Here is a 57,367-nt window from a genome sequence, read left to right on the forward strand (position 1 = left end):
CGTGGTATTCCCGTCTGGCAACGGTTTCTACGTGCTGGTGGAGGTACGCCAGAGCTCATGGTCTGCCGCAACATCTTCCGTTGTTGGCGCTACCTATTCTCTGCGTGTACGCGGCAAACCTAAACGCATCTACGCGTCTGGTTCCTGAGCGGCTTCGGCCGCTTTTTTTATCCCTCCGATCATGTAACAAGAGAAAAATGAAATGCCGCAAAAAACATCACAGAATTCATTACGCAACGTGGCGCTTACAGCATCGAAAGCCTATCGCACCAAAGAAGGTATCACGGTCCCTGAATGGGATGGCGCAAAGGTAACGCTGCGTGAACCCTCTGGCGATGCCTGGGTGAAATTCCGGGAGATCGTTAATCCCCAGCTCGCCGAGGGCGAAGAGGTACCGACGCTGACGGAGGCGGAAAAGTTTCTGCGTAACAAAGAGGCTGATGTGGTTCTGTTTATTGACATTCTGCTGGATGAAAACGGCGAGCGAGTATTCAGCGATGAGGATCAGGAGCAGGTATCTAAAATTTATGGTCCTGTGCACTCCCGCCTGCTGGCTCAGGCCCTCAACCTCGGCATGAGCCAGGAAGAAGCGGGAAAGCCGTAAAGCAGCCGCTGACCTTCTTCCTGATGTCGCTGGCGCTCCGGTTGGGGCGTACTCTCCACGAACTGCGCCAGACCATGACCGCCAGCGAGCTCAAAATGTGGATCGAGTTCGACCGCATTAGTCCGATTGGCGACTGGCGCGCTGATGCTCAGGCGGCACAGATCTCCGTTGCAATGCTGAACTCTCAGGGTGGGAAATTCACCATTCCTGACGTGATGCTGAAGTGGGGGGAGCAGGAAGAGGTCGCAGAAGTCTCAGAACTCGAAAATTGGATATCCGGTCTTTGACGCCCGCGGCTGCGGGCTTTTTTATGGGTGAAATATGGCAACGCTGCGCGAGCTAATCATCAAAATTTCGGCGAACTCATCTTCTTTCCAGTCAGAGATCGCCAGAGCGTCCCGCATGGGAACGGATTACTACCGCACTATGGAACAGGGCGGGAAAAAAGCTGCAGCGGCCACGCGTGAAACTCAGCGGTCTTTGGCTGACCTGAACTCTCAGCTAGCAACAGTACGATCCTCTGCTGCCGGGCTTGCCGGTGCGTGGGCTGGTGCATTTGCCACGCATCAGCTGATTCAGTTTGCCGACACGTGGAACCAGTTGAATGGGCGTCTTCGCCTTGCGTCCTCTTCCAGTGAGGATTACGTGCAATCCCAGCGTGTGCTGATGGAGATTAGCCAGCGCACCGGAACATCCCTCGAGGCAAACAGCAACCTGTACAGCAGAATTGCGCAGTCCCTGCGTGATGCCGGTTACGCTTCTGCTGACGTCGCAAAAGTTACGGAAACCGTAGCAACCTCACTGAAGCTGTCTGGCGCCAGTACCGAAGAGGCGAGCTCTGTTATCACCCAGCTTAGCCAGGCGCTCGCCTCAGGCGTTTTGCGAGGCGAAGAATTTAACTCCATCATGGAGAACGGCGGCCGCCTGGCGAAACTGCTGGCTGATGGGCTGGGTACCACTGTTGGTGGCCTGCGAAATATGGCCAACAACGGCGAGCTGACGACCAACAAGATCGTCCCGCTGCTGACCAACGTTGAGATCCTCCGTAAAGAATTCGACACCCTTCCTGCATCCATCAGCGGATCTGCACAGAAAGTGCAAAACGCCTTCCTTGCATGGGTTGGCGGGGCGAACGATGCCGTCGGCGCATCATCCACGCTTTCTGGCGTGCTGGATGGTCTGGCGAATAACATCGATGATGTGGCAAATACAGCCGGTCTTCTGGTTGGTGTTGGCCTCGCTCGTTATTTTGGCAACATGGTCGGCAGCGTTGCTCAGTCAACCCGGGCAGTGCTCGCTAATACGGCCGCCGAGGTCGCGCTGGCGCAGGCTCAGGTTCGCGGCGCTCAGGTTAGCGTTGCTGCTGGTCGCCAGGCTGTTTACCGCGCTCAACAGGCTCGCGCAGCGGCGACGAGTATTGAGGCTCAGATTGTCGCTGAGCGTAATCTTGCTGCAGCTCAGGCATCATTGAATACGGCGCTGGCTGGCAGGACCTCTGCAGCTAACAACCTCACCAATACAGCCTCGGTAATGTCACGGCTGGGTAGTGGCGTTCTTGGCATTCTCGGTGGCTGGCCTGGAGTGATTATCGGTGCCGGCGCTGCGATGTATGGCCTTTATCAGCATACCCAACAGGTGCACCGTGAGGCGGTAGGTTTTGCCAACAACCTCGACGAGATCAACACCAAGCTCCAGCAGATGTCGGTGCTTGGCCTGCGTTCGACCGCGGCTGATGCCCGTACATCTTTACAGGCGCAAAAACAGGACCTGGCCGACCTCGACTCTCAGATCGCGAAGGTGAAAGACAGCCTTAAGGCGGTTGACCAAATCCAGCAGGACTACAACCGCCATCCGACGCTGACCCTGATCAACACCTTCATGGACCAGGCCGACATCACGGCCAAAAACATCGAGCTGACCGATAAGCTGAACCAGCTGGAGTACCAGCGCGAACAGGCAGCCTCAAAAGTCGAGCAAACGCAGAAGCTGGTAAACAATGCCAGCGATCTGGCCACGCAAAAGGCTATCGAACAGGCTGGCGCCGTCTCTATCCTGAAAGGTGCGTATGACCTGCTTAACCGCTCAATGTCAGCGACCGCTGGCGCCAAGCCGCCGCAATATGCCGGGCCCGTCGTTTCACTGGCTAACGCAACGCCGCAACAGCAAACCGCACTGGAGCGCTCGCGCCGCGATAATGAGCTGGCCAGCCTAAGCGGTTTAGAGAAACTCCATCAGCAGCACGTGTATGAAGCAGAAGACCTGAAGCTGACGGGGGCGCTTTACACCCAGTACATCTACAACAAGGATCAGGCAGCCAAAAAGGATGCAGCGGCTGCGGAGGCAAAAAAAACCTCTACCGCCGCCTCGAAAGCACAGAGTAAAGCCGAACGCGAAGCGGCCAGCACCGCCGAACAGTATTCCCGGAAAATGGCCGATCTGAGTGTGGCTATCGACGTGCAACGCGTCAGGGCGACGGAAGGCGAAAAAGCCTCCGAGCTTTACGCGGCATCGCACCAGGCAGGCACTAAATGGACCGACGAGCAGCGCAGGGCGATCCAGGCATCATCAGCAGAGCTGGCAAAATGGACGCAAAAAGCCGACGAGAACGTGCGCAAGCAGCGCGAACAGGCTGATGCCCTGAAGGATTTAACTGAAGCGGCCCGAAAGTTCAGGGATGAGGCGACGCTGACAACCGAAACCGCAGGCATGAGCGATCGCCAGCGCAGCCGGTTCGACGAGACGCAACAGATCGGCCGTGTTTTTGCTAAAACGGACGGCGGTACCGAGGCCATCGCGCAGCGCGCCGCAGCCCTTGATGCTCTGGATAAGAAATACAAGGCTATTGCAGCAGCTGAAGCGGATTGGATGTCCGGAGTATCACGCGGCTATGCAAACTGGTTTGATGAAATCAGTAACGTATCCGGCACGGTTTCTGATGGGGTGAAAACCACACTCGACAGCGCGTTTGGTAACGTCACCTCAATGCTAGAAGGCAATAAGGTTAGCTGGAAATCGTGGGGTATTTCTGTCCTGCAGATTATCGAAAAAGTGGCTCTGCAGATGGCGGTGGTTAGCGCGATGGGTGGGGCCTCTTCCGGTTCTGGCATCTTTGGCTCTCTCATCGGCAGTGTAGGCAGCTTCTTCGGGGGCGGGGCGGGAGCATCAGCCAGCACCGGTACAGCGGTTTCCAGTTACGGCTCGAGCTTCCAGTTTAATGCCAAAGGCGGCGTTTATGACTCTCCATCCCTGAGCGCTTTCAGTAATGGGATCGTCAGAAACCCCACCATGTTCGCTTTCGCAAAAGGCGGGGCCGGAATCATGGGCGAGGCTGGCCCGGAGGCAATCATGCCGCTGACCCGCGCGCCGGATGGTTCTCTCGGTGTTCGTGCGGTCGGAGGTGGCGGCGGTCAGTCTCTATCTTCGGCGCCACAGGTTTATATCACCATCGATGGTAACGGCAACACCTCAACGCAAACCTCACCTGGCCTTGAGCAATTTGGCGCTGAGGTCGGAAAATTTGTCGATCAGCGATATAAGCAGAATGTAATGCGTGATATCCGCCCCGGCGGTGACATCTGGAACGCAATGAAAGGAAACCGATAATTATGGCCATCGAAACTTTCACATGGTGCCCACGGATTAACGCTGAGGCTGATACAAATTTCCGCGTCAGGAAAGCCAAGTTTGGCGATGGATATGAGCAGGTTTCAGGGGATGGATTAAACCCTAAAAGCCAGCAATGGACGCTTAATTTCACCGGCAATGAAACCTACATTTCCGCCATAAAGACTTTTCTCGACAGGCATGAAGGAACGAAAGCCTTTCAATGGAAGCCACCGCTCGAACCTTTGGGTTTGTATCGTTGCGAAACGTATAAACCCACCGGGCTGGGTGCGGGAAAATTCAACCTTGAAGCTACATTCATCCAGGCATTTAAACCATGAGCTTAAACGCAGATTATCAGAAGCTGGAATCCGGAAACGATGTTCGTCTGATTGAGGTGGACGGTTCTTCCTTTGGGCTAACGGACGTTCTCCGCTTTCACAATTACAGCATTCCCCACACAGAAGCTGAAATAATCGCCGCTGGTGGGGATGAGTCCAGGCTTCCGGCGAAACCAATCTGGTGGCAGGGAAATGAATACGCCGCCTGGCCGTATCAGCTGGAAGGTCTGGAGAAATCAACCAGTGGGAGCAATGCAACGCCATCACTGACGGTTGCGAACATCGAAAGCTCCATTTCTGCCCTGTGTCTTGCGTACGACGATTTGCTACAGGCTAAGGTCACTATTCACGACACAAAGGCAAAATATCTCGACGCGAAAAACTTCGCAGGCGGTAACCCTACAGCAGATCCGACTCAGGAGAAACTTCAGGTCTGGTATATCGACGGGAAAACGACCGAGCTTGCCGGCGAAACCATCGAGTTTGTACTGTCCAGCCCTATGGATCTTCAGGGACAAATGATCCCGACGCGGCAGCTTCATTCCCTGTGTACATGGTGCATTCGTAATAAGTACCGCACCGGCGATGGCTGCGACTATGCCGGTACGCGCTATTTCGACAAAAACAACAACCCGGTAAGCGATCCGTCACTGGATGAATGCAACGGCACGCTGACGGCCTGCAAACTCCGATTCGGCGAAAATAACGAACTCTCGTTTGGTGGCTTCCCTGGCACGTCTTTGATCAGGAGTTGATATGCGTCAGAAAACCATCGATGCGATTATGGCGCATGCTGCAGCTGAATATCCTCATGAGTGTTGCGGCGTGGTGGCGCAGAAAAGCCGCGTTGAACGTTATTTCCCGTGCCGGAATCTTGCCGCGGCGCCGGAGGACAATTTTGTCCTTTGCCCCGAAGACTACGCAGCTGCTGAGGACTGGGGAACGGTGATCGCCATCGTTCACAGTCACCCTGACGCCACAACGCAACCGAGCGAACTGGATAAAGCGCAATGCGACGCAACGCTTTTACCCTGGCATATTGTTAGCTGGCCGGAGGGGGATTTACGCACCATCCAGCCGCGCGGAGAACTGCCGCTGCTGGAGCGTCCGTTTGTGCTTGGACACTTCGACTGCTGGGGGCTGGTAATGAGCTATTTCCGGCAAACGCATGGTATCGAGCTCCACGATTACCGGGTGGATTATCCCTGGTGGGAAAACGACTATCCGGACAACTTCTATCAGGATTGCTGGTATGAGTGCGGATTCCGTGAATTCGACGGACCACCGAAACCCGGCGATATGGTGATCATGCAGGTCCAGGCCGATAAGTGGAATCACGCGGGAATTCTGCTGGAGGGCAATATGCTGCTGCACCATCTGTACGGACACCTGAGCCAGCGTGTGCCGTATGGGGGCTACTGGCAGGAAAGGACAATGAAGGTTCTACGATATAAGGACCTGTGCTAACCTCTTGTTAATTTAAACAAGGGGATGATGTAATGAGGAATATTTTAATTTTAGCGTTTGTCACATTTTTGTTTGGCTGCACTGAAAGAGCGCGACCAGCAGATGAGATCGATCATGAAAGTGGACTAGTTAAAATATTCAGCACTAAAAATTTAAGTGCTGCGCAAGATAGGGCTGATATTCTTTGCAGTAAAAAATCATATTATGTGAAAGCACTTCATGAAAGTAATTTGATGCATTTAAGAAACAACCCTTCCGACGTATATTTTTTTTGATTACATTCCTTTTCAGTGTGATCTGAAAGCCGCCGCTAACGGGGGAAACTCTGAAGCTAAAGCGCTCTATGACAAAAATCTTACTGATGCATATCGTAAGCTTGAAGAGTCTAAAAGAAATCAATATGAAGCGCATAAAGCTTATGCCAAAAAGCATGGGGTTGATTCATATAGCATAGTTAACCCTGATGGCAGCATAGAGGCTCACACAATAGATTCCAACGGTGATGCTTGTCATAGCACTGTCAGTATATTTGGAGGGGAAACAGTCTGTGACTAATTTATATTGCTCTAATTAGTCAATTTTCGAGGTTCATATGACAGAAAATATGACTCAAATTGAACTCGGAGGCATTCTGGGTAAAACATTTGGGAAAATGCACTATCGGCTTATTAGTAAAACCAGCGAGGCTACTCTCAGTTTGGCGGCAACATTAGACGGTTTTGAGAAGTTCATGATCTCCAGCCAGCGGAGGGGATTAACATATGCTGTTTTTAAAGGTAAGAAAAATATAGGTCTGGATGATCTAGGCTTTCCCGTTTCTGGTGAAGTGATCCGGATTGTCCCTGTAGTAATTGGAGGTAAAAAAGCTGGTCTTTTGCAGACGATCTTGGGGGCCGTGCTTATTACTGCAGCTGTGTTGACTGGCCCCGGCGGTATTGGCGCTGCTTTCGCTGCTGGTGGATTGACGGGGTTTGCTGCAGCAACTGGCGCCTCGTTGGTCCTCGGTGGGGTTATTCAGCTTCTTTCACCACAGCCATCAGGCATAGCCAGCAAACAAAGTGCAGATAACCGCGCTTCCTACGCATTCGGTGGTGTAACAAACACCGCGGCGCAAGGCTACCCGGTACCGCTCCTTTATGGTCGCCGGCGGATAGGCGGAGCGATTATTTCTGCCGGAATTTATGTCGAAGATCAGCAGTAGATAACTAACCTTTTTTCTGGCCACCTTCGGGTGGCTTTTTTTATGGGCGCAATATGGCTACAGATAAAGTGTTAAAGGGCCGCAAGGGCGGCAGCTCCAGTTCACGAACCCCTACCGAACAGCCTGATGATCTGCAATCTGTAGCGAAGGCAAAAATCCTCATTGCGCTTGGCGAAGGGGAGTTTGCAGGGCAGCTAACCGGCAAAGATATCTACCTGGACGGAACGGCGCTGGAGAATGCTGACGGTTCCCAAAACTTTAGCGGCGTGACGTGGGAGTTTCGCGCGGGAACGCAGGCGCAAAAATATATTCAGGGTATTCCCGGTACCGAAAACGAAATCAGCGTGGGAACTGAGGTATCAAGCGCTACAGCCTGGACGCGCACGTTTACCAATACGCAGCTTTCAGCAGTTCGCCTGCGTCTGAAATGGCCCTCGCTTTTCAAACAGGAAGACGACAGCGATCTGGTTGGTTACTCGGTCAATTATGCGATTGACCTGCAGACGGACGGCGGCACATGGCAGACGGTACTCAATACCAGCGTGACCGGCAAAACGACGTCTGGGTATGAGCGCAGCCACCGTATCGATTTACCGCAGGCTGGCAGCACCTGGACAATACGCCTGCGTAAGATTACCTCTGACGCTAACAGCGCGAAGATCGGCGACACGATGACGCTGCAGAGCTTCACCGAGGTGATTGACGCCAAACTGCGCTACCCCAACACCGCGCTGCTCTACATCGAATTCGACTCAAGCCAGTTCAACGGCTCTATTCCTCAAATTTCATGCGAACCGCGCGGCCGTGTTATCCGCGTTCCAGATACCTACGACCCTGAAACCCGCACTTATAGCGGTACATGGACCGGTGCGTTTAAGTGGGCATGGACGGATAACCCTGCGTGGATTTTTTACGACCTGGTTGTTTCTGACCGGTTCGGCCTTGGGCACCGTTTGACCGCTGCGAATATTGATAAATGGACTCTTTATCAGGTTGCTCAGTATTGTGATCAGATGGTACCAGACGGCAAAGGGGGCAACGGTACAGAACCACGTTATACCTGCAACGTGTACATTCAGGACCGGAACGACGCCTACACAGTCCTGCGTGATTTTGCCGCTATCTTCCGTGGCATGACCTACTGGGGCGGGGATCAGATTGTGGCCCTGGCTGACATGCCGCGCGATGTTGATTACAGCTATACGCGCGCTAACGTTGTTGGCGGTCGCTTCACCTATTCGAGCAGCACCACGAAAAGCCGCTACACCACAGCGCTGGTTTCATGGTCAGACCCGGGTAACGCTTATGCCGACGCGATGGAGCCGGTATTTGAGCAGGCGCTGGTGGCGCGATACGGCTTCAATCAGCTGGAAATGACAGCTATCGGCTGCACCAGGCAGTCAGAAGCGAACCGAAAGGGGCGCTGGGGTATTCTCACCAACAACAAGGATCGCGTTGTTTCGTTTGATGTCGGGCTGGACGGCAACATACCGCAGCCGGGCTACATCATCGCCGTGGCAGACGAGCTGCTTTCCGGAAAGGTTATGGGTGGCCGCATCAGCGCCGTTAACGGTCGTGTTATCAAACTTGACCGCGTGGCAGATGCAGCAGCAGGTGATCGCCTTATTCTCAACCTGCCTTCCGGAGCGTCGCAGAGCAGGACCATTCAGGCCGTGAACGGGGAGTCAGTCACAGTCACCACGGCATACAGTGAGACGCCACAGGCCGAAGCTGTTTGGGTGGTTGAATCTGACGAGCTTTACGCGCAGCAGTATCGTGTTGTCAGCGTTTCCGATAACGATGATGGCACTTTCTCGATTACCGGCGCATGGCACGACCCGGATAAATATGCCCGTATCGATACCGGAGCCATCATTGACCAGCGGCCGGTGAGCGTGATCCCGCCTGGTAACCAGTCGCCGCCTGACAACATCGTGATCAGCTCGTTTTCCGTGGTGCAGCAAAATATCAGCGTCGAAACGATGCGCGTGAGCTGGGACCAGGCGCAGAACGCTATCGCCTATGAAGCGCAGTGGCGCCGCAACGACGGGAACTGGGTTAACGTGCCGCGCAGCTCAACCACGTCATTCGACGTCCCGGGGATTTATGCCGGGCGCTACCTGGTGCGCGTGCGCGCAATCAATGCCGCAGAAATTTCATCCGGATGGGGCTATTCAGAAGAGAAAACGCTGACGGGTAAAGTGGGCAATCCACCGAAGCCGGTTGGCTTCATCGCTTCTGAAAATGTGGTTTTCGGCATCGAGCTGAACTGGGGATTCCCGGCGAATACCGACGACACGCTGAAGACGGAAATTCAGTACAGCCTGACCGGTACCGAGGACGATGCGATGCTGCTGGCCGATGTGCCTTACCCGCAGCGCAAATATCAGCAGATGGGCCTTAAGGCTGGGCAGATTTTCTGGTACCGCGCGCAGCTGGTGGACCGCAGCGGCAACGAGTCCGGATACACCGACTGGGTGCGCGGACAGGCGAGCATCGATGTTTCCGACATCACCGATGTGATCCTGGAGGAGATTAAAGATTCTGAGGTATTCAAGGATCTGATTGAGAGTGCCGTAGAAAGTAGCGAGAAACTTGCCGAACTTTCTGATGCGATTAAGGAGAACGCCGATGGTCTGGCTGCAGCAGTAGGTTCGAATAAGCAGACAGCAGAAGCAATCATTGGCAACGCCCTGGCTATTGCTGATGTTGTTGTGCGCCAGACTGCGCAGCAGGGGGCTAACTCTGCGAAATTCGAACAGCTCCGGGAGGTGATCGCTACTGAGACGGAAGCGCGCGTCACGGATGTTACTCGTCTAGAGGCGAAAACTGCACAGAATGAAGCGGGTATTACTGATGTTCGCCAGGCGTTAGCTACGGAAACTGAAGCTCGCGCTTCTGCGGTAAGTCAATTGACGGCTGCCACTCAGGCCGCATCTGACAAAGCTGATTCAGCAGCTGCTGTAGGTGCTCAGAATACAGCATCAATCACTGACCTTAGCCAGGTTGTCACGGACCTCGATTCCTCAATGGCATCACGCCTGGAAGAGCTGGGTGCACAAACTGATAAGGCCAGCGGCGGTATTCAGAACAATGCTATCGCGCTGATCACCAGTACGATCGCGCAGGTTAACCAGCGCAACCTCCTGAGCGTCCAGTATGGAGATAACAAAGCCAGTATCGATCGAGTAGACAATGTGATGGCCGACGCCAGTAAAGCTGTCGCTGAGTCATTGCGCGTTTTGGATTCCAGCACCGGTGGGAACACGGCGAATGTCACTGACTTGTCGAAGACACTTGCTGATTTTACCCAGGCGTCTGCTACGCAAATCAATTCGCTAAAGGTCACGGTTAACGGTCAGTCTGCAGCGATTGTCCAGAACAGCCAGGTATCAGCGGACATCAATAACAACCTGAATGCGATGTACAGCATCAAGGTCGCTGTTGATTCTAATGGTAATCAGTATGCAGCAGGGATGGGGATTGGTGTTCAGAATACGCCAGCGGGTATGCAGTCGCAGGTGCTCTTCCTGGCAGACCGCTTCGCTGTGATGACTCAGGCTGGCGGTACAGTTACGCTGCCATTTGTGATCCAGAACGGACAGACCTTCATCCGGGATACGTTCATCCAGGACGGTACCATCAGCAATGCCAAAATAGGAAACTACATTCAGTCTTCAACATGGGACGGCACCGGAAATGTTGGCTGGCACATCAACAAGTCTGGCTACGCGACGTTCAATAATGTGACCGTTCGTGGCTCGATTTATGCAACCAACGGTAATTTTTCATTTAACGGGTCCGGGAATACCACAGTCATTAATGGCAACGGCGTCACCATCAATATTCCGGGTGGTGGCCGGATCGTACTTGGGACATGGTGATAATATGCCGACAGGGTTATTGATAGAGCTGAACGACGGCGGGAAACGTATGGAGATAACGGCGGGGCTGAGATGCCCGTCATTTGGAGCAAGTTTTGACAGTGGATATCAGAAAGCCAAGTACGCGGATATTTCCGGTTATGTATCCGGTTCGCAGGTGTTGTTTATCCCCCACGCGACGGCTTATCTTGATTCAGGGCTGCTTCATAAAATGAACTCGGTCACCATATCGGGAGCGCGAGTCACGCAGAACTCAACGATGAAAGACAACAGTATCAGCGAACGAGAAAGCACGTACACGTTTCCCGGAAGCCTCTGGCAGATATTTCCGACGGGCCAGCGTAGTGGTGTGGGCTTGCTCATAAGCGACAGCTCAGATTTCACATCTATAACTAACGCTACTCAGTCAGGCCAGTGTATCTGGAAAGGTACTGTGAATGTTCCAACCGGGGGCTGGGCGGTTCCGACGATAGCAGGTTATGACAAGTCGAAATATATCGTTTTCGGACGCTGTAATAGCGGTAATACGATTGACTTCGACGGCAACACAGTAAGATTCTTCAGTCCTCCGTCAACTAATGATGACGCTCCCACAACCGGCACGATAGACATCGTTATCTTCGCCAGTGGCGTAGCGCCGCAGCCGGGAACGGGGCTAAACATCTTCAATGCAGCCGGGGCCTGTACGTTTTCAACTACAAAGCGACCTTTCGTATACCTCAATCAACTCTGGTCACCTTCCACAAGTGCCGTGAGCATCGGCAGCGGCTATGTACCGCTGGGCAGATTTGGTCTGATGATTCATATGGTAAATGGCATGTACGTGTATCGGATGTTCGGAATAAAGATACAGAACGGTAGCGCTTCAGTTCAGGGCGGGAAATACCTTGGACGCGAGCAGTATGCCATATTCGGTAATAACACGATTACTCCGCTCAGCCTTCCCGTCTTGCCTGATATGTACGTCTGAATTAACTGTCTATTCAAATCAACCTCGCTCCGGCGGGGTTTTTTATTGTCTGGAGATAATATGATTTATACCACTGGCACTATTGCCATCAGCGGAAATACCCTTACAGGTACGGGAACAAACTTCACTGCAGCTGGCTCGCTGATTCGTAACGGCTGTACCGTCATCGCACTGACCAGCCCCGCTCAGGTATTCCAGATCACTGCTATCGGCGGGGCAACAAGTCTCACAGTGACTCCTGCGGCAAGTCCTGCAATACCGGCGGGAACGAAGTATTCCATTTTGCTAAGCGACAGCCTGAGCGTGGATGGCCTGGCGCAGGACATTGCTGAAACCTTCACGATGTACCAGCGCTACATGAGCGGTTTCGCTGATGTGATGAACGGTACTACAGACGTCACTATCACGATTAACGGTGTGGCCGTTACCGTACCGGGCCAGAAATCACTGGCGAAGAAAGGGGCTAACAGCGATATAACCAGCCTAAGCGGCCTGACTACCGCACTCAGTATCAGCCAGGGCGGAACAGGTGCGAAAAATGCGGCAGACGCCCGCACAAACTTCGGGCTCGGAACCGCAGCACTCAAGAATTATGTAAGCGGCACGAAAGATGATGTGATGCTTCAGGGTTACGGCAATTTAGTAGTTTTATCGCAGTACAACCCGGGCCTACCGCTCTTGCAAACGGGAGTGTATGGAGAATCGTCGCCCGCCGGATGGAAACCAACTACTGCGGGCAGTGGATTCGTTTCGGGTTATGATAGTGTTCGCCGCCAGCAATATTGGATAAGCACTCAGGGAGGTTTCTACGTACGGCACATTGAGGACGCTGCCTATAATATTAGTGCGACCACTTACCCCTGGACGCAGATGCAGGCCGTCGGCACATCAGACATCAACTTTAAAAAAGATATCACTGAACTTGATACGGAAATCGCGCTGGCAAACATCGATGCGATGGAGTTCGTATCGTTCAGGTATAAGGATGACGACAGTGAAGCAGTACGCCGTGGTGTAATCGCGCAGCAAATTGAAAAGATTGACCCGGAATACGTTCACAGCGCCGAGGGAGTGGGCAAAATGACCCTTGACCTTAACCCATTGCTTATGGATGCCCTTGCAGCCATAAAGGCACTTAACGCAAAGGTAGCAGAACTTAGTAAACAGGTTGATGAGCTAAAACAGGGTGGAGCTTGATATACCTGAAGACAGCATATTGAAACGCTTTGCTAAGAAAACCGCCGCCCGTCTTAAGAAAGAACGGGCGGCGGCTGGTTGCTCAGTGTTCATGCCCGAGCAAACGCGGGGAATATTACACGATAGATAGTTAAAGCCCAACCTGGCGAACAGCAGGAGACTCAGAGGTCAGCCACATGTCAGAATCTTCAAACATCTCCTCCAGCATGCGGTTCAGTTTTTCCCGATCGCTTTTGCTGGCATCGCTATTCAGGCCGTTTGCCTGCATCGGCTTCACCTTCACTTCGGCATCAGGAAAAATCTGGTGCACCCGCTTCGTTAGTTCAGCCAGGATGATCTCTCTGGCCCCTTGGAGCCCTTCAACATTACGCTTGTCATAAACCAGTTCTACGAACATACGTGCTCCGCCAATCACTGTTTGAATATACAGTATTTTTGCTTTGGCGGTTTTGTCTGTCAAGGCATGAGCCATTTGTTTTTTAATTTTGGGGAGCTTACTGCGGGTGAGCATGCTGCCTCTTTGGCATGCAGGGCCTATGCTGCCTGAGGTTGGCTAAAATTTTCTGTGGGGCATGGGTGGGGCAAAAGTGGTTTGTGAAGTTCGTTAAAGTTCGTTAATCAAGCTTTATCTCGATCTCGCTCATCCCTTGTTTAAAGCGCTCCTGGACGATCTTTATCGATTTTAAAAACTATGAGTTCATATTATACAAATGTAGCGAAAAAGGTGTTTCTGCCTGAAAAGATGAACATTCTGCATAGCGCGTTTTGCGCAACAGGAATATATTGAAACGTTACTCGACAAACGATGCATAAGGTTTTCTATGACACAACAGCCACCAGCCAAATACCGCCACGACTACCGTGCGCCGGAATACCTGATTAGCGATATCGACCTGACGTTTGACCTGGATGCCACAAAAACCGTCGTGACGGCGGTGAGTCAGGTGACGCGCCACAGTGCGACTGCCGTGCCGCTGCGTCTCGATGGCGAAGACCTGACGCTGGTCTCCCTGCATATTAATGATGAACCCTGGTCAGAGTATAAAGAAGAAGGCAACCAGCTGGTCATCGACAACCTGCCGGAACGCTTTACGCTGCGCATCGTGAATGAAATCAGCCCTTCAGCCAACACGGCGCTGGAAGGGCTTTACCAGTCAGGCGTGGCTCTGTGTACCCAGTGTGAAGCCGAAGGTTTCCGCCATATCACCTGGTACCTGGACCGCCCGGACGTCCTGGCGCGCTTCACGACGAAAATCATCGCCGATAAAACGCTTTATCCGTTCCTGCTCTCCAACGGTAACCGCGTCGGTGAGGGCGAACTGGAAAATGGTCGTCACTGGGTGCAGTGGCAGGATCCGTTCCCGAAACCGTGCTACCTCTTTGCGCTGGTGGCGGGTGATTTTGATGTGCTGCGCGATACGTTCAAAACTCGCTCCGGGCGTGAAGTGGCGCTGGAGCTGTTTGTTGACCGTGGCAACCTTGACCGCGCACCGTGGGCGATGACCTCGCTCATCAACTCCATGAAGTGGGACGAAGAACGTTTCGGCCTCGAATACGACCTCGACATCTATATGATCGTCGCCGTCGATTTCTTTAACATGGGCGCGATGGAGAATAAAGGTCTCAACATCTTTAACTCCAAATACGTACTGGCACGTACCGACACCGCTACCGATAAAGACTACCTTGATATCGAACGCGTCATCGGCCACGAGTATTTCCATAACTGGACCGGTAACCGCGTCACCTGCCGTGACTGGTTCCAGCTGAGCCTGAAAGAGGGACTGACCGTCTTCCGCGATCAGGAGTTCAGCTCCGATCTGGGCTCTCGTGCGGTAAACCGTATCAACAACGTCCGCACTATGCGCGGCCTGCAGTTTGCGGAAGATGCCAGCCCAATGGCGCACCCAATCCGTCCGGATAAAGTCATTGAGATGAACAACTTCTACACCCTGACGGTGTATGAGAAGGGCGCTGAAATTATCCGTATGATCCACACCCTGCTGGGCGAAGAGAACTTCCAGAAAGGGATGCAACTCTATTTTGAGCGTCATGACGGCAGCGCGGCGACCTGTGACGATTTTGTGCAGGCGATGGAAGATGCTTCTAACGTGGATCTCTCTCACTTCCGCCGCTGGTACAGCCAGGCCGGGACGCCGATTGTCACCGTTAAAGACGACTACAACCCGGAAACCGAGCAATACACCCTGACCATCAGCCAGCGCACGCCGCCAACCGCCGAGCAGGAAGAAAAACATCCGCTGCACATTCCGTTCAGCATTGAGCTGTATGACAACGAAGGCAAAGTGATCCCGCTGCAGAAGGGCGGTCACCCGGTACACCACGTACTGAACGTAACCCAGGCAGAGCAGACCTTTATCTTCGATAACGTCTATTTCCAGCCGGTGCCTGCGCTGCTGTGCGAATTCTCCGCCCCGGTGAAGCTGGAGTACAAGTGGAGCGATCAGCAGCTGACGTTCCTGATGCGTCACGCCCGCAACGATTTCTCCCGCTGGGATGCCGCGCAGAGTCTGCTGGCGACCTACATCAAGCTGAACGTGAACCGTTACCAGCAGGGCCAGCCGCTGACGCTGCCGGTGCATGTAGCAGACGCGTTCCGTGCGATCCTGCTGGATGAATCTATTGATCCGGCGCTGGCGGCTGAAATTCTGACCCTGCCGTCGGCAACTGAAATTGCCGAGCTGTTTGACATCATTGACCCGATTGCCATCGTGGCCGTGCGTGAAGCGCTGACCCGCACGCTGGCTGCTGAACTGGCGGACGAATTCCTCGCCATCTATAACACCAATAAGCTTGATGCTTATCGCGTTGAGCACGCGGACATTGGTAAACGTTCTCTGCGTAACACCTGCCTGCGTTATCTGGCGTTTGGTGAAACCGAGCTGGCGAACACGCTGGTGAGCACGCAGTATCATAAAGCGGACAATATGACCGACGCGCTGGCCGCGCTGGCGGCGAGCGTTGCCGCTGAACTGCCGTGCCGCGATGCGCTGATGCAGGAGTACGACGACAAGTGGCACCAGGATGGTCTGGTGATGGACAAATGGTTCATTCTGCAGGCGACCAGCCCGGCGGCCGATGCGCTCAGCAAAGTCCGCAGCCTGCTGAAGCACCGTTCGTTCACCATGAGTAACCCGAACCGCGTGCGTTCCCTGATTGGTGCGTTTGCCAGCAGCAACCCGGCCGCGTTCCACGCGGAGGACGGCAGCGGTTATCAGTTCATGGTGGAAATGCTGACCGAACTGAACAGCCGTAACCCGCAGGTGGCGTCGCGTCTGATTGAGCCGCTGATCCGTCTGAAACGCTACGATGCGAAGCGTCAGGCGAAAATGCGCGCCGCGCTTGAACAGCTGAAAGGGCTGGAAAACCTGTCCGGCGATTTGTACGAGAAGATCGCGAAAGCCTTAGCGTGATGTAAAAAGCCCGGTGGGCAGGTAAAAGCAAAACGGCAACCCAGGTTGCCGTTTTTTGTGTTTTCTCCCTCTCCCTGTGGGAGAGGGCCGGGGTGAGGGCATCAGGCATTAGCCTTAACTCGCTGTAACTCCGTTCCCCCGCGCTTCATCACCCGATCTAGCACTTCTGCCTCCAGCTCCGCCAGTCTTGCCGAACCGACACGACGAGGACGTGGAAGATCCACTGTCAGATCCAGACCAATTTTTCCGTCTTCTATTAACAGCACCCGGTCGGCCATCGCCACGGCTTCGCTGACGTCATGCGTGACCAGCAGAACCGTGAATCCATGCGTCTGCCACAGGGATTCAATCAGATCCTGAATTTCGATCCGCGTTAAGGCGTCGAGCGCGCCGAGCGGCTCATCAAGCAACAGCAGGCCCGGACGATGAATCAACGCCCGTGCCAGCGCCACGCGCTGCTTCTGCCCACCCGACAGCGCAGCAGGCCATTCACCGGCGCGGTTTTCCAGTCCGACGGCGGCCAGCGCCTGACGGGCTTCATCCCGCCAGTGTCCTTTGAGCCCCAGCCCGACGTTATCAATCACCGTCTTCCAGGGCAGCAGTCGCGCATCCTGAAACATCATGCGGGTATCGTCCTGAATAGTGGCCAGCGGCGTTGTCCCTGCCAGAATGTCGCCGCCGTTAGGGGATTCCAGTCCGGCCAGAAGGCGCAGCAGCGTACTCTTGCCGCCGCCGCTGCGCCCGACAATGGCCACAAACTGCCCGGCGGGAATATGCAGATCCAGCGCGTTAAGAATGGTGTTTTCGCCGTAGCGTTTGGTCACGCCGTTTAACAGTAACGGTGTCCCCTGATTCAGTCGTGCCGTATTCATGCTTTCGCCTCCTGAAGGGTATACGCCGGGTTCCAGCGTAGCCAGCTGCGTTCCAGCCACTGGGCGCTGACGTCGGCGAGTTTGCCAAGCAGGGCATAAAGGATAATGGCAACCACCACGACGTCCGTTTGCAGGAACTCGCGGGCGTTCATCGCCAGGTAGCCGATGCCGGAGTTGGCTGAGATTGTCTCCGCAACAATCAGCGTCAGCCACATCAGGCCGAGGGCAAAACGCACTCCGACCATGATGGAGGGCAGGGCGCCCGGCAGGATCACATGTAGAAAGAGAGAAAAACCTGACAAGCCATAGCTTCGCGCCATCTCCACCAGGCCGCGATCGATATTGCGGATGCCGTGCCAGGTGTTGATGTAAATCGGGAACAGCGTGCCCAGCGCCACGAGGAAGATCTTCGCGCTCTCATCAATCCCAAACCACAGAATGACCAGCGGGATCAGCGCCAGATGCGGCACGTTACGCAACATCTGAATGGAGGTATCCAGCAGCCGCTCACCCCAGCGGGAAAGACCGCTGATCAACCCCAGCGCCAGGCCGATGCTGCCGCCAATAGAGAACCCAATCACCGCGCGCCAGGAACTGATCGCCAGATGCTGCCACAGCTCACCGCTGACGCTCAGCGACCAGAACGCTTCTACAACGCCCTCAGGAGAGGGCAGAATACGGCTCGACAGCCAGCCGGTGGACGATGCGAGCTGCCAGAAAGCCACAATGCCGACGGGTAAAAACCACGGCGCGGCGCGCAGCAGCCATTTTTGTGAGGTGGCAGACATGGTCACTCCTTAGCTTTGCGCGGCTTTTCGAGGGATAAATTCGTTTGCCACCGCTTCACCCTGCAGCTGAAGCTGCTGTGGCTGCGGAATTTCCGGGATGGCCACATCCAGATGCGGGAATAACAGCTCGCCTACTTTGTAGGCCTCCTCCAGGTGCGGATAACCGGAGAGAATAAAGCTGTCGATACCGAGGTCGGCGTATTCATTAATCCGCGCTGCCACGGTCGGGCCGTCCCCGACCAGCGCCGTGCCCGCACCGCCGCGCACCAGGCCAACGCCTGCCCACAGGTTCGGGCTGATCTCCAGCTTCTCGCGCTTGCCGTTGTGCAGGGATGCCATTCGGTGCTGTCCGACGGAGTCGGTTTTGGCAAACGCGGCCTGCGCCTTTGCGATGGTCTCATCGTCCAGATGGGATATCAGACGGTCTGCCGCCCGCCAGGCCTCTTCAGTGGTTTCGCGAACAATCACGTGCAGACGAATACCGAAGCGCACCTTGCGGCCATGGGCGGCCGCTTTAGCGCGCACCTGGGCAATTTTCTCTTTCACCAGCTCAGGCGGTTCGCCCCAGGTCAGATACAGATCGACCTGCTCGGCAGCCAGATCCTGGGCTACATCCGACGACCCGCCGAAATAGAGCGGCGGGCGTGGCTGTTGTACCGGCGGAAAATAGAGTTTCGCGTCACGAACGTGGATATGCTTGCCTTCGAAGGTGACGGTTTCACCTTCAAGCAGGCGCCGCCAGACGCGGGTGAACTCGGCAGAAGCCTCATAGCGCTCGGTGTGGTCGAGGAACACGCCATCGCCTGCCAGTTCCTGCGGATCGCTGCCCGTCACCAGGTTAAACAGGGCACGGCCGTTGGAGAGTCTGTCCAGCGTTGCCGCCTGACGCGCTGCCACGGTGGGGGAGACCACGCCTGGACGTAACGCAACCAGGAACTTCAGACGCTGGGTGACCGGTATCATCGACGCGGCGACCAGCCAGGCATCTTCACATGAACGCCCGGTTGGGATCAGCACGCCGGTGAAACCGATGCGGTCCGCCGCCTGTGCAATCTGCTGCAGGTAGCCATGGTCAACCGGGCGGGAACCCTCTTCAGTGCCAAGATAGTGGCCATCTCCGTGGGTAGGTAAAAACCAGAAAAGATTCAGACTCATGATTTAGCTCCTTCTTTGCCTGCGGGTTGCCAGATGCGTTCGCGAATATCGACCTGTTTTGGCACCAGGCGGTTTTGATAGAAGAGGTCAGCGGTTTGTTGCTGTAGCGCGGCGACGTGCGCATCCACGGGTGAAATGGTGGTCGGCGGACGGTGGCTGAGGTAGCTCGCAATCACCGGTTCAGGTAAGCCCATGGTTTTCGCCAGCAGCGCAATACTTTCCTGACGCTGGCTTTGGGTCAGCGTGTCGGCCTGCGTAAAGGTATCCAGTACGCTCTGAATAAATGCGCCATTCTTTTCCGCGTAAGGACGCGCGGCAAGGTAGAACGAGCCGGTCTGCTTCAGCGTCGTGCCATCCTTCAGCACACGCACGCCTCCTTGCAGTAATGCTGCGGAGTAGTACGGATCCCAGATAGCCCAGGCATCAACATTCTTCTGCTGGAACGCGGCACGAGCGTCGGCTGGAGTCAGGTAAACGGGCTGAATGTCCGTGAATTTCAGCCCGGCCTCCTGTAAAGCGCGCAGCAGCAGGTTGTGTGAACTGGAGTCTTTCTGAAAAGCGACCTTATGACCTTTTAGGTCGGCAACGCTTTTAATCTCGCTGTTTTCAGGCACCAGAATGACTTCGGCCTTCGGTTTAGGCGGTTCAACGCCGACATAAACGAGGTCCGCCCCAGCAGCCTGGGCGAATATCGGCGGAATATCGCCTGTGCTACCAAGATCGATACTGCCTACGTTTAAGGCTTCCAGCATTTGAGGACCGGCAGGAAACTCGATCCAGGCAAATTTGGTGTCCGGGAAGCGTTTTTCCAGAAGCTGGTGACTTTTTGCCAGCACCATACTGACGCTGCCTTTCTGATAGCCAATGCGTAAACTGTCCGGCGCTGTTTCTGCGGCCTGAGCCAGCCCGGCCAAGGCCATCAGGCCAGCCAGCCCGAGGCGGGTTAAGGTTTTAAACATGTGCGACTCCTTGAGGCTGGCCAAACGCAGGTGCCTGGATATCCCGGCGATGCAGCGCGTGCCAGAAGGTTTCCAGCGCAGCATCGAGGCGCGTTTGCAGATTCGGCGTAAAGTGCGGCTTGTGTTGATAATCAATGACCTGCGAATCGTCCGCGAAAACCCCATGGAGAATCTCTTGTGCTTTCAGGGCATTCAGGACCGGTTTCAGGGCATAATCCACCGCCAGTAAATGGGCAACCGTTCCGCCCGTTGCCAGCGGCAGCACCACTTTGCCGTCCAGCGCGCGCTCCGGCAGTAGATCGAGCAGGGTTTTCAGTGCGCCAGAAAAAGAGGCTTTATAGATCGGTGTCGCCACGATTAAACCGTCTGCCTCTTTCAGTTGCTCTGTGAGGGTTTTCAGCGCAGGGCTGTCGAAACGGGCGTACAGCAAATCTTCGGGTTCGAAGTTATGCAGATTCCAGTGGCACACTTCCACATCCAGCGCATTGAGCTTTTCACGGGCATATTCCAGCAGGGCGCTGGAACGCGAAGGGAATCGTGGACTTCCGGCCAGGGTAATGACGCGCATACTTCCTCCTTATAACCAATTGTTTGCTTTTATCTAACATTCATAACAATTTTCAGGAGTGTGACACCGCGCGGTTATTCCACTAAATGATTTATCTGCAATTAAAATGCGAAAAAGTGCATAAGAAAGAGACCGGGAGGTAAACGTTTGCGTTTTACGCTGATTTTTTTGCCGCAGGTCAATTCCTTTTCGCAGCGGGATCGCCCATAATCCCCTCCCGGTTTGCACACCGGGAATCCAGGAGAGTTCATGTACTACCCCTTCGTTCGTAAAGCCCTTTTCCAGCTCGACCCTGAGCGCGCTCATGAATTGACATTCCAGCAATTACGTCGCATTACCGGAACGCCTCTGGCGGCTCTGGTGCGCCAGAATGTGCCGGAAAAACCTGTGCAGTGCATGGGTCTGACCTTTAAAAACCCGCTGGGTCTGGCGGCCGGTCTGGACAAAAACGGTGAGTGCATTGATGCCCTGGGCGCAATGGGCTTTGGCTCCATTGAAATCGGTACCGTTACCCCGCGTCCACAGCCGGGAAATGATAAGCCGCGTTTGTTCCGCCTGGTGGAAGCCGAAGGGCTGATCAACCGCATGGGCTTTAATAATCTCGGCGTTGATCACCTGGTCGAGAACGTGAAAAAAGCCCATTTCGATGGGGTGCTGGGCATTAATATCGGTAAAAATAAAGACACGCCGGTTGAGCAAGGTAAAGATGACTATCTGATTTGTATGGAAAAAGTCTACGCCTATGCCGGTTACATCGCGGTGAATATTTCATCGCCGAATACCCCGGGCCTGCGTTCTTTACAATATGGCGAAGCGCTGGACGATCTTCTCAGCGCCATTAAAAATAAACAAAATGAACTGCAGGCGATCCACCATAAATATGTTCCGGTCGCGGTGAAGATCGCGCCGGATCTTTCGCCTGAAGAATTGATCCAGGTTGCCGACAGTTTAGTTCGCCATAATATTGATGGTGTTATTGCGACCAATACGACGCTCGATCGCTCCCTCGTTCAGGGAATGAAAAACTGTGACGAAGCGGGTGGGTTAAGTGGCCGTCCGGTACAATTAAAAAGCACCGAAATTATTCGTGCTCTGTCTGCAGAATTAAAAGGGCGTTTGCCGATTATTGGTGTCGGCGGTATCGATTCGGTCATTGCTGCGCGCGAGAAGATGGCGGCAGGGGCATCGCTGGTGCAAATCTATTCCGGCTTTATTTTTAAAGGACCGCCGCTGATTAAAGAAATCGTTACGCATATCTAATCTTTTCTCTTAATCAGACAACCAGGGCTTTATTTCCAGCCCTGGTTGTTTTATATTCCGTCACTGTTGCTTATTTAGACATTCTGGTCTTTTATTAATGATGTTATAAACGAAGCGACAATCAGGACATTTTTAGTACAGGACGTTTGGGGACGGGAGAGAAACATGCGAATTAAACCTGACGATAACTGGCGCTGGTATTTTTGCGACGAGCACGATCGTATGATGCTCGATTTAGCCAATGGCATGTTGTTTCGTTCTCGTTTTGCCCGCCGAATGTTAACCCCGGACGCGTTTTCACCCTCGGGCTTTTGCGTTGACGATGCTGCACTTTATTTCTCCTTTGAAGAAAAATGTCGCGATCTGGTGCTCTCTAAAGAGCAGCGTGCCGAGCTGGTATTAAATGCGCTGGTGGCGATTCGTTTCCTGAAACCGCAAATGCCGAAAAGCTGGCATTTCCTGCCGCACGACATGAACTGGACGCCAGCAACGGGTGATGCGGCCAGCGTCAATCTGAGCGATACCGCCGAAGAGGTGAGTTTGTTAGTGGTGGAGCCGGGCGAAAATGCTGCGCTTTGTCTGCTGGCGCAACCCGGCGTGACGATTGCCGGGCGCGTAATGCAGTTAGGGGATGCGATCAAAGTCATGAATGACAGGCTGAAGCCACAGCTGCGTGTCGATTCCTTCAGCCTCGAACAGGCGGTTTAAGCTTCCAGCTGTACGGATGTTTTCGGTACGCAGCTACAGCACAGAATTGTGCCGTCGTTTCCCACTGCCGATTTCTTCAGCGCTGTCACTTCTCCCTCTACCAGCTTGATGCGACAGCATCCGCAGATTCCCGCACGACAAGAATACGGTACGCGAATACCGGCCTGTTCCAGTTGCTCCAGCAGCACCTGCTGATTGTTGCCACGAATAATTTTGCCCTGCCAGTGAATATCCACGGCAGAGGCGACGTTCGTCTCAACTTCAACGCTTTCTTCTTCCTGACCGGCGCCGTACACTCTCGCAGGCCCGCGGGCGAGGATTTCGACCTCATCGCCCACGCGGATCACACCGCTGGAGCGGGGGATCAGGTTCTGGCCGAAATCGACATTGCCGTTATCCTGGGCGGTGCGGAACGATTGCAGCGTTTTCAGCGGTTCGCCAGAGGGGTGCTTTTGCCCTTTTTCCGGACTCACGGTGGTAAAGATACAGCGGCTGCACGGCTTGACGACATCAAAGATGACGCTACCAATGCGGATCGTTTTCCAGGTGTCTTCTTCCCACGCATCGGCACCGGTTACCACCAGGTTCGGACGGAACTGCTCCATCTGCACGCTGGCCTTACAGCGGTTTTGTAAATCACGCAGCGACGCCTCGTTGGTCAGCAGGAACGGGAAGCCGTCGGCGAAGGAGAGTGGAACGGCATCGTGGCGCTTCACGCGGCGCGTCAGTTCAGGCCCCACCCAGCGCAGCTGCACGTCGCGGGAAAAGAAGCCGCTTAGCCAGCGGTTAATCTCTTCCGGGGCGATGCGCGCGGTAAAATGGTTACCCCAGACTTCCGTTGGCGCGTCGACGGGCGCAAAATCAGCAAAGCGAATCACCGTGCTGGAACCGTCCGGCGCGGTCAAATGCAATCCGTCATGAAGCGGGGAAGGGGTAAAGCGAACCATCTGCGGGAACTGGCGCGCGGTGATGAACGTACCGTCAGGCTCGGTGACCATAAAAATACGATCGAAGGCAAATCCGCTCATGTCTGCCAGTGCGTGAGAAACGCCGATGCCGCGCATGGATTTCACCGGATGAATAAAAAGCCTGGATAACGTCGCCACTGCATACTCCCGCAAATGAAAATAAGCCTTCAACTTTATGACATACACGCCATATTAGCTATAATGCGCGACAATTTTCTAAGAGTAAAAGTGACGATATGAATTCTCTGTTTGCCAGTACGGCCCGTGGGCTGGAAGAGCTGTTAAAAACTGAACTGGAAGCCCTGGGTGCGCAAGAGTGCCAGGTAGTTCAGGGTGGTGTCCATTTTGAGGGCGACACGCGGCTTATTTACCAGAGCCTGATGTGGAGCCGTCTGGCATCGCGCATCATGCTGCCGATGAAGGAGTGCAAGGTCTATAGCGACCTTGACCTCTATACCGGCGTACAGATGATCGACTGGACAGAGATCTTCACCCCAAATGCCACCTTTGCGGTGCATTTCAACGGCGTGAACGATGAGATCCGCAACAGTCAGTACGGTGCGCTGCGCGTGAAAGACGCCATTGTGGACTGCTTCACCCGTAAGAATAAGGAACGCCCTAATGTCGATCGCGAAAATCCGGACCTGCGTATCAACGTCTGGCTGAACGGCGACACGGCGAGCATTTCTCTCGATCTGAGCGGCGCGGGTTTGCATTTACGTGGCTATCGCGATCGCACCGGGATGGCGCCGATCAAAGAAACCCTTGCCGCAGCCATTGTGATGCGCTCCGGCTGGCAGCCGGGCACACCGCTGCTCGATCCGATGTGTGGTTCCGGTACGCTGCTGATTGAAGCCGCAATGCTGGCTACCGACCGTGCGCCAGGGCTGCACCGCGGTCACTGGGGCTTTAAAGGCTGGGCGCAGCATGATGAAGCCCTCTGGAAAGAGGTCAAAGATGACGCGCAGAGCCGTGCGCGTAAAGGCCTGGCAGAGTACACCTCGCATTTCTATGGTTCGGACAGCGACCCGCGCGTGATTGAACGTGCGCGAAGCAACGCCCGTCGAGCGGGTATCGGTGAGCTGGTCACCTTCGACGTGAAAGATGTCGCGAACCTGACCAACCCGCTGCCGAAAGGCCCGTACGGTACCGTAATCAGTAACCCGCCATACGGTGAGCGTCTGGACAGCGAACCGGCGCTGATCGCCCTGCACAGCCTGCTGGGCCGCAATATGAAAGACTATTTTGGCGGCTGGAATCTGTCTCTGTTCAGCGCGTCGCCGGAGCTGTTGAGCTGTCTGCAACTGCGCGCCGATCGTCAGTTTAAAGCAAAAAACGGTCCGCTGGACTGTGTGCAGAAAAACTACCATCTGGCAGAAAAAGCGGCGGACAGTAAGCCAACCGGCGTGGCGGAAGATTACGCCAACCGTCTGCGCAAGAACCTGAAGAAATTCGAGAAGTGGGCGAAACAGGAAGGGATTGAATGTTACCGCCTGTACGATGCCGACCTGCCGGAGTACAACGTGGCGGTTGATCGCTACGCCGACTGGGTTGTCATTCAGGAATATGCTCCGCCAAAAACCATTGATGCACAAAAAGCGCGCCAGCGTATGCTGGACGTGATTGCGGCCACCATCGCCGTGCTGGGCATTGCGCCGAACAAGCTGGTGCTGAAAACCCGCGAGCGTCAGAAGGGCAAAAACCAGTACCAGAAGATGGGCGAGAAGGGTGACTACATTGAAGTGGGCGAATATAACGCCCGCCTGTGGGTTAACCTGACCGACTATCTCGATACCGGTCTGTTCCTTGACCACCGCATCGCCCGCCGTATGCTCGGCCAGATGAGCAAGGGGAAAGATTTCCTCAACCTGTTCTCCTATACCGGCAGCGCGAGTGTGCATGCCGGCCTCGGCGGCGCGCGCAGCACCACTACCGTGGATATGTCGCGTACCTACCTGGAGTGGGCCGAGCGTAACCTGCGTCTGAACGGTTTAACCGGGCGCCAGCATCGCCTGATGCAGGCCGACGTGCTGGGCTGGCTGCGTGATACCGATGAACAGTTCGACCTGATCTTTATCGATCCGCCGACCTTCTCCAACTCTAAGCGCATGGAGGATAGCTTTGACGTTCAACGCGACCACCTGCGCCTGATGACCGACCTGAAGCGCCTGTTGCGTAAAGGCGGCACCATTATGTTCTCGAACAACAAACGCGGCTTCCGTATGGATCACGACGGTTTAGCAGCCCTGGGACTGAAAGCACAAGAAATTAGCCAAAAAACGCTGTCTCAGGACTTCGCCCGTAACCGTCAAATCCATAACTGCTGGTTGATTACCGCGGTCTGAAAGGAATAATAAATGTCTTTAATTAGTATGCACGGCGCGTGGCTCTCTTTCAGTGACTCACCGCTTCTCGATAATGCAGAGCTGCATATCGAAGATAACGAACGCGTCTGTCTGGTGGGCCGTAACGGCGCGGGTAAATCCACGCTGATGAAAATCCTCAACCGCGAGCAGGGGCTGGATGACGGCCGCATCGTGTACGAGCAGGATCTGATTGTCTCCCGCCTCCAGCAGGACCCGCCGCGCCATGTCACCGGCAGCGTGTATGACTTCGTGGCGGAGGGGATCTCTGAGCAGGCGGAATACCTGAAGCGCTATCACGAGATTTCGCATCTGGTCATGACCGACCCGAGCGACAAGAATCTCAATGAGCTCGCAAAAGTGCAGGAGATGCTCGATCACCACGGCCTGTGGCAGCTTGAAAACCGCATTAATGAAGTGCTGGCACAGCTTGGTCTGGAAGCGGATATGGAGCTGTCTGCGCTCTCCGGCGGCTGGCTGCGTAAAGCGGCCCTGGGCCGCGCGCTGGTCAGCGGGCCGAAAGTGCTGCTGCTGGACGAACCGACGAACCACCTGGATATCGAAGCCATTGACTGGCTGGAAGGGTTCCTGAAAACCTTCAGCGGCACCATCATCTTTATCTCGCACGACCGTTCGTTTATTCGCAATATGGCGACCCGTATTGTCGATCTCGACCGCGGTAAGCTGGTCACTTATCCTGGCGATTACGATACCTATCTGCTGGAGAAAGAAGAAAACCTGCGCGTGGAAGAGCTGCAGAATGCTGAGTTTGACCGCAAACTGGCGCAGGAAGAGGTCTGGATCCGCCAGGGCATCAAAGCCCGCCGCACCCGTAACGAAGGCCGTGTGCGTGCCCTGAAAGCGATGCGCCGCGAGCGCAGCGAACGCCGCGAAGTGATGGGCAGCGCCAAAATGCAGGTTGAAGAGGCATCCCGCTCCGGCAAGATTGTCTTCGAAATGGAAAACGTTAACTATCAGGTTGACGGCAAAGTGCTGGTAAAAGATTTCTCTGCTCAGGTCCAGCGCGGCGACAAAATTGCGCTGATTGGCCCCAACGGCTGCGGCAAAACCACATTACTGAAGCTGATGCTGAGCCAGTTGCAGGCTGACAGCGGCCGTATTCACTGCGGCACCAAACTTGAAGTGGCCTACTTCGACCAGCACCGCGCGGAGCTGGATCCGGACCGCACGGTAATGGATAACCTCGCTGAAGGTAAGCAGGAGGTCATGGTAAACGGTAAGCCGCGCCATGTGCTGGGTTACCTGCAGGACTTCCTGTTCCATCCGAAACGTGCGATGACGCCGGTTCGCGCCCTGTCCGGCGGGGAACGTAACCGCCTGTTGCTGGCACGTCTGTTCCTGAAGCCAAGCAACCTGCTGATCCTCGATGAACCGACGAACGATCTGGATGTCGAAACGCTGGAATTGCTGGAAGAGCTGATCGACGGGTACCAGGGAACCGTGATGCTGGTCAGCCACGATCGTCAGTTCGTTGATAATACCGTGACCGAGTGCTGGATCTTCGAAGGGGAAGGGCGAATTGGACAGTATGTGGGCGGGTACCACGATGCAAAAGGGCAGCAGTCACAGTCTCTGGCACTAAAACAGTCAAAGTCCAAAATAAGTGCTGAACCTGCTGTAACAAAAGCAGAAACAGTCAAGAAAAGCTCGGCTAAACTAAGCTATAACCTGCAGCGCGAACTGGAGGGGCTTCCTCAGCGTCTGGAAGAGCTGGAGGCGGCGCTTGAAGATCTTCAGGCACAGGTTGCTGATGCCTCATTCTTTACCCAGTCGCATGACTATACTCAGAAAGTACTGGCTGAACTGTCCGCGGCTGAAAAAGCCCTGGAAGAAGCATTTGAGCGCTGGGAGTACCTTGAGTCTCTGAAGAACGGCGCATAAACAGGGATAACATATGTGTGACCAGCACCATGCCGACAGGCATATATTATGCTCGCAATGCGATATGCTCGTGGCGTTGCCAGAGCTTGGTCACGGACATAAAGCCCTGTGTCCTCGTTGCGGCGCAACGCTGACGACCGAGTGGGACGCGCCAAGGCAGCGTCCCACTGCTTACGCACTAGCGGCATTATTTATGCTGCTGCTCTCCAATCTCTTCCCCTTCATCTATATGAAGGTGGGGGGGATGACAAGCCAGGTGGATCTGCTTGAAATCCCGGGCGTGATGTTCTCGGAAGATTACGCCAGCCTCGGCACCTTTTTTCTGTTGTTTGTCCAGATAGTCCCGGCGTTTTGCCTGGTGGTCATTCTTCTGCTGGTCAACCGCGTCAGGATGCCGACATCACTGAAAATCCGGCTCGCGCGTGTCCTTTTCCAGCTCAAAAGCTGGGGGATGGCCGAGATCTTTCTGGCCGGGATACTGGTCAGTTTCGTGAAGCTGATGGCGTATGGCGATGTGGGGATTGGCAGTAGCTTTGTTCCCTGGTGCCTGTATTGCGTCCTGCAGCTGCGCGCCTTCCAGTGCGTGGACAGGCGCTGGGCGTGGGACGATATCGCCCCGGCACCGACGCTTGCACAGACGGTGAAGGTCGGTGTGCCGGGTATCCGCCAGGGGCTGCGTTCCTGTCCGTGCTGTACCGCCGTGCTGCCCGCCGATCTCGACGTGTGTCCGCGCTGCGAAACGAAAGGCCACGTCCGTCGCAAGAACAGCCTGCAGTGGACAATGGCGCTGCTGGTGACATCCGTCATGCTGTATCTGCCCGCCAATATTCTGCCGATTATGATCACCGACCTGCTTGGCGACAAAATGCCCTCGACGATCCTCGCGGGGGTGATCCTGCTCTGGGGCGAAGGATCTTATCCGGTCGCCGGCGTGATTTTCATCGCCAGTATTATGGTACCCACCCTAAAAATGATCGCCATTGCCTGGCTCTGTTGGGATGCAAAAGGTCACGGAAAGCGCGACAGCGAACGCATGCACCTGATTTATGAGGTGGTCGAGTTTGTTGGTCGCTGGTCAATGATCGACGTGTTTGTGATTGCCGTTCTTTCTGCGCTGGTGCGGATGGGCGGTTTGATGAGTATTTATCCCGCGATGGGGGCTTTAATGTTTGCGCTGGTCGTGATTATGACCATGTTTGCGGCCATGACCTTCGACCCTCGTTTATCGTGGGATCGTGAGCCTGAATCAAGCCATGAGGAAGAGTAAGAGCATGGAAAATAAGAGTGGAGAGGCGAAAGTGCAGAAGGTCAAAAACTGGTCGCCGGTGTGGATTTTCCCCATCGTGACGGCGCTGATCGGTGCCTGGATCCTGTTTTATCATTACAGCCATCAGGGACCGGAAGTGACGCTGATTACCACCAATGCCGAGGGGATTGAGGGCGGTAAAACGACCATCAAAAGCCGCAGCGTGGATGTGGGCGTGGTGGAAAGTGCAACCCTGACCGACGATTTAACCCATGTGGAGATCAAGGCGCGCCTGAATGCCGGCATGGAAAAACTGCTGCATGGCGATTCTGTTTTCTGGGTGGTTAAACCGCAGGTGGGGCGCGAAGGGATCAGCGGCTTAGGAACGTTGCTGTCAGGTGCCTATATTGAACTCCAGCCGGGTACAAAAGGTAACCAGCCGGGGCAATATCAGCTTCTGGATTCACCGCCGCTTGCTCCGCCGGATGCAAAAGGTATCCGCGTGATTTTAGACAGTAAAAAAGCGGGCCAGCTCACGGCGGGCGATCCGGTGTTGTTCCGCGGTTATCGCGTGGGTTCGGTTGAGAAAAGCACGTTTGACCCTCAGAAAAGATCCATCAGCTATCAGCTGTTCATTAATGCACCTAACGATCGTCTGGTCACCAGTAATGTCCGTTTCTGGAAAGACAGCGGCATCGCGGTTGATCTGACCTCGGCGGGCATGCGTGTTGAAATGGGCTCCCTGACAACGCTGTTTGGCGGTGGCGTAAGTTTTGACGTGCCGGAAGGTCTGGATCTGGGGCAGCCGGTTGCGGAGAACACGGCTTTCCGCCTGTTTGACGATCAAAAAAGCATTCAGGAAGCGCTCTACACCGATCACGTTGACTTCCTGATGTTCTTTAAAGACTCCGTTCGTGGCCTGCAGCCGGGAGCGCCGGTTGAGTTCCGCGGCATTCGTCTCGGTACGGTTGGGCAAGTACCGTTCTTTGTGCCTGGTCTGCAGCAGGTCCTGGATGATGATTACCGCATTCCGGTACTGATTCGTATCGAACCAGAACGTCTGATCAACCAGATTGGCGAGAACCAGGATATTGCCACGCATATCTCTCAACTGATGGAACGTGGTCTGCGCGGGTCGTTGAAGACCGGCAACCTGGTGACGGGTGCGCTGTATGTGGATATGGATTTCTATCCAAAAGCGCCGCCGATTACCGGCATTCGTGAATTCGGTGGCTATAAAATCATCCCAACCGTGAGCAGCGGACTGGCTCAGATCCAGCAGCGTCTGATGGAAACGCTGGATAAGATTAACAATCTGCCGCTGAACCCAATGATTGAAGCCGCGACAGGTTCGTTACATCAAAGCCAGGCGACGATGCAACGCCTGCAAACCACGCTGGATAACATCAATAAGCTCACCGCAAGCCAGAGCATGCAGCAGTTGCCGCAGGATATGCAGAAAACGCTGCGCGAGCTGAACCGCAGTATGCAGGGCTTCCAGCCAGGCTCGGCGGCGTATAACAAGATGGTGGCAGATATGCAGCGTCTTGATCAGGTCTTGCGCGAACTGCAGCCGGTTCTGAAAACGCTCAACGAGAAGAGCAACGCGCTGGTGTTTGAAGCGAAAGATAAAAAGGATCCTGAGCCGAAGAGGGCGAAACAATGAAAAAATGGCTAGCGATTGCAGGAGCGATGGTCCTTACGGCCTGTAGCTCAGGAAGTGAAACGAAAAGCTACTATCAGCTACCGCTGATGGCGCAGGCAGGTACCCAGAGTACCGCTTCGCAAGGCAACCGTCTGCTGTGGGTTGAGCAAGTTGCCGTGCCGGACTATCTGGCCGGCAACGGGGTGGTCTACCAGACCAGCGATGTACAGTACACCATTGCCAACAATAACCTGTGGGCCAGCCCGCTGGATCAGCAGTTGCGCAATACGCTGGTGGCAAATCTGAGCAGCCAGCTTCCGGGCTGGGTTGTCGCTTCCCAGCCACTGGGTAGCGATCAGGATACGCTGAACGTCACGGTAACGGGCTTCCATGGTCGGTATGACGGTGCCGTTATCATCAGCGGAGAGTGGCTGCTGAATCATCAGGGACAGCTGATTAAACGTCCTTTCCATCTGGAACTGAAGCAGCAGAAAGATGGCTATGATGAAATGGTGAAAGTCCTTGCTCAGGGTTGGGCGCAGGAGTCAGCCAGTATCGCCAGGGAGATTTCCCGGCTGCCATAAGTAAAATTCATCATCAAAAACCGCAATTGGCCTGTCGCTGATTGCGGTTTTTTTTTCGTTTTGGCTTCAGGTTGTTACTTGTGCCGGGTCACACTTTTTGTACAAATGATCTTCTGGCTAGCTCACAAATATGACACCCGTATGAATTTTGAACATTGACGCTGCAATGAATTCGGGGTATTCGTTATCTGTGCCTGTGCATTGAGTGCAGACACTGTTTTCTTTCCACCAGACAAAAGAATGAGGGAAACGAGGCATGAAGAGACAGAAACGAGATCGCCTGGAACGGGCTCATCAACGTGGTTATCAGGCCGGCATCGCTGGACGTTCTAAAGAAATGTGTCCTTATCAGACGATAAATCAAAGGTCACAATGGCTTGGAGGCTGGCGAGAAGCCATCGGCGACAGGGCACTCATTGCCTGATAACGTCTCTTTAAAAAAAGAAACCTCCGCACTGCGGAGGTTTCGCCTTTCTGGGAGGGCCTAACGCAACATCAGAATGCGGAAGTGTCCTGGAACAGGCCTACTTTCAGGTCGTTCGCGGTATAGATCAGACGACCATCTACCAGCACTTCGCCATCCGCCAGGCCCATAATCAGGCGACGGTTAACAATGCGCTTGAAGTGAATACGATAGGTCACTTTCTTCGCTGTAGGCAGAACCTGGCCGGTGAATTTCACTTCGCCCACGCCCAGTGCGCGGCCTTTGCCTTCACCACCCAGCCAGCCCAGATAGAAGCCAACCAGCTGCCACATGGCATCCAGGCCCAGGCAGCCAGGCATTACCGGATCGCCAATGAAGTGGCAACCGAAGAACCACAGGTCCGGGTTGATATCGAGTTCTGCTTCTACGTAACCCTTATCGAAGTTGCCGCCGGTTTCGGTCATTTTCACGACACGGTCCATCATCAGCATGTTCGGGGCCGGTAACTGTGGGCCTTTCGCGCCAAACAGTTCACCGCGACCAGAGGCAAGAAGATCTTCTTTTGTATAGGATTCGCGTTTATCTACCATGTTCTCAGTAAGCCTTATTTTAGTGAAGGACGCAGGATAGCTAACACGTGTACGCTGAACAAGTCCGATCAGTTTGAATTAAACCAGCCCAGCCAGCGTAACGGCCATGGATAACGGTGGCGAGCATCCTGCTGTGTCGCCTGAGCAATTCGCTCCTGGATGGTCTGCATCAGGGTCGTCTGCCCCTCGCCATCCCATACCAGGTTTGTCAGTAAGGGTAGTGCATCCTCAATCCCTTCGATGGCCCAGATGGCGAATTGTTCCTGCTCAACCGCGTCCAGAATAGCCTGGCTAAGGCTTAAATGGCGTACATTGGGTGCTGGAATAATCACACCCTGTTTGCCGTTTAAACCACGCTGCTGACAGATAGAGAAGAAGCCTTCAATTTTTTCGTTCAGACCGCCAACAGGCTGAGCACGACCGAACTGATCGACCGAACCGGTGATAGCGAGGTTCTGGTTGATCGGCACGTCTGCCAGGGCGCTGATTAAGGCGCAGAGCTCCGCCATAGAGGCGCTATCGCCATCCACTTCGCTATAGGATTGTTCAAACGTCAGCGAGGCGGAGAAGGGGATTTGCTGCTCAAGCTGCAGCTCAGACATCAAAAACGCCTGCATGATCATCATGCCTTTGGCGTGAATGTTACCGCCCAGCTCGGCTTTGCGTTCAATATCGGTGAACTCGCCATCGCCAACATGCACCACACAGCTGATGCGTGAGGGTTCCCCGAACGCGCGCGGGTGGCCAGGGAATTCAATCACTGACAGGGCGTTAATCTGGCCGACGCGTTCACCTTCGGTCTCGACCAGAATTTGTTCCAGCAGAATTTCATCCTGCATGCGGTCAGCAAGATAGCCTTCGCGCCACTCACGCTGCGCCAGCATCTGCATGAGCTGTTCGCCAGTAAACGCACCTTTACCGCTGATCGTACCCACTTCACGCAGCTGCTTGCCTATCCAGAGTGGACTGAGCGGCAGGGTTTCCTGGTCACCGGTATAACGAACCGCTTCGCGGATCAAACCCGGCCACGCGTCAGCGGCAGGCATTGGCAATGCAAAGCGTTCCGCAACGGCCAGCACCCACTGACACCACTGCGCCATGTCATCAGCATCGGCTACCTGGATGTTGTCTTCGTATTCGCTGTAAACCGCCAGCTCAGCCAGTTCCGGCTCCATTTCCTGGAAGTCAGCCAGCGATTCACGATCGCCCGTCAGCACGACGGTCAGCGACAGCGGCATTGACGGCACGGAGACCGGCAGAGGACGAGACTCATCGTAACCGACCCAGTCAAAGCGTTGCTGGGTCACAATCGTTTTCAGGCGCATCCACAGCAGCGGCTGCGAGAGCAGGGTGCGCAGAGAGATGATCAGCACGCCGCCGTTTGCGCGATGTACCAGACCCGGTTGCAGTGAAAGCTCACCGTTGAACTGACGCAGACAGCCAAAGAGTTGTTCAGCCTCGACCCAGTTAGCGGTAATGACTTCACCTGTCGCTGCAAAACGGTCATCGGCCTGGTCCGCCGGTTCGAAGGCGATCTTATCTCCCGCGATACGATACTGGCCGCCAAAGACCGCGTTCGCTTCCGGGCGCAACTGGCGCATAGCGTCCCCGAGAAGCGTCAGATATTCCGCCTCTTCGGGGGCTTTCAGCAGCATGAAGGGCGATGTCTCCCATGGGCTTAACGCCTGCTCAAGCGCATAATGCAAACGGGGTTGCGTATCGCTAAGGATGAATGGATGTTCTGTTGCGAGTTCGGGCTGTGAAAACAGGTCCTGATAGCTCTCGGTATCCGGAACAAGGTCACGCCATGCAAGTTTCGTAATCGTCAAAGTTGATGTTTTTTAGTCAGATGTAAAAGCGTGGAGTATACCGTAAGCGGGGGGATCTACCCAAGCAGGATTGGGTATTTCGACAGCGGGAATGGCTGCATTGACTCACAGGATATGATTTCTTTTCAGCAGATTGCCAAAAAACTGATATTCTGAACAGAGTTACGTGGTAACACTGAGATCGCAATGAAATATCAACAACTGGAAAATCTCGAAAGCGGCTGGAAATGGAAGTACCTGGTCAAAAAGCACCGTGAAGGGGAGCTGATCACCTGCTACATCGAAGCCAGCGCTGCACAAGAAGCCGTGGATATTTTGCTGACCCTCGAGAATGAACCGGTACAGGTTAACGGCTGGATTGAGAAACACATCAATCCCGCGTTGTTAAACCGGATGAAGCAAACGATCCGCGCGCGACGCAAACGGCATTTTAATGCTGAGCATCAGCACACGCGTAAAAAATCAATCGATCTGGAGTTCGTGGTCTGGCAGCGTCTGGCTGGGCTAGCGCAACGGCGTGGTAAAACGCTGTCGGAAACCATCGTGCAGTTGATTGAGGATGCCGAACATAAAGAGAAGTATGCTAACCAAATGTCGTCGCTAAAAAACGACCTTCAGGCGTTGCTGGGCAAAAAGTAGATTTGTGTTTTTCTTCAGACAATAAAAAACCCCGCATTGCGGGGTTTTTTTATAAGACGATAACTTATGCCGCTGGCTGAGTTACAACGTCTTTAACGCCTTTAACTTCGATCTCTACGCGACGATCTGGAGCCAGGCAGTCGATCAGTGCAGCGCGAGCTTTCACGTTGTCACAGGTGTTGCCAGTAACTGGGTTAGATTCGCCCATACCACGTGGGGAGATCTTGTTAGCTGGGATACCTTTAGAGATCAGGTAATCAACAACAGACTGAGCACGTTTCTCAGACAGTTTCTGGTTGTAAGCGTCAGAACCGATACGGTCGGTGAAGCCCAGAACCACTACGGAACCGTCTTTAGGATCCAGGTTGCTCAGCTGGGTGTACAGCTGATCCAGTGCCTGCTGGCCTTCTGGTTTCAGAGTCGCTTTGTTGAAGTTGAACAGAACGTCAGACTTCAGAGTGAAGTGCTTGGTCTGTACTTCTGGAGCTGGAGCCGGCGCTGGAGCAACAACTGGTGCTGCATCTTCCTGCTGGCCGAAACGGTAGGAAACACCTACGCTCAGCATGCCGTTGTCTGGACGAACGCCAACGGTAGCACCGTCGCCAATGTTGTTAACCCACTGGTATTCCAGACGGGTAGCGATGTCACGGGTCATAGCCCACTCAACGCCACCAGCGAATACTGGGGAAACACCGGTGTCATGGTCGTCGCCAGCGATGCTGTTGCTGGAGTCAGCGCGCCATACCATACCACCCAGACGGGTGTACACGTCCAGATCGTCAGTTACTGGGTAACCCAGTTTAGCGGTCAGCTGTACGCCTTGAGCTTTAAAAGCGCCATTAACGTTGTCGCCTTTGTATGGCATACGACCTAACCAGTCGTAACCCATTTCAAAACCAACATACGGGTTAACCTGATAGCCACCGAACGCACCTGCACCAAGCTGGCTCTCGTGAGTAGGGCCATCATTGTTCAGGCTGCTGTTGTACCAGCCGGTGTCGTGGAACTGAGACCAGCCCAGTTTACCACCTGCATACCAGGTATTATCTTTCGGAGCGGCCTGCGCTACGGTAGCGAAGCCAGCCAGTGCCACTGCAATCGCGATAGCTGTCTTTTTCATTTTTTGCGCCTCGTTATCATCCAAAATTCGCCATGAATGTCTCAAGTAGAGAATCACGGTTAAATCCTTCACCGGGGGGCGTGGTCAAATATAAATCTACCGATATCTTCGGCTTAGGCCGAGCACCCCTGGCGATGTAAAGTCTACAACGTAGCTGAAAACTTACAAGTGTGAAGTCTGTCAGGCATATGAAAAAAAAAGTTCCGTATACCTATTATTTAACATTTTTAGAACGAATTTTGTGCAGTAAAATTAAGGAGAACCGCTCCAGACGCGCCTTGCCGCAATTTTGACGCCGGGAACTAAATCCGTATCTTGCGGTCAAAAAAAATTCCAGGAAAAATCTTAATTTCGCTCAATGATACAAATTTGAGTGAATTTTTAGCCCAGAAAGTTGTCCTCTGCGATAAGAATCTGGACGAACCGGGCGCATGATGAACCCGATCGCATTCCCTTCTTCAGCCGCTTCAGTCAGACGAAAATGTTCCTCTTCCGTCAGTTCTTCGGGTAACCAGCCGATCACCACGCTGTAATTTCCAGTGCGCAACGCGCGAACCATAGACTCAACGGTATCGCAGGGAGAGAGTTGGTTAATCTGCATCACCTTAGCCAGCGGCAGGCCTGCGGACTGAACCCATTCACGGCTCAATTTTTGCTGTGGCGTCAGCCAGAGCTGCCAGCGCGATTGCTGACCAAGCTGCTGTAATAAAGGCAGTAGCAGGAGTTGGGTCAACAGAGGCTGGTCTTCACGATAAACCACTTCACTAATAAGCCCCGTCGAAACACCCCCAACGGTGTTGTGCGCGACAGTGCCCGCGGTAGAGGAGAGAGAAGTTGAGCGATTTGCATAGCCTGAAGTGTACATATTCATTCCAGCCCTGTAGTTACTGTATGGATATACAGTAACCCCTGTATGCATAAAGATCAACCTCATTTTCGGAAAGCGACTCGCAAAATTCGTTCAATGTTGATGCCCCTCGAAAAATCATCTTGCTCAACGGCGCTAAGTTGCCTATTTTCCTGCTAACGGATCCGCTAGTAAGAAATTTCGCTGTTACCTTATGATTTAGAAGAGAAATATCACGAAAAAGATATCTTATGAACGGATTTATCAATCCCAGGAATACCTCTCACCGCTAGGAGAAATTCATCATCGCGCACTGTTCGGTGGCTATACCCTGGCGATAGATGACGCGGTTTTTGCCATGGTGTCAGATGGCGAGCTGTACCTTCGCGCCTGTGAAGAAAGCGCGAAATACTGTGTAAAAAATGCCGCCTCTTTTTTGACGTTAATGAAACGAGGCCGCCCGGTACTTCTCAACTATTACCGTGTCGATGATGGACTGTGGCAAGACAGGGAACGGCTGCTTCAGCTCTCCTCTTTCGCGCTCAATGCGGCGAGGAAAGAGCGCTGTCAGCGCCATCAACGAAACCGGCTTAAAGATCTGCCAAACCTGACCTTTCAGCTTGAGGTATTACTTTTTGAAGCTGGCATTACTAACGAAGAGACGCTGCGGGCACTGGGTGCCAGGGAGTGCTGGTTAAAGATGCGGGCTAAAAATAGGGCACTCGGTATTAAAGTGCTCTTCGCCCTTGAGGGGGCTATTGAGGGTTTGCATGAGGCGGCACTCCCGGCAGGCACTCGCCGGGAGTTGACGGAGTGGTTTAATGCGCTGCCTGAGCCACAGAAGAATCACTCCTCCAGGTAGCGATTTGCTGTTGTAACCGGCAAATTTCTGGCAGCAGAGCGATAAGCAGGCCAATCTGCTGTAGCACCAGCGGCGCTTTGCTGTCGTTTCCTGGCTCAAGACGCGCGATACGTTGAGTCAGTTCATCCAGCGACTGTCTCACTTTCGGTTCATCGGCTGGCCGGTGATGCAGTGCATCATCGACGTAGCAGACCGCGTCATCCAGCAGGTTGAGTATGCCCGGGTTGACCAGTTTCTCGCGGTGTGCACCCAGCGTGGAAATATAGCTGGTGAAGGTATGGTTGAGGCAGAGCAACCGGAAAGCCGTCTCACGCATCTCGGCCGTGGCACGAGGCTCCGTTGACATGTTAGAGACAACCGAAGCCAGTTCAGCATCACTGTTGTGCGCATCGCGGCGGGCTATCCGATAAGCCAGACGGTTATCGCGTCCCTGGTGGTACTGCTCAAGGATGGCATCCAGGTATCGGCAGTTGGCGTTCAATGCCCTGTCTAACACACGCGGTAAATTACGGAAACGCCAGTCCGGCCAGATAAAGCTCACCGCTGCCCAGGCAATCGCACAGCCGATCAGGGTATCGAGCACGCGAGGCAGGGCGACCTCGAACCCTTCACCTAGCAGGTTAAAGCAGAGCAGCACCAGCAGCGTGATGAACATGGTGGCATGAGCGTACTGCACGTTGCGAAACGCGAAAAACAACACGCCGGTAATCACAATCAGCACCAGCTGCCCTTCAACAGAAGGCACGAAGTACAGCACGGGAAGTCCAATCGCGACACCGACCAGCGTACCGATAATACGCAGCGCAAGGCGGTGCCGGGTGGCGTTATAGTTTGGCTGGCAGACAAACAGGCTGGTCAGCAGGATCCAGTAGCCATGCTGCAAACCGGTTATCTGGATAAAGGCATAACCGACGCATAGCACCAGAGACATTCTCACCGCGTGGCGAAAGAGCGCCGACTCTGGCGTAAAGTTGCGGCTCAGCCGTAGCCACATATCGCTAAAGCTATGCACGCTGTCATCAGCCAGCTGATTTTCCACATCATTACCCGGTTGCGCCATCGCCTGTTCGGATTCGATGGTCGCCAGCTGAGCATCTATAGCCCGCAGGTTGTTGAGCAGAAAACCCAGCGCTTTGATATGTTCCGGTGATGTTCCGCTGGCCTGAACGCGATCGAGCGCCGCATCAAGATGGCTAAACACGCGTTCGAAACGGGGGTCATGCTGATAGGGCGTGCGCAGCAGAATGGATCGCGAGAGCTGCTGGCAGGCCAGGGACTGCATGGACAGCAGGCGCTGGAAGCGGAACATCACGTCGCTGTAGCGAAACTTTTCACGCAGGGCGGCATACTGAACATGCGAGGAACTGGCGCGTTCATGAATGTCCTGGGCGGCAAAATAGTAGTGTAAGGTTCTTCGCGTTCCACGCTGACCGCGATCGCCGCGCAGACGGGTAAGCAGCGAGGCTTTCGTCTGGTTAAGGGTAGTGACCAGCTGACCGTTTGCCAGCGCCAGATCGTAAAGCGGCGCCTGGCTTTCTTCTTCAATATCCGGGTCAAACAGCCGGGATTTCAGTTCCAGATAATGGGCCAACTGCTCAAAGCTACGGGCAAGGTTATCCTGCAGCGGGCGAACCGGGAAGATAAGATGGCCGGTTAACGTCAGCAGGTTATACCAGATGGCGCCCAGCAACAGCAGTAGAGGTTGCTGGTACCACTGGTCGTAAAGTGATACGCCCAGCATGGTATAGATGGCGATCAGTAAGGCGCCGAAGGCGATGGTGGCGTAGCGCTGCCCCAGTCCACCCAGCAAAATAAACCCGCTGGTCGAAAGCGTCAGGCCCAGCGCAAACAGCCACGGCCAGGGGAAGAGCAACTCAACGGATGCTGACGCAATAAAAAAGCAGACGAGCGTAATCACCAGATTACGCAAACGACCGGCCAGGCGATCGTCCAGATCCGCAAGCGCCCCGGCCACCACCCCCAGCGTGAGCGGGATGGTGAGTTTGACGTCATTCAACCACCACGGCAGGGCTACCGTGCCGCAAAGCGCGATAAAAATCCTGACGTTGTAAAGCCAGGAACTGTTCCAGGTATAACGGCGAAGCAGTGGGCTTAGCATAAACGCGGCCAGTCCTTATTTACTGAAAACGACGGCGTGCGTTCGCTTCACGCGCCGCCTGGGCCACTTCAACCGGAACAACTCTGCGCCCGACGGGCCAAAGGGCGATGGCGGCGATCTTAAAGTTTGCGAGCCCTACCGGAATCCCAATAATTGAGATGCACTGTGCAATACCGGCAAAAATATGCATGATGCATAGCCACCAGCCAAAGAAAATCAGCCACAGAATGTTCAGCAGGGTTCCCCCCGTGTTCATCAGGGCGTTCTTACTTTCCGGATTCAGTTCGTCAACGTGGATGGCTTCGTTACCGTAGGGGATTAACGAGAGTTTGGTGATTTCCCAGCAGGAGCGGGTCAGGGGGAGTGTGAAAATCAGGACGATGCTCACCAGTGTGGCAAAAAGCCAGGAAAGGGTGGTGGCAAAACCGCCCAGCACAAAATTCAACACATTCAGAACGGTACGCATAAACCCTCACTTCCTTTCGATAAAATTAACGCCCAATGATTGTAACGTTTTTTTAGGCTGGAGCACCTTAAAACTGGCAGTTAAACTGTCAGGTAAATTATCTCTTCGTGGATTTGGCGGGACATGGAACTGAAAGCAACTTCATTAGGCAAACGCCTGGCGCAACACCCCTATGACAGCGTTGTTTTGCTCAACGCCGGGGTGAAAGTCTCCGGAGAACGCCACGAATACCTTATTCCGTTTAATCAGCTTCTGGCCATCCACTGCAAGCGTGGGCTGGTATGGGGTGAGCTGGAGTTTGTTCTGCCAGACGATAAAGTCGTGCGTCTTCACGGCACCGAGTGGGCGGAAACCCAGCGTTTTCATCACCACCTGAACGCCCGCTGGCAGCAGTGGAGTCACGACATGAGCGTGATTGCCGCCCAGGTTCTGCACCAGGTGCTGGACGAGATCGCCCAGAGCAACGCGCAACAAACGTGGTTGACCCGCCAGCAGACTGCCGGGCTGCAGCAAAAGATTCGCCAGGCTCTCTCGGCCCTGCCGATTGCCGTAACGCGTCTTGATGAGTTCGACAACTGTCGCGACGCCTGGCGTCAGTGTCAGGCCTGGCTGAACGATAGGGATAAGAGTCGGCTGGCGCATAACCAGGCCTGGACAGATGCCATGCTGGCCCAGTACGCCGACTTTTTCAGTACGGTGGAATCTTCGCCGCTCAACCCTGCGCAGGCTCGCGCGGTGGTCAATGGCGAGCAGTCGCTGCTGGTGCTCGCGGGGGCAGGAAGCGGCAAAACGTCGGTACTGGTGGCGCGTGCAGGCTGGCTTCTGACGACCGGCGAAGCGGTTGCCGATCAGATTCTGCTGCTGGCTTTTGGCCGTAAGGCTGCTGAGGAGATGGACGAACGCATTCAGCAGCGTCTGCATACCCGGGACATTACTGCCAGAACCTTCCATGCCCTTGCGCTGCATATCATTCAGCAGGGCAGTAAAAAAGTGCCTTCCGTCAGTAAACTGGAAAATGACACGCAGGCGCGCCAGGCGCTGTTTATCAAAACGTGGCGTCAGCAGTGCAGTGAGAAAAAAGCGCAGGCGAAAGGGTGGCGTCAGTGGCTGGAAGAGGAGCTCAACTGGGCAGTGCCGGAAGGCAGTTTCTGGCAGGATGATAAACTGGCGCGTCGGCTGGGATCGCGTCTTGACCGTTGGGTCAGCCTGATGCGGATGCACGGTGGCTCACAGGCAGAAATGATTGAAGGTGCGCCAGAGGGGATCCGCGATCTATTTTCGAAGCGGGTCAAACTGATGGCACCGCTCTTAAAAGCCTGGAAAGCCGCGTTGAAGGCGGAAAATGCCGTCGATTTTTCCGGTTTGAGCCATCAGGCGATCGTCATTCTTGAGAAAGGACGTTTTGTCAGTCCGTGGAAACATATTCTGGTGGATGAGTTTCAGGATATCTCACCCCAGCGCGCAGCACTGCTCTGTGCGCTACGGGCGCAAAATAAACATACCTCGCTGTTTGCGGTGGGGGATGACTGGCAGGCCATCTATCGCTTCAGCGGCGCACAGCTTTCACTCACGACCGCGTTCCACCACTATTTTGGTGAAGGGGATCGCAGCGATCTGGACACCACGTATCGCTTCAACTCCCGGATTGGTGAAATCGCCAACCGTTTTATCCAGCAAAACCCGCATCAGCTGACCAAGCCGCTTAACAGCCTGCGGCCTGGGGATAAAAAAGCCGTCACCCTGCTGGCGGATGACCAGCTGGAACCGCTGCTGGACAAGCTCAGCGGCTATGCGAAGCCCGATGAGCGTATCCTGGTGCTGGCGCGTTATCATCACCTTAAACCCGCAGCGCTGGAAAAAGCCGCTACCCGCTGGCCGAAACTGCAGCTTGAATTTATGACCATTCACGCCAGCAAAGGGCAGCAGGCCGATTATGTGATTGTGATGGGGCTGAAAGAGGGCAGCGACGGTTTCCCGGCTCCGGCCCGTGAATCGGTGATGGAACAGGTCCTACTGCCGGTGCCGGAAGATTTCCCGGATGCCGAAGAGCGACGTTTGCTTTATGTGGCAATGACGCGCGCACGTCACCGCGTCTGGCTGCTGTTCAATAAAGCGGAGCCATCCGTGTTTGTCGATATTCTGAAGAGTATTGATGTGCCGGTAGCGAGAAAGCCGTAACGACGACGAGCAAGGATGGGTAGGCCGGGTAAGGCGAAGCCGCCACCCGGCAAAAAAGCTACTTCAGTCTCTCAGAAAGATAACGCTGATAGTCCGGAATCAGGATATCAACTGGCGAATTGAACTGCGGTGATTCGATGATGAAATCCGCCGTCGAGAGGTTTGTCGCCACCGGAATATTCCACACCGTCGCCAGACGCAGCAGGGCTTTAACATCGGGATCGTGCGGAACCGCGTTCAGCGGATCCCAGAAGAAGATCAGCACGTCAATCTTCCCTTCGGAAATCTGCGCGCCGACCTGCTGATCGCCGCCCATCGGGCCGCTCAGCATCGCATTGACCTCCAGACCCGTTTCGCGCTGGATCAGGTTTCCGGTGGTGCCGGTCGCTGAAAGGGCATGCTTTTCCAGCAAAGACTGATGGCGGCGCACCCAGTTAAGCAGCATTTGTTTACAGTGATCGTGCGCCACCAGTGCAATGTGTTTGCGTTCAGGCAGCGTGCGTGTTGTCAGTTCCATAATCATATCCATCAGGTTAACTGACTACACGATGACGGGAAGCGCCTGACGCTGCAAGCGTCAGGCGAAAAAAATGTGGCTTAGGATGAAGGTTGTTGCTTTGCCCACTGTAAAAATCGGGCCCGCGTGTCGGGATCGGCCTGCTGGAACCAGAATTTCAGGCGCTGTTCCGTCAGCGTCTGGGACTGAGGCGGGATAACATCCAGTTCTGATACGCCGGAAAGCAGCGTACTGTCGTCGGCCATCAGGGTGGCAAACTGCGGAAGGGAGGCGCGTTTACCGGCTTTGTTATAAACCTGCGTAGCCGCCTCGTAATCCGGGCCTTTCGGGGACGTGGTTAATGCCAGAATATCCAGCTTCACCGGGATCGGCATCGCATCGCCGTCCAGCAGTTCAATGCGCGGCGAGGCGTCAAAGGCCGCCGATTCCTTTTCTGTTTCAAGGCGAGGCAGGGTAATGTTCACCTGACTGATTTGCCGGGTATTAAAGCTGATAATCAGCGGCGGAGAGATGTACAGTCGTTGCTCATGGTTAGCCAGGCCGATCGATTTTTCTACCCGAAAGACCAGTTGATGGGGGCCGTTATCTAATTCGATGCTGTCAGCACCGCGTAATAATGAGCTGGACACTTTTTTTCCGTCCAGTACCAGAAGATCAATGTCGCCAGAGAGCCGAAGCGTGGTAGCAAATACGCAAACCGGCATCACTAACGCAATCAGAGCCGTGGCAATACCGGTTTTCATAGGAGGCTCCCGTCAGACATACTGTCGCCGCATTAATGTATCTAAATTTTTCGATAATCACGTTTACTAACATATAGACATATTTTGCCGTTTTGCCCTCATGCATCTGTATGGGATGGATGGTTGAGATGTGCGCTTTGGCGTACACTTTTAAAAAAGCCAGGAGAAAAACCATGAAAGAGAATGATGTTGCTGAGATTTTGACATCCACGCGGACCATTGCGCTGGTGGGCGCGAGCGATAAACCCGATCGTCCCAGCTATCGGGTGATGAAGTACCTTCTCGATCAGGGTTATCACGTCATCCCGGTCTCGCCAAAAGTGGCGGGGAAAACGTTGCTGGGCCAGCAAGGGTATGCGACGCTCGCTGACGTACCCGAAAAAATTGATATGGTCGATGTCTTCCGTAATTCCGAGGCCGCATGGGGCGTAGCGCAGGATGCTATTGCCGTCGGGGCGAAAACCCTGTGGATGCAGTTGGGTGTGATTAACGAGCAGGCGGCCGTGCTGGCGCGTGAAGCGGGTCTGAAGGTGGTCATGGACCGATGCCCGGCGATTGAGATCCCCCGTCTGGGGCTGGCGAAATAATAAAAAAAAGCCCGTTATCGGGCTTTTTTTACACACTTAGTTCCGCAGGCGCGGAGCCTGTAGCTGTTTACGGATGGTCTGAGCAAGTTCATCCATCGTAGGTTGCTCCGGATGCTCTTCCTGCAACTCACTACTCAGCTGCGCTTCGGCAAGGTAGGTATGAACGGGTTGTCCGTCGTCACCTTCCATCACCACATGGTACCAGGGCGCAGCGCGAAGCTCGGCGTTAACCGCCAGCTCGTCTGCTGACGGTTCATCAAGGGAATACTCCGGGTCGATATCGACGACCACACCCAAATACCCTAGCAAAGTGTGGCGAACCTGCTGGCCGATACCGAATTTGCTGGCAATCATAGTCACCTCCCGGGAAATACGACTTACACGTTATGTGTGGTCAATATTTCTCTTTTCAAGTTACATGACGCGACAGGCAAACCCTTTCAGATACAGCCCTTCCGGGTAGGTAGCAATCACGGGATGATCGGCTGCCTGACGGAACTGCTCTATAAATTGTACATCACGACCAGCATCTATTGCGGCATCGGCGATGATTTTCTGAAATAAATCTGTGGTCATCAGACCGGAGCAGGAGAACGTCAGCAGAACGCCACCCGGGTTCAGCAGCTGGATGGCCAGCATGTTGATATCTTTGTACCCGCGGCAGGCGCCCATCAGCTGGCTTTTATTCTCCACAAACTTAGGGGGATCCATCACGATAACGTCGAACTTCTCGCCCTGATCGCGATATTTACGCAGCAGCTTGAAAACGTCGTCGCGTACAAACTCCGCTTTGCTCAAATCCAGCTTGTTTAGCTCGACGTTTTGTTTTGCCACGTCAAGCGCTTCCTGTGACGTATCCACGCTGACGACCTGCGCACAGCCACCCATCAGCGCCGAAACGGCAAAACCGCCGGTATAGGAGAAGCAGTTAAGTACGCGCTTGTCGGCGACGTACTGGCGTGTCGCCAGACGGCTGTCGCGCTGGTCAAGGTAATAGCCCGTTTTGTGACCGCCCTGAATATCCACCAGCAGCTTCATGCCATGTTCTTCAATGGGCAGCAGGGCTGGCGGCAGTTCGCCCGTTACTGGCCCCTGAGTCAGCTCCATGCCCTCTTTTTTGCGCACTGCCACATCGCTGCGGTCGTAAATGGCACACTGCGGGAACAGCGTTTGCAGCGCGCTAATCAGCGCGGCACGCTGGTATTCCGCTCCGGCGCTCAGGAGTTGCAGCACCAGGAAGTTGCCGAAGCGATCGATGGTCACACCCGGCAGGCCGTCGGACTCACCGGCGATCAGACGATAGCTGTCCAGACCGTCACGCTTTGCCAGCCACTCACGCCACTGCTGCGCCTGCTGCAGGCGGCGAATGAAGAAGTCGATATCAATGGTTTCATCTTTGTCGAAGGTCCAGACGCGAGCGCGGATCTGGGACGCAGGCGAGTATGCGCCTCGCGCTAACCATTTCCCCTGATGGTCCACGATATCAATGGTTTCACCGAGGCTGGCTTTGCCTTCCATGCGGGCAACTGCGCCAGAAAAAACCCAGGGATGACGGCGCAGTAAGGATTTCTCGCGCCCTTTGGCTAACACTAAACGTACACTCATAATTTGCTGTTCTGTCGATTTCAGGGAAATGGCGCGTAGATTATCACATTCAGCAAGTCGCAATCATCTGTGGATGCCTTTGAGCGTTTCGGCACAAAATCAAATCGCTTAAGCACATTACGGTATGGCCGCGTGCCTTACATTGGGGCTTCCCGTTCAGCAAAGGACTCCCCCATGAAAAAGCGCAATGTAATAGTAACAACCGCTCTGGCGGCGATAAGTTTTCAGGTTTTAGCGGCAACGCCTTTCAGTATCACCAGTCAGGATATCTCCAGGGAGCACCGTTTAGCGCAACAGCAGGTGTTCAACGGTTTTGGCTGCCACGGTGATAACCAGTCTCCGCAGCTTGCATGGAAACATCCGCCAGCCGGTACGAAAAGTTTTGCCATCACGGTATATGACCCCGATGCCCCCACCGGCAGTGGCTGGTGGCACTGGACAGTCGCCAATATTCCTGCGAAAACAATGGCACTGCCCGCGGGCGCGGGTAACCCAAAGAGTGAGAAATTACCCGCTGGCGCGGTGCAGGGGCGTAATGACTTCGGTTATTCTGGATTTGGCGGCGCATGTCCACCTGAGGGAGACAAACCGCACCGTTACCAGATTACCGTCTGGGCGCTGAACGTGGACACACTGCCCCTTGATAACAATGCCAGCGGCGCGCTGGTCGGTTATATGATAAACAGTCACGTTCTCGGAAAAACGCAGTTAACCGCAACGTACAGCAGATAAGGATGACCCGGTGCAGGAGTTTTACCTTCAACATAAACAGCTGACGGCGGGCGAAGTCAGTGCCAGCAAAATGCATCGCCTGCACCAGGTTAAACTTTTTTTTCCAGCCATTTGTCACATTACTCACGGCAGTAAGGTCATTGTTCAGGATGACAAGCGCCTGGTGGCAACGAGGGATGCGCTGATTATTATCCCGGCCAATACGTCAATGGAGATTATTAATCAGCCTGCGAACGGCATGTTTCGATCGGACTTGCTGATGTTGTCGCCAGAAATCCTGGCCGAGTTTAAAGCGCATTACCTGAAATCCTGGCCGGGCACGACGTTACATTCCCTTTGTGTCCCGTTGAGCGAGGGGCTGGCGTTTATGTGGGATAACCTGCTGCACGCCGTGCGTCAGGATTTACCGGAGGCGTTACAAAAACATCAGGCCTTCGGTCTTTTGCTGGCATTGCTGCATGAAGGCGTGGCAGGTCCGCTGCTTATTGAGCGAAGCAGTAACCTGACTGAGCAGGTGCGGCAGTTCATCATGCTATCGCCGGCCAGATCCTGGACTGCGCAGGATATCGCAAGCCGTCTGGCCTTAAGCGTGCCGACGCTGCGCAGAAAGTTGCGTGAAGAGTCGCAGAGTTTTCGCCAGATCGTGGAAGAGGTGAGAATGGCCGTTGCGCTGTCACAGCTGCAATCGACCCGATTACCCATTGGCGAAATCGCATTACAATGTGGGTATCTTTCCAGTTCTCGTTTCACCGCCCGCTTTCGGCAGCACTACGGCTGTTTGCCGAAAACGCTACGTTAAGGAGAAGAAAAATGTCAAAAGTTTGCACTATTGCCTGGGTTCACGGCATCGTTCAGGGCGTCGGGTTCCGCTACAGCACCCAGCGTGAGGCTCTTCAGCTCGGGATCACGGGCTATGCGCGAAACATGGATGACGGCAGCGTTGAGGTGGTTGCCTGTGGCGACGCGGAGCAGGTAGAAAAACTGATGGTGTGGCTGAAAGCGGGTGGCCCGCGCAGCGCGCGGGTTGACAGGGTGCTAACAGAACCGCATCAACCCGGCCGGGAATACGAGAGCTTCAGTATTCGTTATTAAATGCACTTCACCGGCTTTGGCAGGCCAGCAATTTTGGTGGCCTGTTTTGCCGGGCCTTTCGGAAACAGACGATACAGATAGCGGCTGTTGCCTTTCTCTTCGCCAAACTTATTGGCCATCGCTTTCACCAGCATGCGGATCGCCGGAGAGGTATTAAATTCGAGATAAAATTCGCGCACAAAACGCACGACTTCCCAGTGTTCGGGGGAGAGGGTGATACCTTCGTTTTCGGCGATTTTTTCCGCCAGTGGCTCGCTCCATAGCGTGGTATCTTTCAGATAGCCTTCGCTATCGGTCTCAATTTCCTGGCCTGCAAAAATGAACATAGTGCTCTGTCGATAAAGTAAAAACCGCCCCTAGTCTAGCAAAGAAGGGGCGGCATGAGAAACTTCGGTCTACAGAAGAAGCTGTAGCAGATTGTTGGCATTCAGCTTTTTTAACGCGTTGCATTTGTACGTCGAGACCTGTTTTTCGCTCATCTGCGTCATTGTCGCAACATGTCTTACCGATTGCCCGTTAACCAGCCTGTCGAGAACATTGAACTCCATGCCCGTCAGGCAACAATTCAGGCTGCGGACCCGACGGGGCTCTTTTGCAAGCAGATACGCTGCATCCGCGACGGCAATTCTGTCATCAATAATATATGAGGTCAGCGTGGCAAAACGCTTTCGCAGATGCGTGGCCAGCGCCCAGCCTTTTTCATTGCACACCAGATAAAGCGTTCCTTCCCAGCGGCTGGCCTCTAGCTGAAGCAGAATCTCAACCAGCGCCTGATGCGTCCCGGCGACGGAAAAGCGGCAGCGCACAACGAGGGTGTCGCAGGCCAATAACGAATGGCGCCACGTTACCGCGCCGCTTTCAACCAGCATTTGAGCGTTACGGCGCAGAAGGGCGTAGCGTAAACCTTCGGCATAAAAGCGATTATTATCAAGAATAACGTAATTCACGGCGGCCTCCTTATAACGTACTGGGTGTGTAGATAATGCGTAGCGTGCCGGTGTAATCCCCGGCATTTTTGCTGCTGGCAGTAAATGAAGGGGTTTTCAGGATAATAGGGGCTGGCACGCACAGTACGCTCTCGCGTCCGCCGGGCAGGACGACCTGACGCAGATACTGCGGATCGTTAGTCCCTTGCCAGACCACGGTTTTACCGTTAGCGACGATGTCTGTTGCGCCTGTGATGGGATGGGTGACAAAGACCTGATAGTCGAGACGGTCTCGCGCATCGGTCTGGCTTCCTCCGCGTCGCCTGATTGAAAACGCACCTTCAGTACGGCCCGCTGAGGCGAGTCCGTCGTCCTCAAACCGAAGGTAGGTGCGGGTGCTGGTGCTGTTTTTACCATCGTACGGGCACATATCCAGCGTATTTTCTCCCTGGATCTCACTGCCACCCGGCCGCCCCGGGAAGTTAGTCAGGTTGAGGTTAACGATGGGCGTGGAGTGCGGAAATGCCGGCAGATAAATCTGCTGATTACCCGGATCGACCACCTCAATGCGAATGTTTGCCTGCCACCTGGCGATAGTGAGATAGCCAGGACAGCCCACGTTAACATCATTGGCATTTCCGCTACAGCTGCCATTCCCCCATTGACGCAGGTTTTGCTTCAGCGTTGCGGTCCAGATCCCCGGTAATGCGAGCTTGTCCAGTTCACTTTTTACAATATAGAAATCGAAGTAGGGCTCGCTGTTCCAGGCGGAGATATCAACATTCCCAGCTGTGACAAAGCTGGCAAAAATATCCACTTTATTGCTAATGAACATATGGTGATCGCCATACACCTTGATATCCACCGTCTTGCTGGTGAGGGCATGCGTAAAACGTAATGTGATGGCATAAGGCTTGGCTGGGTTCGCCTGAAACCAGACCGGTGAGTCCATGCAAGCTCCGTACGTGGCGTCGGTCCGGGACTGACAGGTCAGGGCATTACGTCCCCACTTTTGCGGGTCGGCGGTGTCAAAGCCGCCCGATTCATGCAACCAGATATCGAAACGCGCAGGCGGTGCCGTGCGATCGAAGCTGATCCCAACGCTGGTGTTTCGTCCCGCAGGGGCGCCCGCCAGCGTCTGGCCTGTCCACAGGCTTAACAACAGTAAAATAAAGAGGTACTTCATCACATCATTTCCCTTTAGTGAGGTTGTCGGCGTTCATGGCAGTTGGCCCGGCAGGTACCGATCGTCCGGCGAGCATCAGCTGTGCCTGCTGCTGGATGGCATCCGGCAGGGCCGAGAAGGTTAATTCCCGACAAGGAATTGAGCCGACATAGCGCACCACGTCGCGCATACTTTTCACGTTGAGTTCGCACTGATAAAACTGCTGCTGACGCACCAGGTAGAGGTTATGCAGCAGGGCATCGCTCTGGGCGCTGAATCCGCCGTTGCCGAGATCGCTCCAGCCGTTAACGTTCAGCGGCACACCACCGATAAACGGCGAATGACGCTCGTCGGTTAACTGGCCGAGCCAGGTGTAGCTTGCGGTGGTTTGCACATCCCGACGCAGCAGTTTGCCTGGCACCATAAACAGCGTTCTGCTGCCTGAACCTTGCGTGATCTCACTGCTGGCTCCCCGGGATACATCCAGCGATTCGTTAATCGTCAACGTGGTCTGCTGGTAGCCCGGTACGGCGAAGAGGGCGCGGCTATTACCCGGAATGTCTGCGCTCCCGCTGTTATCCAGCGACACGGCAACGCTCGGAGCCTGGGTATCAGTCGGTGTGGCAACGTTAACCGCGACGGCGGAAGCAGGGCGTCCGTCGCTCCAGCGGCCCAGCCACAGGCCAGAACGCGACAGCGCAAGTGTCGAGCTGTAGTTGCCGCTGGTGCTCAGCGTATGGCGTCTGTCCTGACGATCCCAGGCGTCGCTGACGGTCAGACTGCCGTTGCCATATCGCCCGCCCTGGCGCGTATAGGCTGAGGTATTCAGCGAGTCGCTGTTAATGCCTGATGCGCTAAGGCCGTACTCGTTTTCACCGCGTGCATCGCTGTACCAGTTATGCGCCACGTTGTAGCTCAGCTGATTTTTTTCACGCTGCTGGTGCTGCCAGGTCGCCCCCAGAGAGGTATAGCTAGACGCATCACCCTGACGGTTATGCGCCATGGACAGGCTCACGCTCAGGTAGCCGCCTTTGTCCCTGCCGTCGCGGGCATCATCGTTGCGCATGAAGAGGTTAACGCTGCTGTTAATGTTCAGACCATGGGTGCTAAAGGCATTGCTCAGGCCTCCCTGCCAGGCCCGCGAGCGCGAGCGGGTCATATAGACCGATTCCCATGGCAAACCCGCATCGTGGCGATCGTCGCTATCCGGCAGCTCCCGGCGTGAAACGTACCGTCCTTCGTTGCGGTTATCCGAATAGCCGAGGCTCGCATACCAGGCGCCGACAGGGACGGAAAACATCACCGAGAGGGTGCGATAACAGCCGTTCACGGCGTCAAACCCGGCGCTTCGGGTGTTGCAGTTTTCCGCTGATAGCGCGTTGCGATAGAGGCTCAGTGAAAAACCGTCGTTGTAGCTGATTTGCTGAATATTGCCGCGCTGGCCTTCGCTGCCGTAAAGGTAGCTAAACCGGGTACTCAGCACGCCGTCGATCGGGCCCGCGTTGAAGCCCCGGCTCCAGTCGAGCGCATTTTCCAGGAAGCGCTGGTTTTGCTTTATCGTTGCTCCGCTGGTAAGCGCTAAGGTCTCGGTGACGGGCAGGCGTACGCCCGCCTGCGCAACCGCGCTGGGTTCTTCGTTTTGATCGCTATTGTCGGTTTCACCCGCCTGCAGGAACCACTCGACGCGGTCGAATGGCGTAATGCCGGTTCGGGTAAACGGCACCTGCTCGGTACGCGTTAGCCGGTTATTTTCATAGACCGACAGCGTGACGGTGTAGCTCCCGTCCGGAAACGATCTTGTGTCGAGAGTTTGCGCCCCGGCATTCAGGTAAAAGCTGGCCAGCAGCTGACTGCCACGGCGGGCATCAATACGCGCGTCATGGGAAAGCAGCACGGTGATAGGGGTTCCCTTTGACTGCTGAACCGGATTTATCCACGCCCGTGTTGAGCCTGCGCGCAGGCCGCGAATTTTCCCCAGCGGAAGCTGGCTAAGGTTGATATTTCCACCGGCATTACTGAACAGATCGCGGGTATCCATTTCGCCCAGCTGGACATAGTACTGGCGCAAGATATCCTGGCGGAACCAGGCATTGTTAACGGTGATTTCCTGTTGCTGCTGGTGCCTTGAACGCTGTCCCAGCCAGGTCCAGTCGAGGTTAATATAGCCGTCCTGCGTGAGCGCCAGCGCGCCATTGCCCTGCACGGTGGCTGACTGATAATCCCTGTCGGCAACAAAATTAACATTCTGCTGATGGATAAGCGCATTTTCGGTGTCCTGCGTGGGCTGATACCACTGATTTTCCGCGGTGGCTTTAGGCAGGAATTTCTTGTCTAAAAACAGGCTAATACGGGCGTTATTCTCGTCATAGATAATGGCCGCGCGGTCGGTATCAATGTAATCGCAGCCCGCTGCGGAGCTGTTGCTGCTGCAGGCCAGGTTGCCGTTACGGGCAAGCGGAACGGCCAGCGTGGCAGACGCGGTGGCAACGAGAGCAGGGTCGTCGTTAAACCGTCGTTTGATGGCTGCTACAACGGTTTCAGGTGCGACAAAACTGACCGTTTCAAGCGTGATATCCGTTTCAAACAGGCCAAGTGACTCGCCATAGAGGTTTACCTCTGTCCACAGGCGCTGGGTTTTCGCCAGATCTTCAAAACCTGCCGGGACGGTCATCCCGGCACAGGCGAGTTGGATGGAAGCGGGTAACAAAGCAACAAAGAGGAGAGTATTTCTGTGAAACGCCATGAACGAGCCTCGACATCATCCTGACGTCAGAGGGTGGGCACCCTCTGACGTTATTCCTTAGGTGCTGTGGTGTTACGCACCGCCTTCCGTGGTCGTCGCTTGCGTCAGCATCAGGCTGACAACGCCGCTGTACTGACCTGTTTTCAGAATGCCTTTGGTGGTCTGAGAAATGGTCAGCGGCAGTACCGCTGAACCGTTTTCAATGCTCCCCGGGAACAGTTCGGTACCGGTATATTCAACATCGGCGGTAGAGAGGGTTTTATCGCCCAGCTTCACCGTCATTGGGATGGACTCAGCACCGTCGGCATTTGCCAGCTTCGCGGCACTCACCAGACGGACTTTCACGTTGCTGGTGGCGGAGTTAGACCATACCTTGGTATTCAGGCGGTAGCTTTCCAGACCGCGGCCTGGCAGGTACTGCATATCGATGCTTGCCGGCAGCGGCGTATTATCGGCCTGGGTCATATCCAGCTGTGAATCAACGCTGGCGTTGACGGTAATATCTTTTTGGATCGCCAGCGCGCTAACGGACGTGGTCATCGCGGCAACAATCATCAGGGGTTTAAAATACTTACGCATTGATATCTCCATATTTACAAATGAGCACCCTGGCTCTTTAAACAAACCCTTTGGGGTCTTTACGGTAACGTCGTGTTATTGCACGACGGGTAAATCAGCTTCTTCAGCGGTTTTATTCATCCAGTTGAAGTAGCGGAATTTATATTTATGGCCTTGTGTCTTTGTGAGCGTTTTTAATTTCCGTTCGGTGTCTGGATAAATCGTCGCGTCTTCTTTAATCCATTTACACGACGAATTTGCGTCACAAATACCGATCTCTCTCAGCGGCACGCGCAGCGTACCGTTGTTTTTTAACGTCCCCCTGCGAGGGTCTATCGAGAGTGAAACCACACTTTTTTCCGGGGCGAGGTGGATCAGGGCGCCCCAGATGACATTGACGCCCAATGTCGCCTTCGCCGCAGCGCTTTCTGCCTGACCTGGAATAATGCTGTCAGGTTGCTTTACCCCTTCAAAATAGACGCGCCAGGTGGTCTCTTTTTCCGGTGGCGTGAGCGATACCAGACGAACGACGCGCATTGCGCCAGCCGCCAGGGCAAATTTTTCTGGCGTCACAACAACGCCACCTTCTTTCCACGAGGCCACATCAATCTCATTTTCCTCGGCAGTGCCGGGATTAAGAATTTTCTTTTGCCTCACCCGAATGAACTGAATATCATCCGTTTTTGAAGCCACTTTTATTTGCGCCGCCCCGGACTTATCCACGTTAAGTTCCATCGGGTACACGCTCATATTGGCCATTGCCATTTCTGAGAAAAATGGTAATGACAGCGCGGCGACATAAAAGGCGGTTGTCATGTTCACTCTTTTTTTCTGTTTCACATTCTGCCTGCCTGCTCTGAGTTCATCGGTGGCGCGTTAACACCAAGACACCGTCTGCTTTCGTATCGCTTCAGGGCAGGGAAACTTTAACCAGAACAGCGATTTGTGAAAATTTGTATTAATTAACTCGTTAAATACAGTTTTTTATCCTGCTTTTCTGTCTTTAAGGTTGTATAGTTAAGCGAAAATACCGCGACCAGGGATGGGAAGAAAATTCCTTCTGATTACAAAATAAGCAGATCAGGAGGTGGTTTTCATGTCGATGTACCAGGGATTAAAAAGCATGCGGTAACAGCCGAGAATAAAAGATGTTTTTTATATGCAATAATTCGTTGTTATTCGATCCTGAAGCACATGCAATAAGTCTTGTTGGACAACCCGAGTCTGTATTAACGCTTTCGGCACCGGCCGTTCGTCTTTTACAGGAGTTTATTAAGCACAGAGGTCGTGACCTTAGCCGGGATGAATTGATCGCGCGCGTGTGGGAAGCGTTCGGCTTTACGCCATCAGGAAATAATCTCAATAAAGCGGTAAGCGAATTACGTAAAAGCTTCCAGTCGCTGGGAGAGGGGCATGAATTTATCGTGACCGTACCCCGCTATGGATTTCGTTTTGAGGCCGATGTGATTTTTCAGCCTCGGGAGAATATTCAACCCGTTGATTCTCAGTCTCCGGTTGAACAGCAAGACGTAAAGCCGCGGCGCACGTTCCTGAAAAGGGGGGCGATTACGGCGGTCGCGATCGTCGCTGCACTAGGGGGCTGCCTGTACTTTAGCCGCCCGCAGGGGATAACCGTTCCGGCGAAACTCACGCCAGTTAAGGAAAAAATTGCGCGTTGCAGTATCTGGATAATTAACGATCATGGACGGCCGTTAGTGTTATCGAAATTAGCGAAACAGCTGGAGGCGAATAACGTGGCATGCGAGCGAGAAGAGTATAATATTTATTATTTCAGCGCCCGTTTTGCTATTTCCGCCGCGGATGAGGTTTTCATTGGTGCCTGCCCGGGAAGTAAAACCAGACTGTGCAAAACCATTCGTTATAAAAGCGGGGCTGAAAAATGAAAATAAAACTTATTTTTGGGCTGAGCGGTGTACTGGTTGGTGGTGCAATAGCGCTTTTTTACTGTTCTGGCGGCCTGGGTAAAAAGGATGTGCTTGCCTGCAGTACAGAATTTAATTTCACGCGCAATGAGGGAAAAGCAAGTGAGGTGAAGGTCAATACCTTTGCTCAGTTCTATTTTCATCAGGATGGAACCGGGTTGACGACTTACAAAGGCGCGGCAAGGGCTGGCGGGCAATGTTTGATCGTTGACAGGGATGTCGACTTTACCTGGGAGCAACGGAAAGATGATAACGTCATTGTATTGAGCTACACCAAAACCCGGCGTCGACACAATGACAATACCCCGGATGCTCAATGGGGAAGCTTCGCCTATCCGACCGCACGTTACTACCTGACGATCTCTGAACTGTCGCCCGCCGTGTGGCTGATTCAGGACCGGCGTTATCCTACCTATATCTGCCGGGGAGAATAAGACAAAAAAAAGAGAATGCCATGGGCATTCTCTTTTTTCGTATCAGTGATGCAAATTAATCCCGGCTGGCGAAGCCCAGAATGCTCAGCAGGCTGACGAAGATGTTATACAGCGATACATACAGGCTCACGGTGGCGCGAATGTAGTTCGTCTCACCGCCGTGAATGATGTTGCTGGTTTCATAGAGGATCGCGCCAGATGACAGCAGGATAAACACCGCGCTAATCGCCAGATGCAGGGCAGGCAGCTGCAGGAAGATGTTAGCCACCATACCAATCAGCACCACCACGATACCCGCCATCAGCATACCGCCGAGGAAGGACATGTCCTTACGGGTGGTCAGCACGTAGGCCGAGCAGCAGAAGAACACCAGCGCGGTACCGCCCAGCGCCATGCCAATCACGTCGCCCATACCGGCAGACAGATACGCGTTCAGAATCGGCCCCAGGATATAGCCCAGGAAGCCGGTGAAGGCGAACGCTGACAGAATACCGACCGGTTTATCCGCGGTTTTGTAGGTCAGGAACATCAGCCCATACATCCCCACCAGCGTCAGGATCAGCCCCGGAGACGGCAGCATCAGCACGGTGCTGGCGGTGGCAGTGATCGCCGAAAACGCCAGCGTCAGGCTGAGCATGAAATAGGTATTGCGCAGCACCTTGTGGGTACTGAGTAGCGATGTGCGGTCGCGTGAAGAAGTAATAATACGATCCATGAGTCACTCTCTTATGACAGATGTAATTAGCGGAAAGAATAGGAAACGGCGAGCCAGTCTCAAAGTGGTTTTACCCATCTTTACTCAGCACGTTAGCGAAGGAGATGGTTATTTCTTCTGCAGAAATGCATTTCACCAGAATGAACAGCGGTTTGAGAAAATTTACCAGATCAACCTCTTATAGGTTACTGAAAAATATTGCGTTATTACCCTTAGGGCGCTAAGAGTTATCTCCGGATCGTCATAAAACAGACAATAAGGCGAAGGACATGAAACCACAAACACGCACGCGCTTTACACTCTCTTTACTTACCGCCGGGATCCTGTGCGCCAGTACGGCATCCTGGGCGGCTAACGTCCCGGCAGGAACCGCGCTGGCAGAGAAACAGGAACTGGTCAGAAATAATGGCAGTGAACCGGCTTCGCTCGATCCGCATAAAGTCGAAAGCGATGTCGAATTCAATATTATCAGCGATTTATTCGAAGGTCTGGTGAGCGTCTCCCCGACGGGTGAAATTCAGCCCCGGCTGGCGGAAAAGTGGGAGAACAAAGACAATACCGTCTGGACGTTCCATTTGCGGCCGGGCATCACCTGGAGCGACGGGACAGCGATTACCGCAGAAGACGTGGTCTGGAGCTGGCAGCGCCTGATCGATCCTAAAACGGCGTCACCGTATGCCAGCTATCCGGGCAACATGCATATTGCCAACGCGGCCGATATTGCCCAGGGGAAAAAAGCCCCCGATACGCTGGGGGTAAAAGCGATTAACGACACCACCCTGGAAGTGACGCTCACGCAGCCAAACGCGGCTTT

At 54.3% G+C, this 57,367-nt stretch carries 55 protein-coding genes (2 of these 55 cut by a window edge); 31 read left to right on the plus strand and 24 right to left on the minus strand.

Features of this window, described 5'->3' with window-relative positions:
- The 12 genes from BFV64_RS07630 to BFV64_RS25845 form a co-directional block, all read left to right on the plus strand.
- Nucleotides 1–148, plus strand: partial view of a phage tail tube protein gene (locus tag BFV64_RS07630; protein ID WP_069601873.1) — the end only. It extends 323 nt beyond the left edge of the window; the window shows 148 of its 471 coding nt (coding positions 324–471); its start codon lies off the left edge, out of view; the stop codon is at nt 146–148.
- A gap of 54 nt (nt 149–202) precedes the next feature.
- Nucleotides 203–604 carry a phage tail assembly chaperone gene (locus BFV64_RS07635; protein WP_069601874.1) on the plus strand — a complete coding sequence of 134 codons (402 nt, stop codon included), beginning with the start codon at nt 203–205 and terminating at the stop codon, nt 602–604.
- A gap of 23 nt (nt 605–627) precedes the next feature.
- Nucleotides 628–891: a phage tail assembly protein T gene (locus tag BFV64_RS07640; protein ID WP_069601875.1), complete on the plus strand. Its 264-nt coding sequence runs from the start codon at nt 628–630 to the stop codon at nt 889–891.
- A gap of 34 nt (nt 892–925) precedes the next feature.
- Nucleotides 926–4,207, plus strand: a complete 3,282-nt coding sequence (locus BFV64_RS07645) for a phage tail tape measure protein (protein ID WP_069601876.1) — start codon at nt 926–928, stop codon at nt 4,205–4,207.
- A gap of 2 nt (nt 4,208–4,209) precedes the next feature.
- Nucleotides 4,210–4,548: a phage tail protein gene (locus tag BFV64_RS07650; RefSeq protein ID WP_032624419.1), complete on the plus strand. Its 339-nt coding sequence runs from the start codon at nt 4,210–4,212 to the stop codon at nt 4,546–4,548.
- Complete coding sequence (locus BFV64_RS07655) at nt 4,545–5,303, plus strand: phage minor tail protein L (protein ID WP_069601877.1); 759 nt, start codon at nt 4,545–4,547, stop codon at nt 5,301–5,303. Before BFV64_RS07650 ends, BFV64_RS07655 begins: the two co-directional genes overlap by 4 nt.
- A gap of 1 nt (nt 5,304) precedes the next feature.
- A complete protein-coding gene (locus BFV64_RS07660) occupies nt 5,305–6,015 on the plus strand; it encodes a C40 family peptidase (protein WP_057992072.1) in 711 nt (236 codons plus the stop codon).
- A 32-nt stretch (nt 6,016–6,047) separates the two neighbouring features.
- Nucleotides 6,048–6,290 (plus strand): hypothetical protein, encoded by a 243-nt coding sequence (locus tag BFV64_RS25275; RefSeq protein ID WP_137984529.1) that lies wholly within the window; start codon nt 6,048–6,050, stop codon nt 6,288–6,290.
- A 317-nt stretch (nt 6,291–6,607) separates the two neighbouring features.
- Nucleotides 6,608–7,216, plus strand: coding sequence for a tail assembly protein (locus BFV64_RS07670; protein ID WP_069601879.1), 609 nt, complete (start codon nt 6,608–6,610; stop codon nt 7,214–7,216).
- A gap of 53 nt (nt 7,217–7,269) precedes the next feature.
- Nucleotides 7,270–11,100, plus strand: a complete 3,831-nt coding sequence (locus BFV64_RS07675) for a TipJ family phage tail tip protein (protein WP_069601880.1) — start codon at nt 7,270–7,272, stop codon at nt 11,098–11,100.
- A 4-nt stretch (nt 11,101–11,104) separates the two neighbouring features.
- Nucleotides 11,105–12,070, plus strand: coding sequence for a DUF6453 family protein (locus BFV64_RS07680; protein WP_069601881.1), 966 nt, complete (start codon nt 11,105–11,107; stop codon nt 12,068–12,070).
- Between the two features lie 60 nt (nt 12,071–12,130).
- Nucleotides 12,131–13,267: a tail fiber domain-containing protein gene (locus BFV64_RS25845; RefSeq protein WP_235611139.1), complete on the plus strand. Its 1,137-nt coding sequence runs from the start codon at nt 12,131–12,133 to the stop codon at nt 13,265–13,267.
- Between the two features lie 130 nt (nt 13,268–13,397).
- On the opposite strand, the gene BFV64_RS07690 is transcribed toward BFV64_RS25845, so the two are convergent.
- The gene (locus BFV64_RS07690; protein ID WP_069602471.1) at nt 13,398–13,664 is read right to left on the minus strand and encodes a DinI family protein; all 267 of its coding nucleotides are present in this window, start codon (nt 13,662–13,664) and stop codon (nt 13,398–13,400) included.
- Between the two features lie 424 nt (nt 13,665–14,088).
- Here BFV64_RS07690 and pepN point away from each other — a divergent pair, with 424 nt between their 5' ends.
- Nucleotides 14,089–16,701, plus strand: coding sequence for an aminopeptidase N (pepN, locus tag BFV64_RS07695; RefSeq protein ID WP_069601882.1), 2,613 nt, complete (start codon nt 14,089–14,091; stop codon nt 16,699–16,701).
- A gap of 101 nt (nt 16,702–16,802) precedes the next feature.
- Here pepN and ssuB read toward each other — a convergent pair whose 3' ends face one another.
- From ssuB to ssuE, 5 genes are read right to left on the minus strand one after another with little or no spacing between them, the layout of a single operon-like run.
- Entirely contained in the window at nt 16,803–17,573 is a 771-nt protein-coding gene (ssuB, locus tag BFV64_RS07700) for an aliphatic sulfonates ABC transporter ATP-binding protein (RefSeq protein ID WP_069601883.1), read from the minus strand.
- Nucleotides 17,570–18,361: an aliphatic sulfonate ABC transporter permease SsuC gene (gene ssuC, locus BFV64_RS07705; protein ID WP_069601884.1), complete on the minus strand. Its 792-nt coding sequence runs from the start codon at nt 18,359–18,361 to the stop codon at nt 17,570–17,572. The genes ssuB and ssuC overlap by 4 nt, the downstream gene beginning before the upstream one ends.
- A gap of 9 nt (nt 18,362–18,370) precedes the next feature.
- Complete coding sequence (gene ssuD, locus BFV64_RS07710; RefSeq protein ID WP_032637061.1) at nt 18,371–19,516, minus strand: FMNH2-dependent alkanesulfonate monooxygenase; 1,146 nt, start codon at nt 19,514–19,516, stop codon at nt 18,371–18,373.
- On the minus strand, nt 19,513–20,475 hold the full coding sequence (locus BFV64_RS07715) for a sulfonate ABC transporter substrate-binding protein (RefSeq protein WP_069601885.1): 963 nt from the start codon (nt 20,473–20,475) through the stop codon (nt 19,513–19,515). The genes ssuD and BFV64_RS07715 overlap by 4 nt, the downstream gene beginning before the upstream one ends.
- Nucleotides 20,468–21,043: an NADPH-dependent FMN reductase gene (gene ssuE, locus BFV64_RS07720; protein WP_014883241.1), complete on the minus strand. Its 576-nt coding sequence runs from the start codon at nt 21,041–21,043 to the stop codon at nt 20,468–20,470. Before ssuE ends, BFV64_RS07715 begins: the two co-directional genes overlap by 8 nt.
- A 249-nt stretch (nt 21,044–21,292) precedes the next feature.
- On the opposite strand from ssuE, the gene pyrD reads away from it, so the two are divergent.
- A complete protein-coding gene (gene pyrD, locus BFV64_RS07725) occupies nt 21,293–22,303 on the plus strand; it encodes a quinone-dependent dihydroorotate dehydrogenase (protein WP_014883242.1) in 1,011 nt (336 codons plus the stop codon).
- Between the two features lie 165 nt (nt 22,304–22,468).
- Complete coding sequence (gene zapC, locus BFV64_RS07730) at nt 22,469–23,011, plus strand: cell division protein ZapC (RefSeq protein WP_050862060.1); 543 nt, start codon at nt 22,469–22,471, stop codon at nt 23,009–23,011.
- Here the strand turns inward: zapC and BFV64_RS07735 are convergent.
- The gene (locus tag BFV64_RS07735) at nt 23,008–24,117 is read right to left on the minus strand and encodes a YcbX family protein (RefSeq protein WP_069601886.1); all 1,110 of its coding nucleotides are present in this window, start codon (nt 24,115–24,117) and stop codon (nt 23,008–23,010) included. The two genes, zapC and BFV64_RS07735, sit on opposite strands and share 4 nt — an antisense overlap.
- A gap of 98 nt (nt 24,118–24,215) precedes the next feature.
- Between BFV64_RS07735 and rlmKL the strand changes: the two genes are divergently transcribed.
- The 6 genes from rlmKL to rmf all read left to right on the plus strand — a co-directional run bounded on the left by rlmKL (nt 24,216) and on the right by rmf (nt 32,143).
- Nucleotides 24,216–26,324, plus strand: a complete 2,109-nt coding sequence (rlmKL, locus tag BFV64_RS07740; protein WP_023332608.1) for a bifunctional 23S rRNA (guanine(2069)-N(7))-methyltransferase RlmK/23S rRNA (guanine(2445)-N(2))-methyltransferase RlmL — start codon at nt 24,216–24,218, stop codon at nt 26,322–26,324.
- 12 nt (nt 26,325–26,336) lie between these two features.
- Nucleotides 26,337–28,244, plus strand: a complete 1,908-nt coding sequence (locus tag BFV64_RS07745; protein ID WP_069601887.1) for an ABC transporter ATP-binding protein — start codon at nt 26,337–26,339, stop codon at nt 28,242–28,244.
- 13 nt (nt 28,245–28,257) lie between these two features.
- The gene (gene pqiA / locus BFV64_RS07750) at nt 28,258–29,511 is read left to right on the plus strand and encodes a membrane integrity-associated transporter subunit PqiA (RefSeq protein WP_014883247.1); all 1,254 of its coding nucleotides are present in this window, start codon (nt 28,258–28,260) and stop codon (nt 29,509–29,511) included.
- Nucleotides 29,512–29,515: 4 nt separating this feature from the next.
- A complete protein-coding gene (pqiB, locus tag BFV64_RS07755) occupies nt 29,516–31,156 on the plus strand; it encodes an intermembrane transport protein PqiB (RefSeq protein ID WP_069601888.1) in 1,641 nt (546 codons plus the stop codon).
- Nucleotides 31,153–31,719 (plus strand): membrane integrity-associated transporter subunit PqiC, encoded by a 567-nt coding sequence (pqiC, locus tag BFV64_RS07760; protein ID WP_069601889.1) that lies wholly within the window; start codon nt 31,153–31,155, stop codon nt 31,717–31,719. Before pqiB ends, pqiC begins: the two co-directional genes overlap by 4 nt.
- Nucleotides 31,720–31,975: 256 nt before the next feature.
- The gene (rmf, locus tag BFV64_RS07765; protein ID WP_013097261.1) at nt 31,976–32,143 is read left to right on the plus strand and encodes a ribosome modulation factor; all 168 of its coding nucleotides are present in this window, start codon (nt 31,976–31,978) and stop codon (nt 32,141–32,143) included.
- 71 nt (nt 32,144–32,214) lie between these two features.
- Here the strand turns inward: rmf and fabA are convergent, their stop codons facing one another.
- Both fabA and BFV64_RS07775 read right to left on the minus strand, forming a co-directional pair.
- On the minus strand, nt 32,215–32,733 hold the full coding sequence (gene fabA / locus BFV64_RS07770) for a bifunctional 3-hydroxydecanoyl-ACP dehydratase/trans-2-decenoyl-ACP isomerase (protein ID WP_000227926.1): 519 nt from the start codon (nt 32,731–32,733) through the stop codon (nt 32,215–32,217).
- Nucleotides 32,734–32,801: 68 nt separating this feature from the next.
- Nucleotides 32,802–34,562, minus strand: a complete 1,761-nt coding sequence (locus BFV64_RS07775) for an AAA family ATPase (protein ID WP_069601890.1) — start codon at nt 34,560–34,562, stop codon at nt 32,802–32,804.
- Nucleotides 34,563–34,748: 186 nt separating this feature from the next.
- On the opposite strand from BFV64_RS07775, the gene matP reads away from it, so the two are divergent.
- A complete protein-coding gene (gene matP, locus BFV64_RS07780) occupies nt 34,749–35,201 on the plus strand; it encodes a macrodomain Ter protein MatP (protein ID WP_023332611.1) in 453 nt (150 codons plus the stop codon).
- 64 nt (nt 35,202–35,265) lie between these two features.
- Here the strand turns inward: matP and ompA are convergent, their stop codons facing one another.
- Both ompA and sulA read right to left on the minus strand, forming a co-directional pair.
- Entirely contained in the window at nt 35,266–36,321 is a 1,056-nt protein-coding gene (ompA, locus tag BFV64_RS07785; RefSeq protein ID WP_014883252.1) for a porin OmpA, read from the minus strand.
- 355 nt (nt 36,322–36,676) lie between these two features.
- Nucleotides 36,677–37,186, minus strand: coding sequence for an SOS-induced cell division inhibitor SulA (gene sulA / locus BFV64_RS07790; protein ID WP_014883253.1), 510 nt, complete (start codon nt 37,184–37,186; stop codon nt 36,677–36,679).
- A gap of 214 nt (nt 37,187–37,400) precedes the next feature.
- On the opposite strand from sulA, the gene BFV64_RS07795 reads away from it, so the two are divergent.
- Complete coding sequence (locus BFV64_RS07795; RefSeq protein WP_069601891.1) at nt 37,401–38,030, plus strand: TfoX/Sxy family DNA transformation protein; 630 nt, start codon at nt 37,401–37,403, stop codon at nt 38,028–38,030.
- Here BFV64_RS07795 and yccS read toward each other — a convergent pair.
- Both yccS and BFV64_RS07805 read right to left on the minus strand, forming a co-directional pair.
- Nucleotides 37,987–40,149, minus strand: a complete 2,163-nt coding sequence (gene yccS, locus BFV64_RS07800) for a YccS family putative transporter (RefSeq protein ID WP_023332614.1) — start codon at nt 40,147–40,149, stop codon at nt 37,987–37,989. The genes BFV64_RS07795 and yccS overlap by 44 nt on opposite strands.
- A 19-nt stretch (nt 40,150–40,168) precedes the next feature.
- Nucleotides 40,169–40,615 (minus strand): YccF domain-containing protein, encoded by a 447-nt coding sequence (locus BFV64_RS07805; protein ID WP_014883256.1) that lies wholly within the window; start codon nt 40,613–40,615, stop codon nt 40,169–40,171.
- Between the two features lie 123 nt (nt 40,616–40,738).
- On the opposite strand from BFV64_RS07805, the gene helD reads away from it, so the two are divergent.
- Nucleotides 40,739–42,793 (plus strand): DNA helicase IV, encoded by a 2,055-nt coding sequence (gene helD, locus BFV64_RS07810; RefSeq protein WP_069601892.1) that lies wholly within the window; start codon nt 40,739–40,741, stop codon nt 42,791–42,793.
- A 58-nt stretch (nt 42,794–42,851) separates the two neighbouring features.
- Here the strand turns inward: helD and mgsA are convergent, their stop codons facing one another.
- Together mgsA and csgI are read right to left on the minus strand one after the other, a co-directional pair.
- Entirely contained in the window at nt 42,852–43,310 is a 459-nt protein-coding gene (gene mgsA, locus BFV64_RS07815; RefSeq protein WP_008499922.1) for a methylglyoxal synthase, read from the minus strand.
- An 80-nt stretch (nt 43,311–43,390) separates the two neighbouring features.
- A complete protein-coding gene (gene csgI / locus BFV64_RS07820; RefSeq protein ID WP_023332617.1) occupies nt 43,391–44,053 on the minus strand; it encodes a curli synthesis inhibitor in 663 nt (220 codons plus the stop codon).
- 173 nt (nt 44,054–44,226) lie between these two features.
- Here csgI and BFV64_RS07825 point away from each other — a divergent pair, with 173 nt between their 5' ends.
- On the plus strand, nt 44,227–44,640 hold the full coding sequence (locus BFV64_RS07825; protein WP_014883259.1) for a CoA-binding protein: 414 nt from the start codon (nt 44,227–44,229) through the stop codon (nt 44,638–44,640).
- 36 nt (nt 44,641–44,676) lie between these two features.
- Here the strand turns inward: BFV64_RS07825 and hspQ are convergent, their stop codons facing one another.
- A complete protein-coding gene (gene hspQ / locus BFV64_RS07830) occupies nt 44,677–44,994 on the minus strand; it encodes a heat shock protein HspQ (protein ID WP_008499919.1) in 318 nt (105 codons plus the stop codon).
- 60 nt (nt 44,995–45,054) lie between these two features.
- Nucleotides 45,055–46,245 carry a 23S rRNA (cytosine(1962)-C(5))-methyltransferase RlmI gene (gene rlmI, locus BFV64_RS07835; protein ID WP_045134648.1) on the minus strand — a complete coding sequence of 397 codons (1,191 nt, stop codon included), beginning with the start codon at nt 46,243–46,245 and terminating at the stop codon, nt 45,055–45,057.
- A 174-nt stretch (nt 46,246–46,419) separates the two neighbouring features.
- Between rlmI and BFV64_RS07840 the strand changes: the two genes are divergently transcribed.
- The 3 genes from BFV64_RS07840 to yccX all read left to right on the plus strand — a co-directional run bounded on the left by BFV64_RS07840 (nt 46,420) and on the right by yccX (nt 48,069).
- Nucleotides 46,420–46,977 (plus strand): kinase inhibitor, encoded by a 558-nt coding sequence (locus tag BFV64_RS07840; protein WP_032637048.1) that lies wholly within the window; start codon nt 46,420–46,422, stop codon nt 46,975–46,977.
- A gap of 70 nt (nt 46,978–47,047) precedes the next feature.
- Nucleotides 47,048–47,776 carry an AraC family transcriptional regulator gene (locus BFV64_RS07845; protein ID WP_198923225.1) on the plus strand — a complete coding sequence of 243 codons (729 nt, stop codon included), beginning with the start codon at nt 47,048–47,050 and terminating at the stop codon, nt 47,774–47,776.
- Between the two features lie 11 nt (nt 47,777–47,787).
- The gene (yccX, locus tag BFV64_RS07850; protein WP_045281283.1) at nt 47,788–48,069 is read left to right on the plus strand and encodes an acylphosphatase; all 282 of its coding nucleotides are present in this window, start codon (nt 47,788–47,790) and stop codon (nt 48,067–48,069) included.
- Here the strand turns inward: yccX and tusE are convergent.
- From tusE to BFV64_RS07880, 6 genes are all read right to left on the minus strand, one after another.
- Nucleotides 48,066–48,395 (minus strand): sulfurtransferase TusE, encoded by a 330-nt coding sequence (tusE, locus tag BFV64_RS07855; protein WP_008499913.1) that lies wholly within the window; start codon nt 48,393–48,395, stop codon nt 48,066–48,068. The two genes, yccX and tusE, sit on opposite strands and share 4 nt — an antisense overlap.
- A gap of 69 nt (nt 48,396–48,464) precedes the next feature.
- A complete protein-coding gene (locus BFV64_RS07860; RefSeq protein ID WP_023332622.1) occupies nt 48,465–49,016 on the minus strand; it encodes a LuxR C-terminal-related transcriptional regulator in 552 nt (183 codons plus the stop codon).
- Nucleotides 49,017–49,026: 10 nt separating this feature from the next.
- Nucleotides 49,027–50,184 carry a CblD like pilus biogenesis initiator family protein gene (locus tag BFV64_RS07865; protein WP_069601893.1) on the minus strand — a complete coding sequence of 386 codons (1,158 nt, stop codon included), beginning with the start codon at nt 50,182–50,184 and terminating at the stop codon, nt 49,027–49,029.
- A 1-nt stretch (nt 50,185) separates the two neighbouring features.
- Complete coding sequence (locus tag BFV64_RS07870; RefSeq protein ID WP_069601894.1) at nt 50,186–52,903, minus strand: TcfC E-set like domain-containing protein; 2,718 nt, start codon at nt 52,901–52,903, stop codon at nt 50,186–50,188.
- A 72-nt stretch (nt 52,904–52,975) separates the two neighbouring features.
- A complete protein-coding gene (locus tag BFV64_RS07875; RefSeq protein ID WP_023332625.1) occupies nt 52,976–53,482 on the minus strand; it encodes a CS1 type fimbrial major subunit in 507 nt (168 codons plus the stop codon).
- Between the two features lie 75 nt (nt 53,483–53,557).
- Entirely contained in the window at nt 53,558–54,301 is a 744-nt protein-coding gene (locus BFV64_RS07880) for a fimbrial protein (protein ID WP_069601895.1), read from the minus strand.
- Nucleotides 54,302–54,609: 308 nt separating this feature from the next.
- On the opposite strand from BFV64_RS07880, the gene BFV64_RS07885 reads away from it, so the two are divergent.
- Together BFV64_RS07885 and BFV64_RS07890 are read left to right on the plus strand one after the other, a co-directional pair.
- On the plus strand, nt 54,610–55,365 hold the full coding sequence (locus tag BFV64_RS07885; protein WP_023332627.1) for a winged helix-turn-helix domain-containing protein: 756 nt from the start codon (nt 54,610–54,612) through the stop codon (nt 55,363–55,365).
- Complete coding sequence (locus tag BFV64_RS07890) at nt 55,362–55,838, plus strand: hypothetical protein (RefSeq protein ID WP_045134644.1); 477 nt, start codon at nt 55,362–55,364, stop codon at nt 55,836–55,838. Before BFV64_RS07885 ends, BFV64_RS07890 begins: the two co-directional genes overlap by 4 nt.
- 55 nt (nt 55,839–55,893) lie before the next feature.
- Here BFV64_RS07890 and yccA read toward each other — a convergent pair whose 3' ends face one another.
- A complete protein-coding gene (yccA, locus tag BFV64_RS07895; protein ID WP_013097244.1) occupies nt 55,894–56,553 on the minus strand; it encodes an FtsH protease modulator YccA in 660 nt (219 codons plus the stop codon).
- A gap of 269 nt (nt 56,554–56,822) precedes the next feature.
- Here yccA and BFV64_RS07900 point away from each other — a divergent pair, with 269 nt between their 5' ends.
- Nucleotides 56,823–57,367, plus strand: the 5' portion of a protein-coding gene (locus BFV64_RS07900) for an ABC transporter substrate-binding protein (RefSeq protein ID WP_023338218.1). 1,084 nt of this gene lie beyond the right edge of the window; the window shows 545 of its 1,629 coding nt (coding positions 1–545); its start codon is at nt 56,823–56,825; its stop codon lies beyond the right edge, outside the window.

It is taken from the genome of Enterobacter kobei, assembly GCF_001729765.1.
Classification (GTDB): Bacteria; Pseudomonadota; Gammaproteobacteria; order Enterobacterales; family Enterobacteriaceae; genus Enterobacter; species Enterobacter kobei.

Bases quoted from the DNA above. Each gene is read 5' to 3' on its own strand.
- BFV64_RS07635 (WP_069601874.1), top strand. From the start codon at position 203: ATGCCGCAAAAAACATCACAGAATTCATTACGCAACGTGGCGCTTACA.
- BFV64_RS07640 (WP_069601875.1), top strand. From the start codon at position 628: ATGTCGCTGGCGCTCCGGTTGGGGCGTACTCTCCACGAACTGCGCCAG.
- BFV64_RS07645 (WP_069601876.1), top strand. From the start codon at position 926: ATGGCAACGCTGCGCGAGCTAATCATCAAAATTTCGGCGAACTCATCT.
- BFV64_RS07650 (WP_032624419.1), top strand. From the start codon at position 4,210: ATGGCCATCGAAACTTTCACATGGTGCCCACGGATTAACGCTGAGGCT.
- BFV64_RS07655 (WP_069601877.1), top strand. From the start codon at position 4,545: ATGAGCTTAAACGCAGATTATCAGAAGCTGGAATCCGGAAACGATGTT.
- BFV64_RS07660 (WP_057992072.1), top strand. From the start codon at position 5,305: ATGCGTCAGAAAACCATCGATGCGATTATGGCGCATGCTGCAGCTGAA.
- BFV64_RS25275 (WP_137984529.1), top strand. From the start codon at position 6,048: ATGAGGAATATTTTAATTTTAGCGTTTGTCACATTTTTGTTTGGCTGC.
- BFV64_RS07670 (WP_069601879.1), top strand. From the start codon at position 6,608: ATGACAGAAAATATGACTCAAATTGAACTCGGAGGCATTCTGGGTAAA.
- BFV64_RS07675 (WP_069601880.1), top strand. From the start codon at position 7,270: ATGGCTACAGATAAAGTGTTAAAGGGCCGCAAGGGCGGCAGCTCCAGT.
- BFV64_RS07680 (WP_069601881.1), top strand. From the start codon at position 11,105: ATGCCGACAGGGTTATTGATAGAGCTGAACGACGGCGGGAAACGTATG.
- BFV64_RS25845 (WP_235611139.1), top strand. From the start codon at position 12,131: ATGATTTATACCACTGGCACTATTGCCATCAGCGGAAATACCCTTACA.
- BFV64_RS07690 (WP_069602471.1), bottom strand. From the start codon at position 13,664: ATGTTCGTAGAACTGGTTTATGACAAGCGTAATGTTGAAGGGCTCCAA.
- pepN (WP_069601882.1), top strand. From the start codon at position 14,089: ATGACACAACAGCCACCAGCCAAATACCGCCACGACTACCGTGCGCCG.
- ssuB (WP_069601883.1), bottom strand. From the start codon at position 17,573: ATGAATACGGCACGACTGAATCAGGGGACACCGTTACTGTTAAACGGC.
- ssuC (WP_069601884.1), bottom strand. From the start codon at position 18,361: ATGTCTGCCACCTCACAAAAATGGCTGCTGCGCGCCGCGCCGTGGTTT.
- ssuD (WP_032637061.1), bottom strand. From the start codon at position 19,516: ATGAGTCTGAATCTTTTCTGGTTTTTACCTACCCACGGAGATGGCCAC.
- BFV64_RS07715 (WP_069601885.1), bottom strand. From the start codon at position 20,475: ATGTTTAAAACCTTAACCCGCCTCGGGCTGGCTGGCCTGATGGCCTTG.
- ssuE (WP_014883241.1), bottom strand. From the start codon at position 21,043: ATGCGCGTCATTACCCTGGCCGGAAGTCCACGATTCCCTTCGCGTTCC.
- pyrD (WP_014883242.1), top strand. From the start codon at position 21,293: ATGTACTACCCCTTCGTTCGTAAAGCCCTTTTCCAGCTCGACCCTGAG.
- zapC (WP_050862060.1), top strand. From the start codon at position 22,469: ATGCGAATTAAACCTGACGATAACTGGCGCTGGTATTTTTGCGACGAG.
- rlmKL (WP_023332608.1), top strand. From the start codon at position 24,216: ATGAATTCTCTGTTTGCCAGTACGGCCCGTGGGCTGGAAGAGCTGTTA.
- BFV64_RS07745 (WP_069601887.1), top strand. From the start codon at position 26,337: ATGTCTTTAATTAGTATGCACGGCGCGTGGCTCTCTTTCAGTGACTCA.
- pqiA (WP_014883247.1), top strand. From the start codon at position 28,258: ATGTGTGACCAGCACCATGCCGACAGGCATATATTATGCTCGCAATGC.
- pqiB (WP_069601888.1), top strand. From the start codon at position 29,516: ATGGAAAATAAGAGTGGAGAGGCGAAAGTGCAGAAGGTCAAAAACTGG.
- pqiC (WP_069601889.1), top strand. From the start codon at position 31,153: ATGAAAAAATGGCTAGCGATTGCAGGAGCGATGGTCCTTACGGCCTGT.
- rmf (WP_013097261.1), top strand. From the start codon at position 31,976: ATGAAGAGACAGAAACGAGATCGCCTGGAACGGGCTCATCAACGTGGT.
- fabA (WP_000227926.1), bottom strand. From the start codon at position 32,733: ATGGTAGATAAACGCGAATCCTATACAAAAGAAGATCTTCTTGCCTCT.
- matP (WP_023332611.1), top strand. From the start codon at position 34,749: ATGAAATATCAACAACTGGAAAATCTCGAAAGCGGCTGGAAATGGAAG.
- ompA (WP_014883252.1), bottom strand. From the start codon at position 36,321: ATGAAAAAGACAGCTATCGCGATTGCAGTGGCACTGGCTGGCTTCGCT.
- sulA (WP_014883253.1), bottom strand. From the start codon at position 37,186: ATGTACACTTCAGGCTATGCAAATCGCTCAACTTCTCTCTCCTCTACC.
- yccS (WP_023332614.1), bottom strand. From the start codon at position 40,149: ATGCTAAGCCCACTGCTTCGCCGTTATACCTGGAACAGTTCCTGGCTT.
- BFV64_RS07805 (WP_014883256.1), bottom strand. From the start codon at position 40,615: ATGCGTACCGTTCTGAATGTGTTGAATTTTGTGCTGGGCGGTTTTGCC.
- helD (WP_069601892.1), top strand. From the start codon at position 40,739: ATGGAACTGAAAGCAACTTCATTAGGCAAACGCCTGGCGCAACACCCC.
- mgsA (WP_008499922.1), bottom strand. From the start codon at position 43,310: ATGGAACTGACAACACGCACGCTGCCTGAACGCAAACACATTGCACTG.
- csgI (WP_023332617.1), bottom strand. From the start codon at position 44,053: ATGAAAACCGGTATTGCCACGGCTCTGATTGCGTTAGTGATGCCGGTT.
- BFV64_RS07825 (WP_014883259.1), top strand. From the start codon at position 44,227: ATGAAAGAGAATGATGTTGCTGAGATTTTGACATCCACGCGGACCATT.
- hspQ (WP_008499919.1), bottom strand. From the start codon at position 44,994: ATGATTGCCAGCAAATTCGGTATCGGCCAGCAGGTTCGCCACACTTTG.
- rlmI (WP_045134648.1), bottom strand. From the start codon at position 46,245: ATGAGTGTACGTTTAGTGTTAGCCAAAGGGCGCGAGAAATCCTTACTG.
- BFV64_RS07840 (WP_032637048.1), top strand. From the start codon at position 46,420: ATGAAAAAGCGCAATGTAATAGTAACAACCGCTCTGGCGGCGATAAGT.
- BFV64_RS07845 (WP_198923225.1), top strand. From the start codon at position 47,048: ATGCATCGCCTGCACCAGGTTAAACTTTTTTTTCCAGCCATTTGTCAC.
- yccX (WP_045281283.1), top strand. From the start codon at position 47,788: ATGTCAAAAGTTTGCACTATTGCCTGGGTTCACGGCATCGTTCAGGGC.
- tusE (WP_008499913.1), bottom strand. From the start codon at position 48,395: ATGTTCATTTTTGCAGGCCAGGAAATTGAGACCGATAGCGAAGGCTAT.
- BFV64_RS07870 (WP_069601894.1), bottom strand. From the start codon at position 52,903: ATGGCGTTTCACAGAAATACTCTCCTCTTTGTTGCTTTGTTACCCGCT.
- BFV64_RS07875 (WP_023332625.1), bottom strand. From the start codon at position 53,482: ATGCGTAAGTATTTTAAACCCCTGATGATTGTTGCCGCGATGACCACG.
- BFV64_RS07885 (WP_023332627.1), top strand. From the start codon at position 54,610: ATGTTTTTTATATGCAATAATTCGTTGTTATTCGATCCTGAAGCACAT.
- BFV64_RS07890 (WP_045134644.1), top strand. From the start codon at position 55,362: ATGAAAATAAAACTTATTTTTGGGCTGAGCGGTGTACTGGTTGGTGGT.
- yccA (WP_013097244.1), bottom strand. From the start codon at position 56,553: ATGGATCGTATTATTACTTCTTCACGCGACCGCACATCGCTACTCAGT.